The sequence below is a fragment of the Kribbella aluminosa genome (genome assembly GCF_017876295.1).
In the GTDB taxonomy this organism is placed as follows: Bacteria; Actinomycetota; Actinomycetes; order Propionibacteriales; family Kribbellaceae; genus Kribbella; species Kribbella aluminosa.
Genome location: NZ_JAGINT010000001.1, coordinates 621539 through 679209 on the forward strand (window position 1 = coordinate 621539; position 57671 = coordinate 679209).

The window sequence follows — 57671 nt, forward strand, 5'->3', positions numbered from 1 at the left end:
AACTTCACCAACGAGTTCGGCCGGCCGTACCGGACGTTCGACCACAAGGGCACCCGGTTCATCCTGCTGGCGAGTGCGCTCGGCACCCTGCGTACGTCAGCCTGGGATCAGCTGCCGATGCTCGAGCGGGCCCTCGACGGCGCCGCGAAGGACCGCTCGATCCACAACGTGATGGTGTTCGCGCATCACCCGGTCGACGACCCTGAGGAGACCAAGTCGAGCCAGCTCGGCGACCGGGACGAGGTCGCGCTGATCGAGAAGCTGTTGACGAACTTCCGGAACAGCACCGACAAGGGCGCCGCGATGGTCGGCTCGCACGCCCAGGTCGCGAACGTGCACCGGGTCGAGGGCGTCCCGTACGCGGTGCTCCCGTCGTCCGGAAAGGACCCGTACGGTACGCCGGACCGCGGCGGCTTCACCGGCTGGGTCGACTGGTCGGTCGACGCCCGGCGCAACGCCGGCCAGCAGTGGCTCGAGGCCGACGTACGGGCGTTCGCGGAATCGGTCACGCTCGACTTTCCGAAAACGTTGTCCGCCGGAAAGGCCGTCCAGCTCGACGGCAGCATCGTGCAACCGGAAGGCGTCGGCGCCGGTACCCGCGTCGTGCCGCTGCGGTTCCCGATGTCGGTGCACTGGACCGGCTCGTCGAACCTCGCGATCGGCGGCACGGTCGACCAGGCCCGGCGTACCGGAAAGGTCGCGGTCCTGGATCCGGTGACGCGAACGCTGACCGCGATCCGTCCGGGCAACGTGACGGTCTCGGTGACGAACGACTCGATGCGCGCCTACACCGACGACGCGTCGCTCGCCCCGATCACCACCTCGGCCTCCATCACGGTCGGCCGCCAGTAGTCCAAGCCTCGCCCCGGACTTGCGGAAAACGCGGTCCGGGGCGAGCGTCTGCACCATCAGCGCATGCCCGGACCACGGGAGCTGTGCGGCGACGTGATTCCCGATGCGGGACCGCTCGCCGACATGCTGGTACGGCGGACGCCGGGAAACGGCGGGCGTACCGCGACAAGTACCTGCAACACGTCCTCGAGGCGCTGGACTCGTTGGAGCAGCCGGCCACCGACCCCGAGCGCGGTCCGGCTGGCGGCCTGGTGCCGACGTACGGCGTCGCCGCGGAGCGGCAACCTGGTCCTGGTCATCCCTGATCAGCTAGCTGCGGAAGCTCAACTGAGCCTGCAGACCGAGGTGGTCCGAGACATGCCCGGGGCCGCTGGGCATCGCTCGCTTGCCGGTGAAGAGCAGGGTGGTGCTGCCGACCTCGGCGGGCTCGGTGACGAAGATGAAGTCGATGCAGTGCGCGGTCCTGCGCGGTGGAAGGTACTCCGCGTGGAAGGTCGGTGGACAGCTGCCGCCGAACGCGTCCCGGAGGCCCGAGCCTCGGCGGAACTCGTCGTACAGCGTGCTCTCCCGGGACACGTTGAAGTCTCCGCACACCACGGCCGGAGATTCATCGCCCCTGACAGTCCGCGTGAGCGATCTCAGCTGATCGAGCTGAGGCCGATAGAAGCGGTTGTCCGTGGACCAGACCCCGTCCGTGTTCGCCATCGGATGGACGTTGAGCACCCGCAGCCGACTCTCCGCCAAACGGATCCTCAGTACGCCGCTCCGTAGGGCGTTGAGCCGGGAACGGAGAGGGACGGGAGCGCACGGTTGTGGAAGACGTGCGTACGTAGGCCGGGTGCACGGCAGCTGTCAGTCCCGGCGGCATGGTGTGGGACATCGTACGGTTGACCGGCGCCGGTCAACCGGGGAATAGGGGAGGTACGGCGCGAGTTGCGGTCCTGTGTCGGAGCGACGAGGCTGTGTCGGATCGTCGAGGCTGTGTCGGATCGTCGGGAAAGGGCGAGGATGAAACCCACCGAGTTCGTGAAGGTGAACGGTCAGTTCTGGGGGGAGCACCTGAAGGGGGTCGCCGGGCATCTGCCGGTCAGCCACCGGACGGAGCTGCCGGGGCCGATGCTGTTCCCGCGGATGATGGTGCTGACCGAGACCCCGGACTGGAACATCCTCGAGCTGGTCGGGCTGAGCCGGGAGTACCGGACGCTCGAGGTCCGGCGGCAGAAGCTCGCGAGCGTCGAGGAGTACTTCGGGGTCGGTGACGGCGACGCGGTGATGGCGCTGCCCGGGGAGAACCTGTTCAAGGACGCGACGATCGCGACCACGGCCGGGCGGCAGGCGCTGGACGACCGGTTCCCGACCGCCGCGAACGTGCTCGGCGAGGTGTACGTCGGCCCGGGGGACGAGCTGCTGCGGTTCGAGCCGGGCAACTACTCGACGTTCGACCGGACGCTGCTCGTGCACACCGCGGGTGACTCGCTGCGGGTGCACTGGGTGAACTTCGCGATCGCGATCCACCGTTCGGAGCCGGCTGACAAGTACCTCGATTTCCTGCAGACGTACTCGAACGCCCGCCCGCACCTCGACCCGATCGGTACGCTCAGCCTCCCGGTCGATCCCGCCGTGCTGAAGGCCGACGCGTTCGAGAGCACGTACCTCGCGCACGGTTTGCAGGACAGCACCGTCGACGAGTTCCTCGGCAAGCACGAGGAGATCCTCCTGTCGGTGTTCGGCGCGACGAAACTGGTCCGCGAGCCCGCGCTCGGCGACCTGCACCCGGACTTCATCCTGGAGCGCGCGGACGGTAGCCACGTCGTCGGGCGGCTCGAGCTCCCGATCGTTGACACTGCCAACGGTAAGAAGCGGCGCCGGGTGTTCCGTACGCCGGTGCAGGACGGCGCGGCCGAGCTGGCGAAGTACGCCGAGTACTTCACGTCCGCGGACAACCAGGCCCAGGTGAAGTCGAAGTACGACGTCGAGGTCACCGACCCGCGGCAGCTCCTGATCGTCCCGTCGCAGGAGACCGTCACGCCGGCCGCGGGTGTCGAGGTCGTCGACTACGACACGATCCTGCGGCTCCACCTGTCGTGACGCAGTACCTCGTCTATGGCCGCGACCGGGCCGGCGCCGACGTCAAGGGCCGGCTGACCGAGGACCACTGGACCTTCATGGACGGGTACGCCGCGGAGTTGATCGCCCGCGGCCCGACCCTCACCGAGGACCGGGAGGACTCGACCGGCAGCCTGCACATCGTCGACCTGCCGTCCGCGGAGGCGTTGCAGACCTTCGTGTACGACGAGCCGTACTACCTCGGCGGGGCGTTCGAGACCGTCGAGGTGTACCGCTTCGAGAACCGAACGGGCCGGACCATGTGGGAGTTCGCGACCGCGGTCGACGGGTACAACCGGTACCTCGTGCTGACCAAGGACGACGCGCGGCCGCTCACGTCGGACCACCTGATCGTGTACGGCGACCTGCTCGACGGCGAGGTCCACGTCGGGCGGGCGGCGCTGCTGGAGGCTCCGTCGGTGGACGCTGCGCGGGCGTTGGTCCAGGCGGAGGATGCCGAAGTACATCCCTGGGAGTTCGGCGGCAGGCGGTAGCGAATTGGCCTGGGCGTCACCTCCGGCGCCCAGCGTGGGGTGGTGATCGATGACGAAGAGCTGTTCGAGTCGCACTTCTCACGGCGTGGGTTTCTCGCGTCTGCAACGGTTGTCACGGGCGGGTCGCTGCTCGCCAGCGCCGGCTCCGCCCATGCCACTGCGGTCCAGCAGTCGGCCGCTCCAGTTCTGCAGTCGGCGCCGGTCGCGGATCCGGTAACCACTCCCCGGGTCGGCGGGCTGCATCTGCAGTTCGGCGCGGACGCGGCGACGGAGGTCGTCGTCTCCTGGCACACTCGCCAGCCGGTCCGCCGCGCGCGCGTCCTGCTCGGTACGCCGGACGGAGAGTTCGAGCGGACCGTGACCGCGACCGGTACGAGCTACACCGACGCCAAGTCCGGGCAGGTCGTGTACGTGCAGCACGCGCGGATCAGTCGGCTGCACCCGGCCGGTGAGTACGTCTACGCGGCCGTTCACGACGGCGCGGAAACCGTTTTCGGAACTTTCCGAACGGCGCCGAAGGGCCGGGCGGCGTTCACGTTCACGAGCTTCGGGGACCAGGGCACGCCGACGCTGGGCAAGCGGTACGTGCCGCCGGCGGGCGTGACGATCCCGAACCCGCCGTACGTCAACGACAACCTCGGCTCACCGGCCGCGGGTGACGTGACGGCGGGAGTGGAGCGGGTCCGCCCGCTGTTCCACCTGTTCAACGGGGACCTCTGCTACGCGAACCTGTCCGAGGACCGGGTCCGCACCTGGAACGACTTCTGGGAGAACAACACCCGCAGCGCGCGGAACCGCCCGTGGATGCCGTCGGCCGGCAACCACGAGAACGAACTCGGCAACGGGCCGATCGGGTACGCGGCGTACCAGACGTACTTCGCCCTGCCGCGGCAGCCCGGGCAGACGGACGTGACGCGCGGTCTCTGGTACGCGTTCACCGTCGGATCGGTGCGGGTGATCAGCCTGGCGAACGACGACGTCTGCTACCAGGACGGCGGCAACAGCTATGTCCGCGGGTACTCCGGCGGCGCGCAGAAGGCGTGGCTGGAGAAGGAGCTGAAGGCGACCCGCGCGAACCCGGACATCGACTGGATCGTCGTCTGCATGCATCAGGTCGTGGTGAGCAGCGCGGACCAGGCGAACGGCGCGGACCTCGGCATCCGGCAGGAGTGGGTGCCGCTGTTCGACGAGTACGGCGTCGACCTCGTGGTGTGCGGGCACGAGCACCACTACGAGCGCTCGCACCCGATCCGCGGCCAGCAGCCGAACCCGACGCTGACGCCGATCCCCACCGCGACCCGTACCGACCTCGTCGACACGTCGAAGGGCACCGTGCACATGGTGATCGGCGGCGGCGGTACGTCGGTCGGCTCCAACGGCGTGCTGTTCAACCCGCCCAGGTGCCGGGTGATCACGTCCGTCGGGGCCCCCGACCCGACGACCGGAAAACGCCCACCGGTGTACGTGACCGAGCCGGCACCGTGGTCGGCCAGCCGCAACGCCGCCCACCCGTACGGCTTCGCCGCCTTCACCGTGGACCCCGGCCACCCCGGCGGCTCGACGACGATGCAGGTCAAGTACTACGACGTACTCGGACCTGGCGGCGACCTGCAGGAGTTCGAGTCCTTCACGCTGCAACGTCCGCGCCGCGGCTGATTCCCTCGGGTGGCGCGTCTGGCGGCGTGCCACCCGACCCCGCCGGCACGGCACACTGGAGGCCGACGCGAGCGCGGAAGGAGCCGGCGGATGAGGCGACGCCCGGTGAACTCGTCGAGCCTGCGATCGGTCGGATGGTTCGACGGAACGCTGGAGCTCGAGTACCTGAACGGCTACATCTACCAGTACTTCGACGTTCCCCAGCCGACGTACGCCGCCCTGCTGGCCGCGCCCAGCATCGGTGCCTACGTCAACAAACACATCAAGCCGTACTACGAGTTCCGCGAGCTCTGACTCCTGTCCGAGGCCGCTTCGGGAGGGGCGATGCCGACGTCGCGGGACAGGATCTAGGCACGCGCTTCGTGACCTCATACAGGAGTCGGTGCTGCAGCCGCTCGGCATGTCCGACAGCGACTACGCACAACCGCTTCCACCGAGCCTGCACGGAAACGCGGCCGCCGGGACACAGCAATCTCGGCCGTCCGATGAACGGTGGACCACGCCAACGGATCTCGCGAAGTTCGCGATCGGGGTGGAACGCGCGTACGCCGGTGCAGAAGGCGCGCTGCTCCCGGCCGAGCTCGCGAGGCAGATGCTGACTCCACAGATCGCCGCCTCCGAGCGGATCGGCGGCCTGAACCGCCTCGGACTCGACGTCTTCCTCGACGAATCGGGCACGCGTTACGGCCACAGCGGCGGCAACGCAGGCTTCCGCTGTCACCTGATGGCGTACCGCGATACGGGGCAGGGCGCCGTAGTGATGCCCAGCGGGTGAATCCGGCATGTGTGTCGTACTGCGCGCATGCGCCGCCATCGGTTCCTCGCGAGGGTGGGCCGGGTACCCCGAAGAGCTGGAGCAGCCCGACCTGCCGACGGCCGGGCGGCTGGGCGAGCTGGGGGCACCTGTCGGCCGCCTGGTGCTCGTGCAGGGCGGTGCCGAGTTCGAGCGCGTCCGGGAATAGGTCCCGGGGACGTGCGGTTACACCTGATGCCGTCCGGTTCATGACCCCGGGCCTCAACCTAAGCCGCTCCGAGCGGCCACTCGCCGAGAGGCGTCTGCTGGGCGGTGCTGCACGTGACGAGGTGGGAGCCGGCCAACTGGTTCCCACCTCGTCGTCTCATCCACCACGAAAACCACTTGTGCGGGTGCGGCATGATGGAAGTGTCGCTCGCGGAGACGCCTGGCGTTGCCGCAGTGAGTGTTGTGACCAGAGGGACGAGCACTGCTTCCCTCGACGCCGGTTCACCGGCGGCGAGGACGGGTGCCGGGAGCCTCGGACAGCGATCCAGGACCCCGATTTGCATCCGCACCATGAAGGTCAGTAATGTTCTTCTTGTTGGACGGAAGCGCAGGACGCGAAAGCGGCCGGCCCGCCAACAAACTCCTTGAAGGTCTCGGAAGCCGAAACACGCCTCGGTGGGTTTCGGACACTGAGGCGCGCAGGGAGACTGGATCGAAAAAGGCCGATTTGACCGGCTGGAAGCGAAACAGTAAAGTAAATCGAGTTGCTCCGGAGCTTCGAACGAAAGTAAGAAGCGCGGTGTGCGTCCGATTCTTGAGAACTCAACAGCGTGCCGAAAGTCAATGCCGAAAGATGCATTAACCCCGTCTACAGGCATTCAATGTCTGTGGCGGATTCCTTTGAAATATAACGGATGACAAGTCAGTTTGATTTGTTTCTGATGTTCAAAGGATCATTCGATGTTGTTGACTCTCTGGGCTTCGGCTCAGCTTGTCTATATTTTTCAACGGAGAGTTTGATCCTGGCTCAGGACGAACGCTGGCGGCGTGCTTAACACATGCAAGTCGAGCGGTAAGGCCCCTTCGGGGGTACACGAGCGGCGAACGGGTGAGTAACACGTGAGCAACCTACCCTCAACTTTGGGATAAGCCTCGGAAACGGGGTCTAATACCGGATAATACTATGGGCCTCATGGTTTGTGGTTGAAAGTTCTGGCGGTTGGGGATGGGCTCGCGGCCTATCAGCTTGTTGGTGGGGTAGTGGCCTACCAAGGCGTCGACGGGTAGCCGGCCTGAGAGGGCGACCGGCCACACTGGGACTGAGACACGGCCCAGACTCCTACGGGAGGCAGCAGTGGGGAATATTGCGCAATGGACGAAAGTCTGACGCAGCAACGCCGCGTGAGGGATGACGGCCTTCGGGTTGTAAACCTCTTTCAGCAGGGACGAAGCGAGAGTGACGGTACCTGCAGAAGAAGGACCGGCCAACTACGTGCCAGCAGCCGCGGTAATACGTAGGGTCCGAGCGTTGTCCGGAATTATTGGGCGTAAAGGGCTCGTAGGCGGTTCGTCACGTCGGGAGTGAAAACTCGGGGCTCAACCCCGAGCCTGCTTCCGATACGGGCAGACTAGAGGTAGGCAGGGGAGAGCGGAACTCCTGGTGTAGCGGTGGAATGCGCAGATATCAGGAAGAACACCGGTGGCGAAGGCGGCTCTCTGGGCCTTACCTGACGCTGAGGAGCGAAAGCGTGGGTAGCGAACAGGATTAGATACCCTGGTAGTCCACGCCGTAAACGTTGGGCGCTAGGTGTGGGGGACATTCCACGTCCTCCGTGCCGCAGCTAACGCATTAAGCGCCCCGCCTGGGGAGTACGGCCGCAAGGCTAAAACTCAAAGGAATTGACGGGGGCCCGCACAAGCGGCGGAGCATGCGGATTAATTCGATGCAACGCGAAGAACCTTACCTGGGTTTGACATATAGGGAAATCCTCCAGAGATGGGGGGTCCGTAAGGGTCCTATACAGGTGGTGCATGGCTGTCGTCAGCTCGTGTCGTGAGATGTTGGGTTAAGTCCCGCAACGAGCGCAACCCTCGTCCTATGTTGCCAGCACGCCCTTCGGGGTGGTGGGGACTCATAGGAGACTGCCGGGGTCAACTCGGAGGAAGGTGGGGATGACGTCAAGTCATCATGCCCCTTATGTCCAGGGCTTCACGCATGCTACAATGGCCGGTACAAAGGGCTGCGAAACTGTAAGGTGGAGCGAATCCCAAAAAGCCGGTCTCAGTTCGGATTGGGGTCTGCAACTCGACCCCATGAAGTCGGAGTCGCTAGTAATCGCAGATCAGCAACGCTGCGGTGAATACGTTCCCGGGCCTTGTACACACCGCCCGTCACGTCATGAAAGTCGGCAACACCCGAAGCCGGTGGCCTAACCCTTGTGGAGGGAGCCGTCGAAGGTGGGGCTGGCGATTAGGACGAAGTCGTAACAAGGTAGCCGTACCGGAAGGTGCGGCTGGATCACCTCCTTTCTAAGGAGCACTTGGCGCTCATGTTGTGGGTGTCCATGTCATCACTTTCTCAGGCGAATGTTCTGGGGGTGATGGTGCTTCGGATTGTGGAACATTGACCATTAGGTCTGGAACTTGTGTTGTTCTTGCTAGTACTGCTGATCCTTTGGGGTGGGCGTGGAATGTGGGGATGGTGTGAGGGATGGGCCGAGGCGCGCTGTTGGGTCCTGAGGGATCGGGCTCTGGACTCGTGTGAGTTCGGGGACTGTTTCTTCAAGGGTCACGGGCCAACTGGGTGTTTCTGGTTGGTTGGGTGGCTGGGGCCGGCTCTCACCAGACTGCGGTGGGGTTCATTCTTCTGGGTGTGTTGTTTCCCTGGTGGGGTGGGTTTCTGCGGTGTGTGGTGGTTTTGGGTTGGTGTTCCTGCCCGTATTTTGAGAACTGTATAGTGGACGCGAGCATCTCTTTGTAGCGTAATTTTGCTTTTAGTTTTTGTGACAAGCTACTAAGGGCAATCGGTGGATGTCTTGGTACCAAGAGCCGATGAAGGACGTTGGAGCCTGCGATAAGCCCCGGGGAGTTGGCAACCGAGCTGTGATCCGGGGGTGTCCGAATGGGGAAACCCAGCTGGCATTCTAAAGCCAGTTACCAGTGCCTGAACACATAGGGTTCTGGAGGGAACGCGGGGAAGTGAAACATCTCAGTACCCGCAGGAAGAGAAAACAATAGTGATTCCGTGAGTAGTGGCGAGCGAAAGCGGATGAGGCTAAACCATGTGCGTGTGATAGCCGGCGTGCGTTGCGCATGTGGGGTCGTGGGAGCATTCAGACACTAATGCCGTGGTGTCAGAGAGTTATCAATCGTTGTTGAAGTCGAATCTTCTGGAATGTTGAGCCGTAGTGGGTTATAGCCCTGTAGGCGTAAGACAGCGACTCTCGAGTGTTTTCCCAAGTAGCACGGGACTCTTGAAATTCCGTGTGAATCTGGCGGGACCACCCGCTAAGCCTAAATACTTCTTGGTGACCGATAGCGGACTAGTACCGTGAGGGAAAGATGAAAAGTACCCCGGGAGGGGAGTGAAATAGTACCTGAAACCGATTGCCTACAATCCGTCGGAGCATTCCCTTGTGGGGTGTGACGGCGTGCCTTTTGAAGAATGAGCCTGCGAGTTAGTGGTGTGTGGCGAGGTTAACCCGTGTGGGGTAGCCGTAGCGAAAGCGAGTCTGAATAGGGCGCTTTAGTCGCATGCTCTAGACCCGAAGCGGAGTGATCTATCCATGGGCAGGTTGAAGCGTGGGTAAGACCGCGTGGAGGACCGAACCCACCAGGGTTGAAAACCTGGGGGATGACCTGTGGATAGGGGTGAAAGGCCAATCAAACTCCGTGATAGCTGGTTCTCCCCGAAATGCATATAGGTGCAGCGTCGCGTGTTTCTTACCGGAGGTAGAGCACTGGATGGTCTAGGGGGCTTACCGGCTTACCGAAATCAGCCAAACTCCGAATGCCGGTAAGTGAGAGCGCGGCAGTGAGACTGCGGGGGATAAGCTCCGTAGTCGAGAGGGAAACAGCCCAGATCACCAGCTAAGGCCCCTAAGCGATTGCTAAGTGGAAAAGGATGTGGAGTTGCCCAGACAACCAGGAGGTTGGCTTAGAAGCAGCCACCCTTGAAAGAGTGCGTAATAGCTCACTGGTCAAGTGATTCCGCGCCGACAATGTAGCGGGGCTCAAGCAATCCGCCGAAGCTGTGGCACTCACATGTGTACTCGGTGTCTTTGGACATCCAGGTGTGTGGGTGGGTAGGGGAGCGTCGTGCAGCGTGTGAAGCAGCCTAGTGATGGAGTTGTGGATGCTGCACGAGTGAGAATGCAGGCATGAGTAGCGAATGACGGGTGAGAAACCCGTCCGCCGAATGATCAAGGGTTCCAGGGTCAAGCTAATCTGCCCTGGGTAAGTCGGGACCTAAGGCGAGGCCGACAGGCGTAGTCGATGGACAACGGGTTGATATTCCCGTACCGGCATTAACACGACCCGACCGAATCTGCTGATGCTAAGCCAATGAAACCATGATGTCTTCGGATGGATTGGTGGGGTTGGTGGCCCGAGGTGGTAGTAGGTGCATTGAGGAGTGACGCAGGAGGGTAGTCCAACCGCGGCGATGGTAGGCGTAAGCTGATCCGCGGGCAAGGTGGTAGGGCGAGGCATAGGCAAATCCGTGTCTTATTTAGCCTGAGAGCCGAGGCGGACCCGTTTAGGGGAAGTGGATGATCCCATGCTGCCGAGAAAAACTTCGCAGTGAGTGTTAGAGCCGCCCGTACCCCAAACCGACACAGGTGATCAGGTAGAGAATACCAAGGCGATCGAGTGAACCATGGTTAAGGAACTCGGCAAAATGCCCCCGTAACTTCGGGAGAAGGGGGACCGGATCCGTTACCTTACTTGCTGAGGGAAGCGGTGATGGTCGCAGAGACCAGGCCCAAGCGACTGTTTACTAAAAACACAGGTCCGTGCGAAGAAGTAATTCGATGTATACGGACTGACGCCTGCCCGGTGCTGGAACGTTAAGGGGACAGGTTAGCTGGTTTTGGCCGGCGAAGCTTTGAACTTAAGCGCCAGTAAACGGCGGTGGTAACTATAACCATCCTAAGGTAGCGAAATTCCTTGTCGGGTAAGTTCCGACCTGCACGAATGGCGTAACGACTTGGGCGCTGTCTCAACCGTGGACTCGGCGAAATTGCATTACGAGTAAAGATGCTCGTTACGCGCAGCAGGACGGAAAGACCCCGGGACCTTTACTACAACTTGGTATTGGTGGTCGGTACAATTTGTGTAGGATAGGTGGGAGACTGTGAAGCTCGGACGCCAGTTCGGGTGGAGTCATCGTTGAAATACCACTCTGATTGTTCTGGCTGTCTAACTTTGGTCCGTTATCCGGATCAGGGACAGTGCCTGGTGGGTAGTTTGACTGGGGCGGTCGCCTCCTAAAAGGTAACGGAGGCGCTCAAAGGTTCCCTCAGCCTGGTTGGCAATCAGGTGTTGAGTGTAAGTGCACAAGGGAGCTTGACTGTGAGACAGACATGTCGAGCAGGGACGAAAGTCGGAACTAGTGATCCGGCGGTGGCATGTGGGAGCACCGTCGCTCAACGGATAAAAGGTACCCCGGGGATAACAGGCTGATCTTCCCCAAGAGTCCATATCGACGGGATGGTTTGGCACCTCGATGTCGGCTCGTCGCATCCTGGGGCTGGAGTAGGTCCCAAGGGTTGGGCTGTTCGCCCATTAAAGCGGCACGCGAGCTGGGTTTAGAACGTCGTGAGACAGTTCGGTCCCTATCCGCTGCGCGCGCAGGAGACTTGAGAAGGGCTGCCCCTAGTACGAGAGGACCGGGGTGGACGAACCTCTGGTGTGCCAGTTGTTCCGCCAGGAGCACGGCTGGTTGGCTACGTTCGGGAGTGATAACCGCTGAAAGCATCTAAGCGGGAAGCACGCTTCAAGATGAGGTCTCCCACCGGGTTAACCGGGTAAGGCCCCCAGTAGACCACTGGGTTGATAGGCCAGAGGTGGAAGCGCCGTAAGGTGTGGAGCTGACTGGTACTAATAGGCCGAGGGCTTGTCACTTATCTAAACTTCAAGCCTTGAGTTGCGCTCTGTAACGATGTTCGCGTTCACTGTATAGTTCCCAGGATACGGTCACCCCAGCAGCCCTTTTTGTGGTTCTGTGTTGGTTGATAGTGTTCTTATAGAGTTTCGGTGGCCATAGCGTCGGGGAAACACCCAGTCTCCATTCCGAACCTGGAAGTTAAGCCCTTCAGCGCCGATGGTACTGCGACCGGGAGGTCGTGGGAGAGTAGGACGCTGCCGGACATTCACACTGTTAAGGGCCACCCCGCGAGGGGTGGCCCTTAACATTTCCCCAGACGGATACACCCCTTGGGCGATGTGTGCCGGCCGGCCGCGGATCCGCCGCCCCCGGACGCAGGTGCTGCGGCCGGACTACAGCTGGTGTGGTTCAGCCCCTCGAACTCCACCTAGGCGACAGTCTGTGAGAACCCCAGACTCCGAACCGCTCGACGCCTTCGTGGTCGAGTACGGCGAGCACCTGGTCGTTGATACTGCCGAAGTCGTACGCATCCGGCCGGTCGCTCGCGCCGAAGCCGACCGGGTGGAGCTGAAAGACCCGAAACCGCTCCGCCAGGAAGTCGCTGATCGCGTAGTCCGGCGGCCGGCGCTTGTTCTTGAGCAGTACGAGCGCCGGCCCGGAACCGCTGACCCGGTAGGCGATCCGGGCGCCGGCACGTTCGACGTACCGGTAGGTCATCCGAGGATGGACTGCAGGGCTGTGGTCACGGTGGTGCGGGTCGCCGCGGGGAGGTCGGCGGTGAGCGTGTTGATGCGGTCGACCACCGCATCGTGGACCTCGTGGGCCAGCTTCAGACCGGCGGGACTGAGCTCGATACGGAAGGCGCGGCGGTCGCCGGGGATCGGGGTGCGGGCGACCAGGCTGCGGCGTTCCAGGCGGTCGACCATGCTGGTCAGGCTCGAGCGTTCGATGCTCAGGATGCGGCTGAGATCCGTCATGCCCTGCGGTCCGGCGATCAGCACACAGAGCAAGCGCGCCTGCTGCGACGTGAGGCCGAGCGGCCGGCTGGTCTCGGCGTGCAGGTCCTGCAGCAGGTGCATCGTCTGCACGAGCGCACTCGCGAAATCGGTGTCCTGGGCAGCCGTCGTCGTCACCATGTCTCACATGATAGTCCGCTGAACTAATAGTTTGCTGTTCTAAGTATCCGTGCTACAACTAGTTCGAACAGCAAACTATCTGAGGAGTCGATATGAACGTGCGGTTCGGATACGGATCGCCGGACTCGGTGCGGGACGTGGCCGCGATCGTGCGGCTCGCGCAGCAGGCGGACGCCGATGGTCTCGATCACGTCAGCCTGGCCGACCACCCGTACGTCCCGGACATGCTCGACGGGTACGCCGCGATTGCGTTCCTGCTCGGGCGTACCGAGCAGCTCTCGGCGTTCGTCAACGTGACCAACCTGCCGCTCCGCCCCGCGCCGGTGCTCGCCCGTACGGCGACCTCGCTGGCCGCGCTGTCCGGCGGACGCTTCATCCTCGGACTGGGCGCCGGCGGTGCATGGGACCGGATCACCATGATGGGCGTTCCCGAACTCCGCCCGGCCGAAGCCGTCCAGGCGTTCGAGGAGGCGATGCAGCTCGTTCACGGGCTGTCCGACGGCGGTACGCCGACGCCGACCAAGCACTACCCGATCGGCGCGCTCCGCCCGGCCGCCGTACCGGCACCGCCGATCTGGACCGGTTCGAACGGTCCGAAGTCGCTCGCCGCCACCGGCCGGCAGGCCGACGGCTGGATCCCCGGCCACGCCGCCGACTGGCTCAGCGACCGCTACCGCTGGTCCCGCCCGATCATCGACGAGGCAGCCCTGGCCGCCGGTCGTAAGCCGTCCGACATCGGCACCATCTACAACTTCCCCGGCACGATCACCGCGACCCCCCTCCGCCAGACCCGCGACGCCGAGGGCCGCTGGATCGGCGGCTCCGTGTCCCAGTGGACCGAAGAACTCACCGACGCCATCCTCAACCACAACGCCACCGGCTTCACCCTCTTCCCCCGCGGCGCCGACCCCCACGACCTCCAACTCGCACGCTGGTCGAAGGAGGTCGTCCCCGCCATCCGCGCAGAGCTCAGCCGGCAATGACCTCGTAGGTCGCGCTCAGGTACTGCGTGTGTCGCCGGAACCCGTTCCGGTAGGTGAACCGTAGGTCCGTGGCCCGCAGCGGCCGTACGTCGCTGGCGATCCCGCAGCCGGACCAGGATCACGGCCCGCCCCTCAGCCGGTACCCGGCGACCGGGACCGACGGAAGCGTCGCGGGATCCGGCCCCGGCCGCCAGGTACTCACTCCTCGATTGCGCCGCGGACGGCCCGCAGATGCTGGCGGAACGTCAGCGAGGGATCGGCCGCCCGCTTGTCCAGGTAGTCCGCGAAACCGACCTGTGTCCGCAGCGACCGCCCGGCGCGGATCTCGGCCGCCTGCCGGTGCTCGGTGTCCCGGATCGACTCCGCCAGCGACTGCAGCTCGGCCACGCGATCCGCGGGTACGAAGATCGCCCCGTCCTGATCGGCGAGTACGACGTCGTCGCGGGTCACCGTCCATTCGCCGATCGTTGCCGTGGACAACGCGTCGGCCGGCTGCGGGTCGAGCCGCAACGGACCGGTCGGCAGCGCGCCGAGGCTGAACACCGGCAGCCCGATCGCGCTGATGTCGACGGTGTCGCGGTGCAGCCCCCAGATCACGATCCCCGCGACCCCGGCCGCCGCAGCCTCCAACGCCACCAGGTCGCCGACACACGCCTCGTCCCGGCGCCCGCCGTTGTCCACCACGAGTACGTCGCCCTCGGCCGCGGACTCGAACGCCTCCAGGAACACGTCCACGCTGCCCACATGCTGCGCCGGCAGGACCCGCCCCGCGACCCGCTCACCGACGACCGCAGTCACCGGCACCGTGCGAACCGGCACGCCCGCCCGCACACACGCATCGGCCAGATGCGCCGTCGTCAATCCAACGAAATGCTCCAGCATCCGCTGCCCCTCTCGTGTGCAATCTCGACAGGAGGTATCCGGCAACCGCGACGGCCTCTCCGCCTGAAGTCTCGTCCCGACTCACCGTCTGGGGGGACATCTCCTGTCGAGATGTACATCACTCGCGCGACAGGAAGGCGAGGAGCCCCTCCAACGCCGGCTCGGTCGTGGTGTCGACGGTGACTGCCGGAACCGGCAGATCCACGGACTGGAAGGCGTTGTGGGTACGGACTCGCGCGTCCGGGCCGATCTTCGCGTCCTCGTGGGCGGCCCGCCGCGGATCCGACGCGGTTCGCGCGGTGATCCGTTCGAGGGCGACCTCGGCGCTCGTCGTGCAGTGCACGATCCGGATGTCGGCGCGGCCGAGCATCGGGCTCAGGCCCGGGTTCCACAGCCGGTCCTGGAAGGCCGCCTCCGCGACCAGCGTCGTACCGCGGCCGACCAGCAGGCCGATCACGTCGAAGAACGTCGACAGGGTCCGCATCGTCAGCGGATCGCCGGGGCCCGCCACGAACCCGGGGGTCGCGTGCGCCATCCCCTCCTTGATCTCGTCCCGGCAGATCGCCGGGCAGCCGATCGCGGTCGCGATCCGGTGCGCCAGCGTCGTTTTCCCCGTCCCGGGCGGACCACTCACCACGACCAGCATAGGTTTCGACTGCACTCGCTGTACCTTAGTCGCGACCGCGGGTACCCGGTGTAAAGCGCGTGTCAGGAACTGTCGGTGCGGGTGGCTAGCGTGGTTCCGGTGACGACCTATTCGGCGGTCCGGACGACCGGGATCTACTGCCGCCCGGGCTGCGGCGCGAAGCCGCTCGCGGAGAACGTCCGCACCTTCGAGCTGCCCGCCGCGGCCGAGGCGGCCGGGTACCGCGCGTGTTTGCGCTGCCGTCCGTACCGGATCGTCGGGACGGTGCCGGACGCGGCGCCCGAGCTGGTCTGCCGGGCCGTGCAGCTGATCATCGCCGGGCTGCTGGACGACGATGGTGAGGCGGCGCTGGGCGCGCGGCTCGGGCTGTCGGTGCGGCAGTTGCGGCGGCTGTTCCACGAGCATCTCGGCGCGACGCCGGACCAGTTCGCGCGGTCCCGGCGGGCGCATTTCGCGCGCCGGCTGCTGGACGACACGGAGCTCGGGATCGCGGAAGTCGCGTTCGCGTCGGGGTTCGGGAGCCTGCGGCAGTTCAACCGGGCGATGCGGGAGATCTTCCGGGCCTCCCCACGGGAGCTCCGCGACCGTCGGCGCCGCGGCGATCGGCTGGCGGCGGACGGGGGTCTGGTACTGCGGTTGCCGTTCACGCCGCCGTATGACTGGGACACGATGTGCACGTTCCTCGCCGACCGGGCGATCCCCGGGGTCGAGTCGGTCGAGGACGGGGTGTACCGGCGGGTGATCTCGCTCGACGGCGAGCCCGGGATGCTGGAGATCGGGCCGGGTGGCGACGACCACCTGCTGCTGCGCGCGCATCTCCCGTTCTGGGAGGGCGTCATCCACGTCGCCGACCGGGCCGCGCGACTGGTGGGGGTGGACCACGATCCGATGATCGCCCGCGGGCAGTCGGCTCCGGTCTTCGGCCCAGAGGTGGCGGCACGACCCGGCCTTCGGGTGCCAGGTGCGTGGGCCCCGTTCGAGGTCGCCGTCCAGGCGGTCCTCCGGGACCGGCTGCCACCGGCGGACGCGACCGACGCCCTGCACAAGCTCGTCGAGGTCCACGGCACCCCGGTCCCGGGCCTCACCCACGGCCTGACCCATGCCTTCCCCGCCCCCGAGGCGCTGACCTCCGCCCATCTGATCGGCACCCTCGCGACAGAAGTTGCTGACGGCAACATAATGCTCGAGCCGGCGGCCGGGCTCGTCCGGTCCCTCGAGACCGTGACGAGCCCGCCCGCCGCACAGGAGATCGCCCTACGCCTCGGGGATCACTCACCGGCCGCTGTGCGTCAGTGGCTGGTGAGTGTTACGTAGGTGCCGTGAGTGAGTAGTTCCGTTGCCGCAGCCGTTGCCAGCGCGTACGCCGCGCCGGTGATCGCCGGTCCGACGCTGATTCGTACCACGCCGGCCTCCGCGAGTTCGCGGACGGAGGGTGCGCCCGGGCCGACCATTACGTTCAGCGGGAGTGGTGACTCCTTCACCAGTTCGGCGATCGTCGGTAGGTCGACCACCCCGGGTACGAACAGCACATCCGCACCGGCATCGGCGTAGATCTTCGCCCGCTCGATCGTCCCGGTCCGGTCGCCGTACAGGTACGTGTCCGTCCGCGCGTTGATCACCAAGTCGCCGCCGCCTACCGCCCGCGCCGCCCGGATCCGCTCGGCGTGAACCAGCGGATCGTCCAGCACCCGCGCCGTACTGTCCTCCAGGTTCACCCCGACGGCACCCGCCTCGACGACCTCCCGCACCGTCCGCGCGACATCGCCGTACCCGGCCTCGACATCCGCCGTGACCGGCACCTCGACCGCGGCACACACTGCCCGTACGGTCGCGACCGCGGTCGCCAGGTCCAGCCCGCCCGCATCGTCGACGCCATGCGCCCAGGCAACCCCAGCACTCGTCGTCGCGATCGCCTGCGCACCCGCCGCCGCGATCGCCCGCGCCGAGCCCGCGTCCCACGCGTTCGGCAGCACGAGCGGCGGCTGCGCGTGCAACTCCCGCAACCGCCGAGCCGACGCGCTCACAGGCTGATGATCAGTTCGTGGTCGATCTCCACGAACTCCACGATCAGGTCCGCGAACCGCCCCGCGATCAACTCCTGGTACGCCGCCGACCCGGTGTGCGCGTCGTACGCCGCCTGATCCGCGAAGTGCTCGACGAACAACAGGTAGTCGGGCGTCGCCGGATCCCGGTACACCCGGAACGACAGCGTCCCCTCCTCCGCACCCGGGCCGCGCGGCCCGAACTCCTGCACGATCGCCTCGGCCGCCGCCTGGTTGCCGTCCTTCAGCCTGATCGGAAACACCTTCGCCAGCATCACAGTCCTCCTTGGTGGTTTTCCTCAAGGTTCGCCTGCCGCCGGCGGTGCGTCCGGCCATATTCGGTCATCTCAGTGTGACCATATAGCGAGACAATATGTCTCATTTAGCAAGACTCTGCGCTAGCGTGAACACTGTTGGCGAAGGCAAAGGAGCCTGGGATGAACAACGTGTACACACACGGCCATCACGAGTCGGTACTGCGCTCGCACCGCTGGCGGACCGCGGAGAACTCCGCCGGATACCTGCTGGCGCACCTGCGCCCCGGGATGTCGCTGCTCGACGTCGGCGCCGGCCCCGGGCACCATCACCGCCGACCTGGCCCGTCTGGTCGAGCCTGGCCGGACCACCGCGCTCGAGGCGAGTGCCGACGCGCTGGACATCACCCGGAAAGCGTTCGAGAACGTCGAGGTCGACGTGGAGTTCGTGGTCGGCGACGTCCACGCGCTCGATCTGCCCGACGACACGTACGACGTCGTCCACGCGCACCAGGTGCTGCAGCACGTGGCCGATCCGGTGCAGGCGCTGCGCGAGATGCGCCGGGTGTGCAAACCGGGCGGGATCGTCGCGGTCCGCGACTCCGACTACCACGGCTTCGTCTGGTACCCGGCGCTGCCGGAGCTCGACGAGTGGATGGGCCTCTACCAGCGGATGGCTCGCGCCAACAAGGGCGAGCCGGACGCGGGCCGCCGTCTGCTTGCGTGGGCACACGCCGCCGGGTTCGAACAGGTGGAGGCAACCACCTCGACCTGGGCGTTCACCAACCCGGAGGACCGTGCGTTCTGGGGCGGGATGTGGGCCGACCGGATCCTGAAGTCCGCGCTCGCGGACCAGGCGCGCGCGGCCGGCGTACCGGAGGAGACGCTGACCGCGATCTCAGAGGCCTGGCAGACCTGGACGGCCGGTCCCGACAGTTGGATCTCGATCCTGCACGGCGAACTACTGTGCACGGCGTGAGCGCTGCCGGGAGATCTCGTACAGCACCGCGGTTGCGGCGTTGGCGGCGTTGAGCGAGCTGGCGGAGCCGGTGATCGGGATCCGGACCAGGTGGTCGGCCGCCTCCCGCCACGCCGTACTGAGGCCGGCCGTCTCGTTGCCGATCAGCAGCAGTACGGGCTGGGTGAAGTCGAAGTCGTAGACGTCGGTCGTGCCGTGCTCGTCGGTGCCGACCACCACGACCGGCGACCGGCGTACCCACTCCAGGACCTCGCGATGGGAGGGCGCGCGGACGGCGGGGACCGCGAAGAGTGAACCCGTCGTCGCGCGCACCGCCTTCGGGTCGTACACATCGGCCGCATGCCCGGTCACGATCACCCCGTCGGCGCCGAACGCGTCGGCGGACCGGATGATCGACCCGATGTTCCCCGGTCCGGTCGGCCGGTCGAACACCACCCCGAGGAAGTCCGGCCCGACCGGGATCCGCGCCAGCTCGTCGGCCGGCAGCTCCAGTACGGCGATCAGCTCCGGGTCGTCCTTCTCGCCCAGCTCGGCCAGCAGTTCGGGGGCCATCGAGACCCGCTCGACGTGTGGCAGCCGCTGCAGCAGCTCCGAGGCCCAGCGGGACAACGGCCGGGACGCGTCGTGGATCACCGTGCGCACCGGCCAACCGTTGTCCACGGCAACCGAAATCGGCCGGACGCCCTGGACCAGGAACTCGCCGGCCCGCTGCCGCTTGGCCCGGTTGGTCAGTGACGCCTGCCAAACCTGGAACCGGGCGTTCCGCGTCGAGATCCGCTGCACAGGCTTACCCTACGCGGGCGGCGCCGTGGACTCGCGCACGATCAGCTCCGGCCGGAACAGCAGCGACTGTCCCTGCGTCGGCCCGGAGTCGTCCAGCCGGGACCGGAGCTGCGTGAACGCGGCCGCAGCCATCTCCTTCATCGGCTGCCGGACCGTGGTCAGCGTCGGCGCGTACAGGTCCGCCAGCACGATGTCGTCGAACCCGACCACCGACACGTCCTTGCCGACCTCGAGCCCACCGTCGCGCAGACCGCGGCAGACACCGAGCGCGCACATGTCGTTGATCGCGACGATCCCGGTCGGCGGCTCCTCCAGCGCGAGCAGTTCGGCGGCGGCGGCGCGCCCCAGCTCGGACGCCTCGACGTCGCCGAAGTCGTCGGCGTCGCCCTTGACCGGTGCGCGGACGGCCGTCGCCGGATCGATCCCGACCTGTTCGAGCGCGGCCGTGAACCCGCGGTACCGCTCCTTGCGGTTCACGCTCGCCAGCGCGCCGGACACGAACGCCAGCCGGCGGTGCCCGAGCCCGGTCAGGTGCTGGGTGGCGAGCTGACTGCCGATCGCGTTGTCGACGCTGATGCTCACCAGCGACGCCGGATCACCCGCTTGCGACGTACGGTCGAACGCCACCAGTTGCAGCCCGCGTTCCACCAGCGGCATGACGTGCTCGAGCGACGGCAGTGACGAGCACAGCACGACGCCGTGCACGCCGTCGGCCCACAGTTCGTCGATGTAGTCGCGCTCGCGGCGGGGATCGCGCTCGGAGTTGCAGAGCAGTACGTGGTACCCCTCGGCCAGCGCCGCGGACTCCAGGTGCCGGGCGAGCGCACCCCAGAACGGGTTGCCGACCGACGGCACCACCAGCCCGATCGTGGTGGTCCGGCCGGTCCGCAGCTGCCGGGCCGCCCGATTCGGGCGGTAGCCGAGCTTGTCGATCGCGCGCTCGATCCGCTGCCGGGTCTCCGGCAGCATCCGGTGGTTGCGCCCGTTGAGCAGGTTCGACACCGTGCTCGGCGAGACGCCCGCCTCGGTCGCGACCTGCTGGATCGTCACCTCACCAGTTCTCAATTCACCGCCCACCCGCGCATTCTGTCACCCCGTGGTTCAGCCGGCTCGCAGTGCAACGATGCATCAAGATTTGCCGAAAGTCCAGTTCGAGTTGATGAGAGGCGACCTCTTGACGGCGGGCGAAATCCGTTTCTAGCATGCGGTGCATCGTTGCACCAGCCTCGCATAACTGCGCCGCTCCGGCTGGTAGATCGTTGCACCAGTCCCCTTCCGCAGCACCACGAAAGGCGCGCCATGGAGTACACCCGCAGATCAGTCCTGACAGCCCTGGGGCTCGGCGCGGTCGCCGCCGCCACCGGGTGCTCCGCGTCGTCCGGCGGCAACAGCCAGGCTGCCGCCGACGGACCCGTCGAAGGTGAGATCACGCTGCTCACCCCGCTGTTCGAGGGCAGTTCCGGCAAGCAGCTGCTGGAGGGCAAGCTGCTGCCGGCGTTCCAGCAGAAGAACCCGAAGGTCACCGTCAAGGTCGACTACACGAACTACAGCGCCCTGAACGAGAAGCTCACCACCAGCCTGGCCGGCGGACTGATGCCGGACGTGGTGATGCTCGGCGTCGGCTGGATCCCGCCGTTCGCCCACAAGAAGGTGCTCGCGCCGCTGCCGGACGACCTGGCCAAGCGGTACGAGTACGAGGACCGGGTCCTCGAACCGTCCCGGTTCGACGGCAAGCTGTACGCGCTGCCGATGGTCCTGGACACCCGGATCGTGACGTACCGCAAGGACATGTTCGCCGAGGCCGGCATCAAGGCGCCGCCGAAGGACTGGGCCGAGCTGCGGGCGATGTCGAAGGAACTCGCCCGGGCGGACAGCTCCGGCAAGCTGACCCGGGTCGGGTTCGACCCGTTCTCGATCGATCTCCGGCAGTGCTGGGAGACGTTCCTGTTCGCCAACGACGGCAACCTGTTCGACGAGAGCGGGCAGCAGGTCAAGTTCGACGACGACCGCGGCGTCGAGGCGCTGCAGCTGCTCCTGGACGTGATCAAGGACAAGTCCGCCGATTACTCGTTCAAGTCGTCCGCCGGTCAGCCGAGCACCCTGCAGCAGGGGCGGGCCGCGATGATGATGGCGAACAACTCGCTCTGGGTGCAGCTCCAGCAGCAGACCCCGGAGCTGCTCAAGGACGACAAGGTCGGCGCGTTCATCCTGGCCAACAAGGTCCCGGCGATGTTGCAGGGCGGCACGATGGTGTCCCGCTCCGCCTCGACCAAGCACCCGGCCGCGGCGCAGGCGCTGGTGGAGTTCATGGGTACACCGGAATCCATTCTGCCGACCGCCCAGCAGCGCGGCTCGGTGCCGGGCGTCCAGAACCTGCGGACCTCGGAGTACGTGAAGGAAAACGGTTTCGTCAAGCTTGCCCTGGACAACATGAGCAAGGCCCGGTCCGAGGGCGGAACCGCCGCCTGGATGGAGATCCGGGAGAAGGTCAAGACCACGCTGGAGACCGCGGTGGTCGGCCAGAAGTCCGCGAAGGAAGCGATCGACGACCTCGCGAACCTGAGCAAGGAAGCGATCTCCCGGCTGTGAGCGGAACCATCGTGCCGACCGCCGAGGGCAGGTCCCGGTCCCGCAGCCGGGTGCCGGGTCCGCCCTCCCCGGCCACGGCTGCCTCGCGTCGTCAGGGTCTGGCCCGCACCCGGCGGCGGGCCGGCCTGCTGATGGTCGCGCCCGCGCTGCTGCACGCGCTGATCTGGATCGGCATCCCGCTGGTCGCCGCGGTGGTGCTGAGCTTCACGTCGTACGACGTGCTCACGCCGCCGCGGTTCACCGGGCTGCAGAACTTCCGTGACCTGGTTTCCGACAACGTTTTCCGCCGGGCCGTGCTGAACACCAGCATCTACACGTTCTTCACGGTCCCGGTGGCGATGGGGATCGCGCTGCTGATCGCGCTGATGCTGAACACCCGGCTGGCCGGGCGGGCGATCTTCCGGACCGCGATCTTCATCCCGCAGGTCACGGCGACGATCGCGGTGGCCCTGGTCTGGCTGTGGATCTACGACCCGCGCAGCGGCCTCGCGAACGCCGTACTGTCGTTCCTCGGTCTGGACGGGCCGGCCTGGCTGTCGTCGACGAGCTGGGCGATGCCGGCGGTGATCGTGGTCGGCGTCTGGCAGGGCATCGGGCTGAAGATGCTGATCTACCTGGCCGCGTTGCAGAGCCTGCCGGTCGACCTCTACGAGGCGGCGTCGGTGGACGGCGCGTCCAAGGTCCGGCAGTTCTTCAGCCTCACCGTGCCGTTGTTGCGGCCGGCAACGTTCTTCGTGTTCGTGACCTCGGTGATCGGGGCGTTCCAGTCCTTCGACCAGGTGTACATCCTGACCGACGGCGGTCCGGCGAACAGCACGACGATGATGACGTACGAGATCTACAAGTCCGCGTTCCGGGAGTTCCGGATGGGGTACGCGTGTGCGCAGAGCCTGGTGCTGTTCGCGCTGCTGCTGTTCCTGACCCTGCTGAACCGGCGGATCACCGGAGGTGACCGTGCCACCCGTTGACACTGCCTCAGCCGTGGCGCGGCGGGCACGCGCCGGCCGGGCCGCCCTGTACCTGGCGCTGATCGCGATCTCGCTGGTGATGATCGTGCCGTTCGTCTGGATGCTGCTGACCTCGGTGAAGACGCCGGGCGACATCGCCGCCGTACCGCCCCGGTTGCTGCCGACGCACTGGGCCTTCGGCAACTATGTGGACGCGTTGCGGGCGGCGCCGTTCGCGACGTACGCGCGGAACAGCTTCGTGATCGCGGCGAGCCATACGCTGCTGAACGTGGTGATCGCGTCGATGGCCGGGTACGCGCTGGCCCGGTTGCGGTTCCGGGGCAGTTCGCTGATCTTCCTCGGGTTCGTCGGGGCGCTGATGATCCCGACGTACACGAAGATCCTGCCGGAGTTCCTGATCGTGCGGTTCATGCCGTTGTTCGGAGGGAACGACATCCTCGGGCAGGGCGGCACCGGGTGGCTGGACACCTGGTGGGCGCTGATCATCCCGGGCGCGGTCAGTCCGTTCTCGGTGTTCCTGTTCCGGCAGTTCTACCTGGACCTGCCGGTGGAGCTGGAGGAGGCCGCCCGGCTGGACGGCCTCGGCGAGTTCGGGATCTACGCCCGGATCATGACCCCGCTGGTGAAGCCGGCGTTCATCACGGTCGCGCTGCTCACCTTCGAGGGGTCGTGGAACAACTTCCTCTGGCCGCTGCTGGTGACCAAGAGCGACAGCCTGCGGGTGATCCAGGTCGGGCTGTCCGTGTTCCGTACCGAGAACGACACCCAGTGGGCGTTCCTGATGGCCGGGACAACGCTGGCCACCGTACCGATGGTGGTGCTGTTCCTGATCGGGCAGCGCTACTTCGTCCAAGGGTTCGCGAACGCGGGCATCAAATGACACACACCTTAGGAGAACGACTGATGGAACTGCAGGGGACACGTGCGCTGGTCACCGGGGCCGGGCACGGTATCGGCCGCGGTATCGCGCTCGGCCTGGCCGCGGCCGGGGCGGACGTCGTGGTGCACTACGGGAAGTCCGCGGACGCCGCCGCGCAGACGGTTTCCGACATCGAGAAACTCGGCCGGAAAGCGATTTCGGTCGGCGCCGACGTGACTTCGACGGCGGACGTCGACCGGCTGCTCGACGAGACGGCCGGATTCCTCGGCGGGCTCGACGTACTGGTCTGCAACGCCGGCCACCTGATCGGCCGGGTCAAGGTCGAGGAGATGACCGACGAGCACTACCAGCAGGTGGTGGACGTCAACCTCGGCGCGACGTTCCGGACCACGCGGGCCGCGATCCCGCAGCTGGCACAGTCGGCGAACCCGCGGATCATCACGATTGCCTCGCTCGCCGCGCACAACGGCGGCGGTCCCGGGTCGGTGGTCTACGCGGCCGCGAAGGCCGGGATCCGCGGGTTCACCAAGGGCCTCGCGAAGGAACTCGGGCCGCGCGGCATCACGGTGAACTCGGTCGCGCCCGGGTACATCGCGGAAACCGCGTTTCATCAAACGTTTTCCACCACGGAGGCGCAGGCGAACATGGTCGCCGGTACGCCGATCGGCCGCGCCGGGCAGGTCGAGGACGTGGCGAACGCGGTGCGGTTCCTGGCACTGCCGGCCTCCGGGTACCTGACCGGGATCACCATCGACATCGACGGTGGCACATGGCCCCGATGAATCCCCCGACCGAACGCGGCGGCTGGTGGCACGAGTACGTGTGCCCGGCGCACGGTGTCGAGCTGTCGCATGTCGGCTTCGAAACCGGGCGCTTTCCGGCCGGCGGTGTTCCGTGTTCCTACGGTTGCCGGGTCGATACGCCCGCGGTGCGCGGGGCGTGGATGGTGCTCGCACATCATTTCTGGGCGCGGCGGATCCGGCTTCTCTCGTACGACGGGGGCGGCGCCGAGCTGCTCGCGTCGTACGCGCGGCTCTACCTGGACCTCACCAAGGAAGGCGAGCACGACCAGGCGCAGGACTGGATGCAACGCGGCCGCCTGTTCCACCAGGCACTGACGGATGCGGTGTGGGGCGTCCCGATCGCGCACGCCATCCGTACGCTCGCCGACCGCTCCGTCGTCGAGCTCGACGAGACACTGCCGATGCTCGACGACATGGTTGCCGGGGCGCGGCGGGCCCGGGACGCGATGGTTGCCCAGGACAAGTTCTCCTCGAACTACACCGCCTGGTTCAACGCTCTCGGCGCCACCGCGAGCCAGGCGGCAGCCGCCGTACGCGAAACGGAATGGGACGGCGCCGACGAATGGCTGACCGGTGAGCACGGCCAGTTCGCGCACCTGGACGCGTCGACCGGCGACGACGGCTGGGAGTGGGAAGGCAGCACGTACTACCACGGCTTCGTCCTCCGCGCGTACCTCCTGAGCCTCCGCGGCTACGACCCTTCAGCCGTCCCGGCCAGCCTGGAGACCATGATCGCGGCACTCGCCGACATCGCTACCCCCGGCGGACTCCTCCCCGCTCTCCACGACGGCCCTTACCGGCGCGTCCCGCTCGCTCTCGAATGGCTGGAGATCGCCGCCCTCGCCGGCCAGTTCACGTCGGCTGTCGACCTCAGCGCCGTCGCAGCGCACGCCCGCGCGGAGGTCGGCGCGGACTACGACGGCCTGGAGGACCGATTCGACGGCTGGTTCAGCGGGCCGCCCCGCGCCGGCGCACTCCCGGCTCGCGGGCCCGACTCCACCTACGCCGTGATCCGCACCGCCGGCATCCACGCGATCCTCGACCACGGCCCACACGGCGGATCCCACGGCCACCACGACAAACTCGCGCTGTACCTGTACGGCTCCACCACTCCCTGGCAACCCGACCCCGGCCAGGTCCCGTACGGCCACGCCCCATGGCGCGCGCACTACAAGTCCGTCGTCTCGCACCCCACCATCCGCATCGACGGCCTCGAACCCGCCGAGGCGACCGGCACCCTGACCCGCAACGGAAACTCCATTTCCGCAACGGTTTCCGGCTGGTACGACGGCGTCCGCGCCACGCGTGATCTGGTTGCCGCCGACAACTACCTGCTCGACATCGTCCGGGTGACTGCCGACCGCGAGCGCGAGATCGTCCTCCAGTTCCGCCCCGACGTCGACCTGACGGTCGAGGTCGGCCCGCGCGCGACCCGCAGTACCTGGACCGGGGACGAGAAGCTCTACGGCTACCACCGCGGCGACGGCATCCCGGTCACGCGGCCCGGCCCGGGCCCGGCCGACGACCCGCAACGGACCCGGACGTGGATCGACTGGACGGTCACCGGCACCTCCGCGACCTTCTGCTCCGTGTACTCGACCGCCCCGATCGACGACGACCTCGCCGAGGTGATCACCGATGTATGACGCACGTATCGACGAGCTACGGGCCGGCCTGGACGGACGGTACGCCGCCCAGTGGCGCCGGCTCCGCGAGCAGTGCGACTGGTACCGCACCCAGACCCCGCCGACCGAGCACCCGTCCGCGAGCATCACGTACTTCGGCCCGGCCGCCGCAAACCTCGCACTCGCTTTCCGTCTCACCGGAAACGAGGGATATCGAGCCGAAGCCGCCCGCTGGATCTCGGCCGCCATCGGTTTCCCGCACTGGGGCAAGGCGCACCTGCCGGATCACGATCTCGACGCGGGCTGGCTGCTGCACGGGCTGTCGCTGGCGTCGACCTGGCTCGGCGACGACTTCGAGCTCGCCACCGAGCTGCGCGCCAAGCTCGAGTTGCAGGGCACCCGGCTGTACGAGTTCGCCGTCGAGTCCGAGGGCTCGTGGTGGAGTTCGTCGTACTGGCAGAACCACAACTGGATCTGCTACACGGGGCTCGCCGCGGCAGGATACGCACTCGGTCGTTCCGAGTGGACCGACCGCGCCCGGTCGAACTTCGCGACCGTGATCGAGTTGCTGCCGTCGGACGGGTCCGACATGGAGGGCGTCGTCTACTGGCGGTACGGCGTGCCGTGGCTGGCGACGTACCTGGATCTGCTCCAGGACCAGGAAGGGCTCGACTGGTGGAACCGTTGTCCGTTCCTGGCGAACACGTTTTCCTACCGGCTGCAGCAGTGCGCGCCCGGGTTCGAGGAGAACATCGACCACGGCGACTGCCACGACCGGCGGAGCGGGCACAGCGTCGCGCTGTACCGGAAGCTCGCGGCGGCGTACCGGATCGGCGAGGCGCAATGGCTTGCGGAAACCGTTTCCGAACGTTTCTTCTGGCGGGAGGCGTACGCGAGCGGCGTGAAGCCGGGCGTGATGCCCGAGGCGTACCTGGAGCTGCTCTGGTACGACGACTCGCTGCCGCCGGTGGATCCCGCCGAGAGCGCGCCGCTGTCGGCGTACTTCCCGGACCTCGGGCTCGTCACTGCCCGCACCGGATGGGACGACGAGGCCACAATGGTGTCGTTCAAGGCGTCGCCGGGCGGCGGGCACCAGGCGTGGGAGACTTCGCACAAGTTGGACCGTGAGCGCGGCTGGGACACGTTGAGCGCCGGGCATCATCATCCGGATGCCGGGTCGTTCGTCCTGACGTCGCGGGGTGCGTTCCTGGCGGTGGACGAGGGGTACAGCAACCGCAAGCGGGCGGGGGACCACAACCTGATCCTGGTGGACGGGCACGGGTTTGCGGACGAGGACAGGTACCACGTCTACAAAGGGATCCCGTACGAGCGTCAGGCTGACCTGGTCGACGTACTCGCGGCCGACGGCATGGCCCACGCGACCGCGCGGATCGCCGCGATGTACCCACCGGAGCTGGGGATCACGCGCCTCGACCGGACCCTCGTCTTCACCCCGGCCGGCCGGATCGTCCTCCTGGACCACTGCGCCGCGGACACCCCGCGGGACTGGACGCTACTACTCCACGCCGACTGGCCGATCGAGTACGGCGAAGAGATCGCGCTCCGCTCCGGGTCGGCCCAGGCGTGGGTTCGGTTGCACACGCCGCTCGACGTAGAACCCACCATCACCGAGGTAGAAGCCAACCCGACCTCAAGCACCCCCAGCCTCCGCCTGACCCGCACCATGCACACCCTCCGCGCCACCGCCCGCCAGACCACAACCGTCACCCTCCTCACCACCATCGAACCAACCTCCGCCCTCCACCCAACCCGACCCACCGCCCGCCTAATCCCCATAACCCAAGGCCACGCCGTCACGTTCACCGACGAAACCGTCCTACTCCCCGACACCCAAGGTCGCCTAAACGCCCATCCACTCACCGCTCCCGCTGCGGCGAGCACGGCGTCCGCCCTGCGGGCGGCAGACGAGGGGCTGGCGGACCGCCAGGCCATCACAATCGACGCAGACCAGGTGTCCCAAGCGGGCGACCACCCGTCGCCGGGCGATTGTGATGGCCTGGCGATCCGCGCCATCATCCAAACCCCTGACCGTCGAATCACCGTCCCGGCGGAGCACACCCGATGACCGCCCGCTCCGCAGCAGCAGGCAGCCCTGCGCTCGCGACCGCTTCCCACCCCCAGCCAGCAGGCAGCCCTGCGCTCGCGACCGCCCCTCAGCCAGCAGGCAACCCTGTGCTCGCGACCGCCCCTCAGCCAGCAGGCAGCCCTGTGCTCGCGACCGGCCCCCAGCCACCGGCCAGTCCCACGGCAACCACCGGTCCCGCAGAAGTAGGCCGGTCCGCGGTGACCCTCGGGTCCGCGGCGGGTGTCGGTTCCTTGGTGATCGGAGGCTCTGCGGCGACGGTCGGGTCGGCGGCGGGTGCCGGGTCCGTGGTGGTCGGACGTTCTGCTGCGACGGTCGGGTCCGCGGCGTGCGTCGGGTCTGCGGCGACTGGAGATTCTGCGGTGAGCGTCGGGTCCGTGGCGAGGGCGTCCGCGGAGGCCGGTGGGTCCGGGGCGAGCTGCTTCGGGGTGGTTGGTGGGGCGGGGTTGGGGCGGCGGGGGTTGGAGTGGCTTGGGTGGGTTGCTAATCCGGCGGCTGCGGGGGCTGCGTTTGTGGTTCTGTGTTTGGGCATTGTCACCTGGCTGCCGGCGCTGGCAGGGGTTGGGTTTGCGCTGGAGCGGTGGCGGGTCGACGGTGACGCACGGTGCTTCAGCGGGGTGTTCGTCGGCTGGCGTAAGTACTGGCGTCGGCTACTTCCGCACTCGATTCTGACGTCTGTCGCCGCGGCGGTTGCCATGAGCAACCTGGCGTTTCTCTCCGGACGCTCCGGCGCACTGGTCGTCGCGCTGTTCATGATCCACCTCGGCCTGCTGGCCGCCGCGGTCACCTACCACCTCGCGCTCGCCGTGGCAGCTGCGCGGAAACCGTCCGATTCCGCCGCGGAATGGCGCCGTACGGCGTTCCGCCTCGCCTTCACCTCCGTCCCGCGCGGCACCGCACTCCTCGGCGCGGCCATCGCGGCACCCGTTTTCTCACTAGTGATCCCAGCAGGTCCGCTGCTCCTCGGTACCACCGTTCCGGTTCTGGTCGGCCTGCTCGTCGCCGGCCGCGCATAGGCACTTCCAACCGCCCTGTCAGGAGGACCACCATGTCCAGAGCCGTCCCGATCCTGTTCCTCGGCCTCGCGCTGGCGCTGCCCGCAGTACCGGCGCACGCCGCGACCGACTACTTCGTCGCCCCGTCCGGCAGCGACACCAACGCCGGTACGTCGGCGGGCAACCCGTTGGCCACCATCCAGAAAGCGCTCGACACCGCCCCGCGCGGCGCGACCGTACACCTTGCCTCCGGCACCTACCTGCAGGACGTGGTGACAGTCCGCTCCGGCGTCACGATCACCGGCCCGTCGACCGCGGTCGTCAAGGGCGCCGGGAACTCCCGGATCGTCCAGGTCCAGCACGACGGTGTGACGCTGGACGGGTTCACGATCGACGGGTTGCACGGTTCGTCGTCGAGCATCGACGGCTACCGGGACAAGCTCGTGTACGTGATGAGCACCTCGCCCGGCGACGGCGTCGGTACCCTGACGATCCGGAACATGCGGCTGAAGAACGCCGGCAGCGAGTGTCTGCGGCTGCGGTACCTGGTCACCAACGCCGACGTCCACGACAACACGATCGGTCCGTGCGGGGTCTGGGACTTCAAGTTCAACGACGGCGGCAAGAACGGTGAGGGGATCTACCTCGGGACCGCGCCGGAACAGCAGGGACAGAACGGCGCACCGGATGCCCAGCCGGACCGCAGCCGGAACAACCGCATCCACGACAACACGATCGCGACGTACGGCAACGAGTGCGTGGACATCAAGGAAAACTCGACGGAAAACGTTGTCGAGAACAACGACTGCAGCCAGAAGAAGGACCCGAGCTCCGGCGGCCTCGACGCGCGCGGAATCGGGAACACGTTCCGCTACAACACGATCCACGACAACATTGGGGCAGGTATCCGCCTCGGCGGCGACACGGAAACCGATGGAACCGCCAACAATATCTACGGAAACACCATCACGAACAGCGCCGCCGGCGGCATCAAGTTCATGCGTACGCCGCAGGGCCAGGTCTGCGGCAACACCATGTCCGGAAACACCTCCGGAAACTCGGTCGGAACGTACGGCGCGGAATACAACCCGACGGCAGCCTGCTGATGACGACACCGTCCCGTCGCACCATCCTCGCCGGAACAGCCGCCACAACCCTGGGCGCTCTCCTCGGTCGCACATCGCTCGACACTCCACCGGCGACCACCAGCGCAGCCGCCACGACCGGACAGGCGACGGTGCCAGCCGCAACCCCCGCCGACCTCGCCGGGCATCTCAACGGGCCGACGCGTCCTCACTGGGTCACGAGCTGGGCAACCGCCCAGACCGCCCCAACGCCCACCGACCTGGACGCCAGTACGGGTTTCACCAACACCACGCTCAGGAACGCCCTCCACCTGAGCGCCGGAACAGCACCGCGTACTAGCGGGTTGCGATTGCGGTTCGCCAATCCGTTCGGGGCATCGCCGATCGTGGTCGGGCCGGTGACAGTTGCTGCGGGTCCGACGGCTGCCGAACATCCGGTTCTGTTCGGTGGCGGGCGGGAGGTGGTGCTCGCGGCCGGGGCGACTGTGGTGAGTGATCCGGTAAGTCTCGTCGTACTGGATGGTGGGGATCTCGTTGTGTATACGCATCTGCCCGGTCCGACCGGTCCGCTGAGCTTCCACCGGAACGTGCATGCGACCGGGTTCATCGGTGACCGTCCGACCAACTCGGTGTTCCTGCTCAACGGCGTCGACGTGGATGCGAGCGGACGGTCGACGGTTGCGATCCTCGGGGACTCGATCACCGAAGGTGTCGGTACGCCCGACAACGCGAACCTCCGGTGGCCCGATCAGTACGCTGCCCGCTTCCGCCGTCGCCCCGCGATCGCCAACCTCGGAATCAGCGGAAACCGTGTTCTGCTAGACGACGCACGTTTCGGTCCGAGTGGTCAGTCGCGGTTCGACCGGGACGTGCTTAGCCTGCCGAACCTGCGGACACTGGTCGTTTTCCTCGGTATCAACGACATCCAGCAGCCACCCAGCCAGACCGATCCTCGGCGGATCCTGCAGGGCTACGAGCAGCTGGTACGCCGTGCACACGACCACGAGCTGGAGGTCGTGGGCGCGACGATCGGCCCGTTCAAAGGGTGGATCCGCTACACGGCGGAGCTCGACCAGGTCCGTACCACCGTCAACGCAGTACTCCGCGAAGGCCGTCTCTTCGACCACCTGCTCGACGTCGACGCCGCCCTCCGAGACCCGGCCGACCCGGCGCGACTCTGCCCCACCTACAACGGCGGTGACGGCCTACACCCCAACGCCACCGGCGCAAACGCCATCGCCCGCGCCCTGTGACGTTCCCAGCGGCGCAAGCGCAATCGCACTCGATCGCCGAAGCTCCCGCCACAGCGACCCACGCCGACAGTCCCCGGCCCGGTCCTGAACCGCTGGGGCGACAGGGCGGTTCAGTTCTTCTGAGAGGACTCTTATGTCAGATCTGACTCTTCGTCGGCGCACCGTGCTCGGTGGTGCGCTTGGTGGTGCTGTGCTTCTCGCCCTGCCGGCGTCCAGTTGGGCGAGCACCGGCACCGACGAGCTTCGGCTGCGGTGGCAGACGCTGCTTACCGGCGGCCCAACCGTAGACCCGGCCGACCCGGACCTCGCCGTCGCGATCGCCCGGGTCGACCGGCTCGCGCAGTCCGCGCTCGCCACGCTCGATCGTTCCGCGAACCGCACCGCTCTCTGGCCCGACCTCGCGAGTACAACGCTTTCCAACCACGTCGCCTCGAATTTCCGTCGCATCAAGCAGCTCGCGGTCGCCTGGGCCACCAACGGCTCCGCGTACCAGAGAAACGAGTCCGTCGCCGACGACATCCGTGGCGCCCTGGAGTGGATGCACACCAACCGCTACAGCCCGTCCCTCCCGCGGTACGACAACGACTACGACTGGGAGATCGGCGGCGCCTCCGCGTTCGCGGACACGTTGATCCTGTTGTACGACGTACTCCCGGCCGACGTCCGTACGACGTACACGCAAGCGATCGACCACTACACGCCGGACCCGAACCTGTGGCGCGCCGACCGGCAGATCGCGACCGGCGCGAACCGCGTCTGGATCGCCACGGTGGTAGCGATCCGGGCGGTCCTCGACGGCGACACCGCAGCGCTCACCCGTGTCCGGGACGCGATCAGCGACGTCGAGGGCGACGGCGCGAACAGCGTGCTCGCCTTCAACGACGCACCCGGCCGGGTCGACGGTACCGGCGAAGGCTTCTACAGCGACGGCTCGTTCCTGCAGCACTACAAGCACCCGTACAACGGCGGCTACGGAAAGGAACTGCTCGGCGCACTTTCCTCGCTGCTGGATCTGCTCGGCGGTACGGAATGGGCCGTCACCGATCCGGAGCTGGAGAACATCTACGGCTGGGTCAACGACGCGTTCGATCCGTTGATGGTGCGCGGCGACATGATGGGTTCGGTCTGCGGCCGGGAGATCGCCCGTCCGAGCAAGCAGAACCACGCGGCGACCCAGACCATCATCGAAGGCACACTGCGGCTGATCCCGGCTGCGTCGGCCGAACGGGCAGCGCAGCTCACCGCACTGGTCAAGCAGTGGATGACCGAAGACGTTTTCCGAAACTTTCTGAAAGTCACCGACCCGGCGTCGCTGGTCGCGGCCCGGGGCATCCTCGCGTCGACCACATCCGCCCGCGGCCCGCTGGTCCTGCACAAGCAGTACCCCCGGATGGACAAGGTCGCGCACCACCGCCCGGCGTTCACGATCGGAATCAGCGCCTACTCGTCGCGGATCTACAACTACGAGTCGATCCAGAACGAGAACCTGCACGGCTGGCACCTGTCCGACGGCATGGTGCTGATGTACGACGACGACCTCGGCCACTACTCCGGCGACTACTGGCCGACGGTCGACCCGTATCGGTTGCCGGGGACAACGGTCGACACCCGCAGGCTGGCCGACTCGTACGGTTTCCGCAGTACCAGTGAGGCCGACTGGGTCGGCGGTGTATCGGTTCCCGGCAAGACAACAGGTGCTTACGGCATGGACCTTCGCGGGTACGGAACGAACTTGCGGGCGTTGAAGAGCTGGTTCCTGGTCGACGACATGATGGTCTGCGTCGGCTCCGGCATCACCGGTGACGGCGAGGTCGAGACGATCGTCGAGAACCGCAAGCTGCGCACCGGGAACGAGACCTTCACCGCGGCGCCGGGCTGGTGTCACCTCGAAGGCACCGGCGGCTACGTGTTTCCGGACCGCTCACCTGTGCAGACGCTCCGCGAGAACCGGACCGCCACCTGGCGTGAGATCAACCTCAAGTACGGCACCGACGACGTCGTCACCCGGCCGTACCAGACGGTCTGGTTCGCCCACGGTACGGCGCCGGCCGGGCAGGGCTATTACTACGTGCAGCTGCCGACCGCGACGCTCGCGCAGACGAAAACGATTGCCGGAAAGTTTCCGGTACAACGCCTCCGGGCGGACGGCACCGCGCACGCGATCCGGCTGCGCGACGCCCTGGCCGCGAACTTCTGGACTGCCGGGACCGCCGCCGAGCTCACCGCCGACGGACCTGCCGCGGTCGTGGTCGCCGGCAACACCGTCGCGATCTCGGACCCGACGCAGACCCGGACCTCGGTCACCGTCGACCTCGACAAGCCGGGCCTGAACCAGCCCGTCACCGACAACGGTGTGACCGCCACCCGGCGCGGCCGCGGCTGGCGGATCGTCGTCGACACCACCGACCGCCACGGAAACACCGCGGCCGTCACGTTCCACTGATCCGCGCAGACCTGCAAATGACCGCAATGGACCGCAATGGACCGCAAGGAAAGGACAACGAATGCTGGTCGACATGCCGCTGGACCGGTTGCGGGAGTACCGCCCGGACCCGGAGGAACCCGCGGACTTCGACGCGTTCTGGAAGCAGACGCTCGACGACGCGGCCGGTCACCCGATCGATGCCCGGTTCACGCCGTACGACGCCCGGCTGGCGACCGTCGAGGTGCGGGACGTGACGTTCAGCGGCTGGGGCGGTCAACCGGTGAAGGCCTGGCTGCTGCTGCCACGCCAGCGCACCGGTCCGCTGCCCGCGGTCGTGCAGTACATCGGCTACAACGGCGGCCGGGGGATCCCGTACGAGTGGCTGACCTGGAGCGCGGCCGGGTACGCGCACCTGGTGATGGACAACCGCGGCCAGGGCGGCGGCGGTAAAACGATTTCGGAAACTGCGGACATCGCGCCGGACGGACACGGATCGTCGGCACCCGGGTTCCTGACCCGCGGCATCGAGGACCCGGCCAAGCACTACTACCGGCGGCTGATCACCGACGCGGTCCGGGCCGTCGACGCGGTACGCAGCAGCCCGGACGTCGACGGCGATCGGGTCGCAGTACTCGGCGGCAGCCAGGGCGGCGGGCTCGCGCTCGCCGTCGCCGGTCTGCGCGCCGACCTGTCCGCGGCGGTCGCCGACGTACCGTTCCTGTGCCATTTCCGGCGGGCGTCGCAGATCACCGACAACGGCCCGTACGCCGAGATCGCGCGCTGGCTCAAGGGTCACCGGTTCGAGACCGAAACCGCGATCGGAACGTTGTCGTACTTCGACGCGGTGAACTTCGCCGCCCGGGCGACCTGTCCCGCCTGGTTCTCGGTCGCGCTGATGGACAACGTGTGCCCGCCGTCGACGGTGTTCGCGGCGTACCACCGGTACGGCGGGCCCGCGGAGCTCGAGGTGTTCACCTACAACGGGCACGAGGGCGGAGCGGAGTACGACCTGCCGCGGAAGCTCAGTGCGCTCACTTCCGTCTTCGGCCGCGATGCCTGAGGCGGAGCGCGCCCCATAACAGCAACACGGGTAGCCAGAGCAGCGCCAACCACGGAAGCCGCCACCAGCCGGACGAGCCCTCGCCCGCCGGCTGGTCGGTGGCGACCAACGGCCGCGCGGACGTCGACCAGGCCAGGAACGCGTCCCCGATCGGGACCGCGCCGAACAGGTACCGCTTCGTCCTCAGCCCGCTGAACGGCATCCCGACCAGCTCACCCGTCCGCGACAGCCGGTTCGCCAGCGAATCGTGATGTGCGCGCGCCGCGCCCATCCCGACAACGGTTGCGGAAAGACTCATTCCGAGCACCAGCGGCCCGGAGTCCACGTCTCCCCTCCCGGCAGTGCCCTTCGGGCATTCGCGAATCCCCAGCCCGGTCACGAACTTGTCCCTGAACAGCTGGTACTGCGACCGCGCGAACGTCGGGTCGATGTCGACCAGAAACCGCTGGATCATCGCCTGCGACGAGCCGCGCGCCCCGGTTACCTGCGGCAGCACTTGATGCGGCAGCAGCCCGGTCGCCGGGTCCAGCTCGGTCTTCACGGTCGTCACCCAGTTCCGCGCGACCTGCCCGAAGCGCGGCGCGACCACGGCGTCGTACAGCCGGAGCGATGCGATCGCGACGACCGAGTCGATCGGCCAGGGCCCTGCCCCGGATAGGTCGGCAGAAACGGCGTTTCCGCGGTTCGGAAAGCGGTGGCGATCGCGACCGAGTCACTGGTGAACCGGGAGCGTTCGGCCGCGTCGGACTGCCCGAGCGCGATCAGCCCGCCGCGCAGCCAGTTCGTCCAGCCGGCATAGAAGATGCCGTACCGCGGCTGCAGCGACTGGTCGAACGGCGCGGTCCCGTCGGGCGAATCGAGGCGGCCGAGCGCCCAGCGCACCTGCACCGTCGCGTCGGCGGCTTGTGACGGATCGCTGACGCCGACCTGCACCCAGCTCAGCCCGTACAGGACGTTCAGGAAGAAATACCCTTCCGGAAACTGTTTCTGAGCGTTCCTGTCCGCCCCGTTTTCGATCTCCGCACGCAGGAACGCCAGCTGTTTCGGCACGCCACGGGTGGGATCGGTCCACGGAAGAACCAGCCGTGCGGTGCCCACCCCTGCCACCAGCGTGGCAATCACCGCCACGCCGATCACGAGCTTGCGCAGCACCTGGATCAATCTAGGCCCCGGTCGGCAACCAGCGGCGGACGAACGGATGACCATCCGGGGCACCGGACCGCGCTCGGCTGTCAACCGGGCCGAGCGTCACAGGCGAGGAGTGTTCCAGCTGCCGGGCGTTTCAGGCGCCGAGTGTCTCAGGTTCCGGGCGTTTGCGGCACTGGACGCGTCAGCTTCCGAGGGTGTCAGGTGCCGAGGGTGTCAGGTGCCGAGGGTGCCGGGTGCCGGGTGCCGGGTGCCGGGTGCCGAGGGTGCCGGGGACCGGGGTGTCAGGTGCCGGGGTGCGGGGACCGGGGCGCCGGGGGTGCGGGGACCGGGGTGTCAGGTGCCGGGGGTTTCAGGGACCGGGGGTTTCGGGGACCGGGGTGTCAGGTGCCGAGGGTTGACTCGCGGGGGATCAGGCGGGTGGGGAGTCGGAGGGGGCCGGGGTGGGGGGAGCCGGCGATGGCGTCGAGGAGGAGGTTGGCGGTGCGGCGGCCGAGTTCCTCGAGTTCCATGTCGACGGTGGTGAGGGGCGGGCGGCTGGCCAGTGCCATCACAGACCAGTTGTCGTAGCCGGTGACCGCGATGTCGCCGGGGACCGAGCGGCCCAGCTCGCGGAGGCGGTCGCAGACGCCGCGGGCGATCTGGTCGCTGCCGCAGGTGATCGCGTCCACCTCCGGGTGCTCGCGGAGCAGTACGTCGACCGCCAGCCGGCCCCAGCGTTCGCTCCACTCGCCGAACAGCGGTTGACCGGCGAACGTCGTACTCGCGGCCTCCTGGGTGGCCGCGGCGCGGATCCGGGCGCTGAGATGGGACTCCGGCCCGGTGACATGGGCGATCCGCTTCCGGCCGACCGTGTGCAGATGCCGCACCGTGGACGCGGCGCCCGCGTGGTCGTCGACGACCACCGACGTGTCCGACGGATCGGTGGACGGGCTGAACGCGTAGACCACCGGGATCGGTACGTCGATCGGCGCCCGCGGCTCGACCCGGCGGCCGGTCACGATGATGCCGTCCACTCGCCGGGACACCAGCGACTTCAGGTAGTGTTGCTCGCGGAGCGGGTCGTCGCGGGTGTCGCAGAGCACCAGCCCCATCTCGCCGGCGGTGAGCGCATCCTCGGCGCCGAGCATGATCGGTATGCTGAACCGCCCCGAGCTGTCGGTGGTGATCAGTCCGACCGTGAAGCTGCGCCCGGAGGCGAGCGCGCGGCCGCGGCTGTCGGGAGTAAAGCCGAGCTGCTCGGCGGCGTCGCGAATCCGCTCGCGGGTCGTCTCGCGCAACTGGCCGTTGCCGTTGAGCGCCTTCGAGACAGTACTCGCCGAGACGCCGGCCAGTCTGGCCACGTCCTTGATTCCGGCCGGGCGGATGCCCCTTGACGCCATTCCGCAACTCCTTTCCTGAGTTTCCGGCACAGTACCCCAACGATCGCGGACCGCCCGGAAGTTATCCACAGGCAAGGGTTGACCTCGCGGCCGAAGGTCCCTACCTTCGATCAGGAAAACGTGTTCCGAATTTTCCGAAACTCAGGAGAAGCTCGCTATGACCTCTCGCAGCCCGGCCGCCACCAGCAAGGGCCGCAGGCATCCCCTCGGACTCGGTCAGGTCAGCATCACCGGCGGCTTCTGGGCGCCGCGGCAGGCGCGGAACGGCGCCGACGCGATCCCCAGCGGCCAGGACCAGCTGGAGAAGGCCGGCAACCTGCACAACCTCCGGCTCGCCGCCGGCATCGGCGAGGGCGAGGCGATCGGCCCGGTGTTCGCCGATTCCGACGTCTACAAGTGGCTCGAGGCCGCCGCCTGGGAGTACGGGCGCAACCCCGACGACGAGCTGCTCAAGCGGATCCGCGACCTGACCACGGTGGTCGCCGCCGCGCAGCGGGAGGACGGGTACCTCGACTCGGTCGTCCAGCTCCGGTACGGCGACGAAGGCCGCTACCAGCAGCTCGTCTGGAGCCATGAGCACTACTGCGCCGGCCACCTCATCCAGGCCGCCGTCGCGCAGGTCCGCTGCACCGGCGACCGCGCGCTGCTCGACGTGGCGACCAAGCTCGCCGACCACCTGTACGCGACCTTCGGAGACGACAAGACCGTCGACGTGGACGGCCACCCGGTGATCGAGATGGCGCTCGTCGAGCTGTACCGGGAGACCGGTACGGCGACGTACCTGGAGCTCGCGAAGTGGTTCGTGGACGCCCGCGGCCACGGGATCATCGAGCGGCACGGGCACTCGTCGGCGTACTTCTCCGACCGGGTCCCGGTCCGCGAGGCGACCACGGTCGAGGGGCACTCGGTCCGTGCGGTCTACCTGGCCGCGGGCGCCGCCGACGTCGCGCTCGAGACCGGCGACACCGAGCTGCTCGACGCGCTGAAAGTGCAGTTCGAGCACATGTGGTCGACCAAGACGTACGTGACCGGCGGGCTGGGCGCGCGCTGGGACGGCGAGGCGTTCGGCGACGAGTACGAGCTGCCGACGGACCGTGCGTACGCGGAAACGTGTGCCGCGATCGGGGGTATCCAGTGGGCGTGGCGGATGCTGCTCGCCACTGGGGAGGCGGTGTACGGCGACGCGATCGAGCGGATGCTCTACAACGGTTTCCTTGCCGGGGTATCGCTTTCCGGAACGGAATACTTCTACGTGAATCCGCTGCAGTTGCGCGGGGCGGCGTACCCGGACAACGGGCGCAGTCCGGCGCACGGGCGACGCGGCTGGTTCGACTGTGCGTGCTGCCCGCCGAACATCATGCGTACGCTGTCGAGCCTGGACGGGTACCTGGCGACCCGCACCGACGACGCGATCCAGATCCACCAGTACGCCGCCGGCGTGATCAAGTCCGGTGACGTCGAGCTGCAGGTCCAGACGAACTATCCGTGGGACGGCACCGTCCGCATCACGAGTGCAACGCCTGCCACGGTCGAACTCCGCATTCCCGCGTGGGCGGACGGTGCGACTGTCAACGGACAGCCGGTCGACGCGGGTGGTTATGCCCGGGCCGAGGGGGCGGAGATCGAGCTGGTGCTGCCGCTCGCGCCACGCGTGGTCGGCGCGGATCCGCGGATCGACGCCGTCCGCGGGTGTGTCGCGCTGGAACGCGGTCCGCTCGTGTACGCGGTCGAGCAGGAGGACAACGCGGCGAACGTCGACGACCTGCATCTGTTGCCTGAGGCGCCAGTCGCGGAGGAGTCGGAGCTGCTGGACGGCGTGACCGTGCTGAGAGCCCACGGACGTGCCGGGACAGGACATCGGGCCGGTTGGTCGTTCGTGCCGGATGTTGCGGACTCGGTTGGTGAGGAGGTCGACGTGACAGCGGTTCCGTACTACGCGTGGGCGAACCGGGAGATCGGTGCCATGCGCGTCTGGCTGCCGCGGGTGTAGCCGTGCTCACCCGGCGGAAGTTCCTCGGCCTCGGGGCCGCAGCGACCACGGCCGGCTTCGCGTCCAGCTGCAGCTCGGTGCTGCCCGGACCCGACGTCCAGGCGGCGGGGTTCGGGCAGGACTCGACCGGCACCGTGCAGGTGTGGTGCCGGGCAGCGACGCAGAGCGGTCTGACCGACCTGGTGAAGAAGTTCAACGCGTCCCAGCACCGGCTCACCGTCGAGCTGACGCCGGTGCTGGACGCGCAGTACGTGACCAAGCTGGCGACCGCGATCCGCGGCCGGAGTGTGCCGGACCTGGTCGACATCGACGACATCAACTCGATGCTGTTCATCTACCGCGATGCGTTCACAGACCTCACGGAACCACTTTCCGCACTCGATTTCCGGGACCGGCTCAGCCCGGGCCACCTGCGGCTGGCGACCAAGGACGAGCGGGTGTACGGCGTGCCGTACCTCGCGGACAACTCGATGTTCTGGTTCAACACCGAGCTGTGCGAGCGGGCGGACGTGGACCCGGACCAGGCGGTCACGTCGTTCGGAAACCTGCTCGACGCGGCCCGGAAACTGCGGAATCTCGGTGACGACACCTACGCCTGGAGTTTCCCGGCGAACAGCCCGGGCGCCCTCGGGTTCGTCGTCCAGCCGATGGTCTGGGCCGCGAAGACCGATCTGATCCAGGGCACGATCGGCAGCCAGTCCGGGCACATCGCCGGGAACGACGTGGTCCGGCAGATGCTCGAGCTGCACCGGCAGCTGTGGGTCGACGGCCTGGTGCCGCGGGCGAACTTCTCCGACGACGCGTCCCGCTGGGGCAGCGACTTCCGGGCCGGAAAGGTCGGAATCTTCCCGACCAACTACAGCGTGGTCGTTTCCGGGTCCGATCCGGCGTTCCACAAGAAGGTGACGCCGCGGCTGCTGTCCGGGCCGGACGGCGGTTCGGCGTTCTTCGACGGCGGCGACAACATGTGCATCCCGCGCGGTGCCCGGAACGCCTCGGGCGCCTGGGAGTTCGTCCGGTTCGCGCTGGACCTGCCGCAGCAGATCGATCTGCCGGCCGGTGGGTACACGCCGGTCCGCTCGGATGCGCGGACGCCGGAGTTCACGACGAAGTACCCGCTGGCGACGCTGCCGCTGGAGCACATCGAGCAGGGGTACGCGCCGACAACGCTTTCCTACAACCTCCTCTACAACCAGCCGGACGGGCCGTGGTTGCAGATGTTCCGTCGCGCCGTGTTCGACGGCGAGCTGGAGGCCGCCATGAAGGAAGCACAGCAGAACTACGACCGGATTCTCAGTCACGGGCAGGCGTGAGTACCGGGGTCGACATACGGAGCAGCCGTCTCGCGAACGGCGCGGGATCGGCGCCGCGCCGGATCGGCCGCGGCTCGCTCACCCATCCGTCCCGGACCGGACTGCTGCTGGTCACACCCGCGGTACTGTTCGTCGCGGTGTTCGTCCTGGTGCCGTTGGGCTTCGCGCTGGTGATCTCGCTGACCAACTGGCCGCTGATCGGGACGGTGAAGTTCAGCGGGCTGAAGAACTACACCGCGATCGTCTCGGACGCTGCGTTCGCCAAGTCCGTCCTCTACACGCTGCTCTACACGGTCATCGTGACCGGGCCGATCCTGGTGCTCGGCTACGCGCTCGCGGTCCTGGTACGCCGGAAACGCCGCGGATCCACGCTGCTGCGGACCGTCTTCTTCCTGCCGTTCGTGGTCGGCCTGTCCACGCTCAGCTTCGTCACGGTCCTGGAGGCACAGCCGGAGAGCGGCATCATCAACGTCGTCCTCAAGGACCTCGGGATCACCGACGGTACGACGGCCTGGCTGGTGGACGGGCCGCTCGCCACCGGGCTGATCTGCGTCCTGGTCGTGTGGGCGGTCAGCGGGCTGACCATGATGCTGCTGATGGCCGGCATGCAGGCGATCCCGCGGGAGTACTACGAGTCCGCCGAGCTGGACGGGGCCGGCTGGTGGAAACAGGAACGCGAGATCACGATCCCGATCCTGCGCCGGACGATCGCGATGGCCGTGATCATCTCGGTGATCGGCTCGCTGCTCGCGTTCTCGCAGTTCTACGTCCTCACCCGCGGCGGTCCGGGCACGGACACGACGACGGTCGTGCAGTACATCTACAACCGGGCGTTCGTCCAGCTGCAGCTCGGCGCCGCGACCGCGCTGTCGATCGTGCTGGTGATCGTGGTCGGCCTGGTCACCGCGGCCCAGTTCCGCCTGCTCCGGGAGAAGGACTGACGATGCGACTCAAGAACACGTTTTACGTGATCGGCGGCGGCGGTGCGTTCCTGGTCTTCGCCGTACCGTTGCTCTGGGCCCTCTTCCGGTCGGTGCAGCCGAACGACGTGATCGTTGCCGCGCCCAATGGTTCGACGTTCTTCCAGCTCACCTGGGACAACTTCCGTACCTTGATCGAGGGGCCGGGAAACCTGATCCGGGCGGTCGGAAACAGTCTGATCGTTGCCTTGAGCACCGCCGTACTGACGATGCTGCTGGCCACCTTCGCCGGTTACGGGTTCGCGCGGTTCCGGTTCCGCGGCGGGCCGGTGCTGTTCGCGCTCGTGGTGGTGTCGATGATGATCCCGTTCCAGGCGATCCTGACGCCGCTGTACCTGGAGATGAACGTCCTGCGGCTGACCGACAGCCTGCTCGGGCTGGTGCTGTTCTACACCACGGTGAACCTGCCGTTCGGCGTTTTCGTGATGCGGAACTCGTTTTCCTCGGTACCGGCGGAACTCGAGGACTCCGCACACGTCGACGGCTGCGGCACGCTGCGGATGCTCGGCTCGGTGCTCCGCCCGCTGATCACGCCGGGCGCCGCGACCGTCGCGCTGTACGCGTTCCTCGCGGCGTGGACGGAGTTCCTCGGAGCGCTGACGTTCCTGACCAAGGACAAGCTCTACACGCTGCCGGTCGCGCTGGTGAACGTGCAGGCCGGTGCGTACGGCGAGATCAACTTCGGCTCGCTGGTGGCCGGGGCGGTGATCGCGATGATCCCGTGCGTGGTGCTGTACGTCGGCCTGCAGCGGTTCTATGTTTCCGGTCTGGCTTCAGGAGCCGTCAAAGGCTAGCTCTTCACAGGCGGGGGCGGATGACGTGGTCGGCGTGGGCGGTGGCGTGCGCCTCGCCGACCTGGCGGCACAGGTCCATCAGGTCCTGCTCGTTCCACACCTGTTGCTTGGCCTTCGGGCCGAGGGCGGTGATGTGGTCGCGGGCCCGCAGCAACCGTTGGAAGACCCGCTCCCGCTCGGCCGGGTCGTCGGTGTACTCGGGATCGAGGTACGCCGTCGCGTCCCGGCGGATGTGAGCCATCGCGGTCTGGGTCCGCCCGCGGGTGCTGAACAGCGACCCCAAGATCGTGATCAGCAGCACCGCCAGGATCACGGCCAGCGACAGGCCGGTACTGATCTCGCCGACCTCGACGTGTTCGCCGTCGTTCACGAACGGCAGGTTGTTCTCGTGCAGGGCGTGCAGGATCAGCTTCGCCCCGATGAACACCAGGATCGCGGCCAGCCCGAACGACAGGTAGATCAGCCGGTCCAGCAGTCCGTCGAGCAGGAAGAACAGTTGCCGCAGTCCCAGCAGGCTGAACGCGGTCGCGGTGAACACGACGTACACGTTCTGGGTCAGGCCGAAGATCGCCGGGATCGAGTCCAGCGCGAACATCAGGTCGGTGGCGCCGATCGCGACCATCACCAGCAGCATCGGCGTCAGCATCCGGCGCCCGCCGACCCTGGTGGTCAGCCGGTCGCCGTCGTACTCGTCGGTGGTCCGGAACAGCCGGCGGGCCAGCCGGACGACGAGGTTCTGCGCCTGGTGGGACTCCTCGGTCTCCGGCTTGAGCATGTTCCCAGCGGTCAGCAGCAGTGCGATCCCGAACAGGTAGAACACCCAGGAAAACGTGTGCAGCAACGCGGAACCGACGAAGATGAACGCGGACCGGGCGATCAGGCTGACGACGATCCCGACCAGCAGCACCTTCTGCTGGTTCTCCCGGGGCACCCGGAACCCGGTCATGATGATCAGGAAAACGAACAGGTTGTCGACCGACAACGCTTTCTCGGTGATGTACCCGGCGAAGTACTCCGAGCCCATCCCGCCGCCGCCGAGCACCAGGGTCCCGAGCCCGAACAGGATCGCGATGCCGACGTACAGCGCGGACCAGACGGCCGCCTCGCGCAGCGTCGGGACGTGCGCGGACCGGACGTGGAAGAAGTAGTCGAACAGCAACTGGCCGGCGATCGCCAGCAACGTCAGCACCCAGACCAGTGGGGACACCGTCATGTGCATACCCAACCATGGTGGATCGGTGCGTCTGCCCGCCTTCGAGAAAATTGCCTGAACGGCATCTTTGCTCTTTAAGCAAGTTCTGCTACCTTCGAGACATGGCCGAAGGGTTGCGGGAGCGGAAGAAGCAGGAGACACGGATCGCGCTGAGCTGGGCGGCGGTGCGGCTCGCGGTCGAGCGCGGGTACGGCAACGTGCGGATCGAGGACATCGCCGACGAGGCCGGGGTCTCGCTGCGGACCTTCCGGAACTACTTCGACAGCAAGGCGGACGCGATCGCCGCCCGCGAGGTCGACCGCAGCCTGCGGATCGCCGAGGAGCTCAGGGCGCGGCCGGCCGAGGAGCCGTTGTGGGTCGCGATCCGCGCGGCGATCGAGAAGCACTTCGCGCTCGGCGAGGAGGGCCACGGCGGGCAGCGGCCGCCGGACGACAAGTGGCTCGCCGGGATCCGGTTGATGATGACCGAGCCCGCGCTGCAGGGCGCCGTCGTGCGCGCCTACGCCCGGGCCGGCGAAGAGCTCGCGGCCGCGGTCGCCGACCGCACCGGTACCTCGGGTCTGTACCCGCGGCTCGTCGCCGAGGTGATCGGCGCGGCCCGGGCCGTCGTGATGGCGGAGTGGATGCGGGCCGATCCGCCCCGGTCGATCGCCGACCTGCTGGCCTCGGCGCTCGATCAGATCGAAGCGGGCCTGCCCGTCCCCGAATAACCGACCCAACTACTTGACTCCCGGCAAGCCGCCGGGATGGTCAGTCATGCCCGAATGGAGGGGTGTCATGGACACGGATGTGGTGATTGCCGGGGCCGGGCCGAACGGTCTGATGCTGGCGAACGAACTGGGGCTGGCCGGCGTCCAGCCGATCGTGCTGGAGAAACTGCCGGAGCGCAGTACGGCTCAGCGCGCGAACGGGCTGGTCGGCCAGGTGGTCCGGATGCTCGACCGCCGCGGACTCTACGAGCGGTTGAGCAGTACGCCTGGAGCCCCGCAGCCGGCTCCCGGGTTCGTGTTCGGCGCCATGCCGCTGCACCTGGAGATGCTGGAGGAGAACCCGGTCTACCTGCTCCAGACGCCGCAGGCACGGATCGAAGAGGTCTTGCAGGAACGGGCGCTCGAGCTCGGGGCGGAGATCCGGCGCGGCCACGAACTGCTCGGGTTCACCCAGGACGCGGACGGTGTGACGGTCTCGCTGTCCGGGGCGGACGGTGAGTACCAGCTACGGACCCGGTACCTGGTCGGTGCAGAGGGCGCGCACAGCCCGACGCGGAAACTGGCCGGAATCGACTTTCCGGGCGTCACGAACGACGCGACGGTGTCCCGGACCGGGAGCGCTGCGGTGCCGCCGGAGTGGATCGGGGACGGGATGCTGGAGATTCCCGGGTACGGCGCCGTCCCGCCGTTCCTGCACCAGCGCACGGAACGCGGGCTGTTCGTCTGGGCACCGTTCCCGGGACGGCTGCCGGCGATCAGCACGATGGAGTGGGATACGTCGACGGACGGTGAGATGACGTTCGAGGAGTTGCAGGCGAGCGCGGACCGGGTGCTGGGGGTGCACCTGCCGTTGGTCGTACCAACGGGCGAGGGCGTCCGCCAGCTCCGGCGGGTGGTCGGCGGAAACAGCCGGCTGGCGTCGAGTTTCCGTTCCGGACGCGTGCTGCTGGTCGGGGACGCCGCGCATGTGCACTCCGCGATCGGCGGTCCAGGGCTGAACCTCGGCCTGCAGGACGCGGTGAACCTCGGGTGGAAGCTCGCCGCCGAGGTCCAGGGCTGGGCGCCGCCGGGCCTGCTGGACACCTACGAGTCCGAGCGCCGGCCGGTCGGTGAGCGGGTGGTGATGCAGACCCAGGCGCAGTCCGCACTGATTGCTCCGGGCAACGACGTGACGGCGTTGCGGAAACTGTTCGGCGAGTTTCTGACCGATGCGGACAACGTGCGGCGGATCGCGGACCTGATCTCCGGCGCGGACATCCGGTACGCCGCCGGTGCACATCCGCTGGTCGGGCGTTGGGCCCCCGATCTGCAGGTGGACGACGTACGGCTGGCCGGGCTGATGCGTTCGGGCCGACCGCTGCTCGTCGACCTGACGCCGTCCGGAGCGTTCGCCGGAACACGTGTTCCGAAACAGGTCGAGGTACATGCCGGGCGGAGTGAGCGGCCGCTTGCCCTGCTGATCAGGCCGGACGGGTATGTCGCGTGGGCCGCCGAGCAGGACGGCGACGCCGAGCGGGACGAGCTGCGGGATGCGCTCGAACAGTGGTTTCAGCCGCGGCCTTTGACCAGCGCGACCAGGTAGCGGCAGGCCGAAGTACCTGGATTGTGGAACGTCGTCGGGAGTGGTGGGCCGAGCTGCAGGCAATCGCCGGTCTGCAGGTCGTGCACCTGTGATCCCTCGTGGAAACGCAGGTTTCCGTCCAGGATCCAGAGTTGCTGGTACTTGAAGATGTACGCGTCGGCCGGGTACGAGACCGAGGCCCCGGGCGGCAGTTCGACCTCCACGAGTTCCAGCGGGCCGTCGGTCGCCGGCGACACCGCCCGCCGGCGGTACCCGGTGGCCGGGTCCGTCCAGACAGGTTGATCGACGGCTCGGCGGAGCAGGTCGTCGGTGTTCTCGGCGCGAGCGACCAGTTCGGACAACGTCATCCCGAGCGCGCCGGAAAGTTTCCCCAGCAGTACGGCGGTGGGTTGCGCCTCGCCGCGCTCGATCTTCCCGATCATCGCGCGCGAGACCCCGGACTGCTCCGCCAAGGCGTTCACGGACAGGTCGTGGGCGACCCGCGCCTGCTGCACGGTCGCGGCCAGAGAACGAGACAGATCGTCAATCACGTTGCCACTATAGCGGCAGATGTGGCTACTATCGTGTCATGGTTCAGGTCAGAGACGCTTCGGCCGCCGATGCCGAAGCCTGCGCGGCAATCTACGCGCCCTATGTCACCGGCACCTCGATCACGTTCGAGCTCGAGCCGCCGACGGTCGCCGACATGGCCGAGCGGATCACGAAGGCCGTCGCCACCCACGCCTGGCTGGTGCTGGAGGACGACGGTCAGGTCGTCGGCTACGCGTACGGCGGCCCGATGAAGCCGCGGCCGGCGTACCGCTGGTCCTGTGAGGTCAGCGTCTACGTGAGTCCCACGCACCACCGCACCGGCGCCGGCCGCAAGCTCTACGAGGCCCTATTCGATCGCCTGATCGCCCGGGGCTACCGCACGGCCATCGCGGGCGTGACCTTGCCCAATCCCGCGAGCGAGGCGCTGCACAAGTCCTTCGGCTTCGAGCCCATCGGCGTCTACCGGAACATCGGCTGGAAACACAACGCCTGGCACGACGTCGCCTGGTCCCAACGGCCGCTGTCCGAACTCCGGGACCCGCCGGAAGAACCCCGCTAGCCCGCTACTTCGTCGGGTCGGTCATCGGCGGGCAGGAGTCGCCGGGCTTGGTGACGAGTTCGAAATGCCAGATCTCGTTGGAGAGGGTCTGGCAGAGGCCGTACCGGTTGCCGTTGCGGTTCAGCCAGTGGTCGGCGGCGGTGGGGCCGATGTCGACGGCGTGGCCGGTCACGTGGTGCGACTCGTCCGGGTCGGCGACGTACTCGAGGGCCTTCTTCTTGCTGCCGTACTTGCGGATCGCCTTCGCCAGCAGCTCTTCCTGGTACTTCTTGCTGCGCCACCCGGTGGTCACCTGCATCCGGATCCCGTCCGCCTGCATCGCGGTCTCGGCCGCCTGGACCGCCTTGCGGAGCGCGGGATCGAGCTTGGCGATCCCGGGCAGGCTGGTGTCGTACGCCGACGTGTGGTCGGGCAGTACGCCGTCCTCCGCGTTGGGCGGGCCCTTGTGCGTCGGGGCGGATCCGGTCGTCTGCGCGGATCCGGTCGTCTGGGCGCCGGCGGAAGGCGTTTCGTTCTGGGCGGAAACCGTTGTACAAGCAGCGACCGTGAGACTGATGACGGTGGCAACGATCGCCAACCCGGCCAGCACGCTCAGCCGGCGTCGGCGGCTACTTCGATCGGTGAGCATGCCGACAGTTCATCCGAACCGGTGTTGCCAGAACGTCTGGCATTTCCGATACGTTTTCGATACCTCCGGGAGTCGGTTGACCCGGGAGGGGGTTGGCCTGGTTCAGGGGCGAGGATGGTGTGGTGAGTGACGAGCGTCGTTCGGACGACCACCAGGTGAAGGTACGGCAGGCTGTCGAGGAGGACGATGCGGTGCTGCTCGCGATCGAGCGGGTCGCGTGGGACGCGTCGTCCGGGTTCCCGTCGTACGGCGAGACCCTGCAGGACTCGTTCTTCACGCGGAGCGGGCCGGACGCGCATCTGGTGGCGGAGTACGACGGGGTGGTGGTCGGGTACGTCCGGATCCAGGAGAAATACCCGTTTCCGGAGGGTTCCGGCGTACTGGCGATCAACGGGATCGCGGTCGCACCCGACGCCCGCCGGCTGGGGGTGGGCAACGCGCTGATGACCGCCACCACGGAGGAGGCCCGCAGCCGCGGCGCCCGCAAGATCAGCCTGCACGTCCACGGTGTGAACGCCCCGGCCCGGCACCTGTACGAACGCCACGGCTACGTCGTCGAAGGCGTCCACACCGCCGAGTTCATCATCGAGGGCGCCCCGGTGGACGCCCTCGACATGGCGAAGTTCCTCTAGCCGGACACGACCTAGCGACTGATCACCGGCGAGAAGATGTTCCAGATACTGCTCGTCCCCGGCACGTACACGCGGTACCGCCGGGTGCGGTTCGGGTAGTAGTTGTACGTCACCTGGCCGACGCTGTTCGTGGTCACGTAGGCCAGCCCCTTCCAGGTCGTCGTACCGATGTCCTGGTACTGGATCAGCACCTGCTTGTTGGCCCAGCGGACAGAGCGCCCGTCGTTGGTACGCCAGTACGAGACGGTGGTGAGCAGCGCCGTGCGGCTGCCCTTGCGGCCGCCGGTCAGCGCCGCGGCGGACGCGGACTTCGAGACCGAGGTGGCGCCGGAGAGGTCTGCGACCTTGACGCCGTTGAAGTCGGTCGCGCCGCCGGCGGGCTTCCAGGTGATGGTGCCGATCGGCGCCCCGGCGCCGGAGACGGTGAAGACGACCTCGCGGGCGTGGTAGAGGAACTGGAGTCGTCCCTCGGGGTACATGGTCGCCGCCGGGGTGCTCTTCCACACCGCGGTGTTGATCGTCGCCGGGCAGTTCGAGCCCAGCTTGGCGACGAAGTTGTTGTTCGCCGCGCCGATGGACAGCCGCGACGGAACGACGAGTGAGCAGGTCGCGGCTGCCTGTTGCGGGGCGGCTTGGGCGGCCTGGGCGGGTTGGGTGGTGAGCAGAGCGGCCGCCACGAGGGTGGCGGCCGGTGCGATGGTTCGGAGCTTCAAGAGTTCCCCCTCTTCGAAGTGTCGGGGGAACGGTAGCGGTTACGGGTTGAGGCCGTGGTCCCGGAGCCAGGGCTCGGGGTCGATCGGGGCGCCGCCGCCGGGGAGGACCTCGAAGTGGACGTGCGGGCCGGTGGTGTTGCCGGTCACGCCGATCCGGCCGACCATCGTCCCGGCCTGTACCGAGTCGCCGACCGAGACGTCGAACTCGGACATGTGGGCGTACGACGTGACCGTGCCGTCGGCGTGCCGGACCTTCACCTGGCGGCCGTACGCGCCTGCCCAGTCGGCCTGGATGACCTGGCCGGCCATCACGGAAAGGACCGGCGTACCGATCGGGGCGGCGAAGTCGAGACCGGTGTGCTTGTGCGCCCAGCGGCCGCCGGCCTGGTTGAACCGGGCGGTCAGGTGATAGCCGGTGGTCGGCAGCACGATCTTCGGCGCAGCGGCGGCGATTGCGGCCTGCTTGGCAACCTCCGCCTGCTTGGCGATCGCGGCCTGTTGGGCGATCGCCGCGGCCTTGGTGACCGCATCCGCCTTCGCGGCGGCGAGGGCCTTGGCGCTGTCGGCGGCCTTCTTCGCCGCGGCGGCCTTTGCGGCGGCCAGTGCGAGCGCCCGGCGCTGCGTCAGCGTCGCCGCCGCGGCCAGCTTGTCGGTGCGCTGCTTGTTCGCGTTCGACACGGCGGCCTTCTGCGCCGCGGCCAGCGACAGGTCGATCCGGGACATGTCCCGGGAGCCGAGGTCACGGCGGTCGATCCGGGCCGCGGTCAGGGCGTCGGCCTGCGCGGCGCTCAGGCCGGGGTTGTCGTTCGCTGCGGCCGGGCCGGTTGCGGACGACGCGAGAGCGACGGTCGTCGTCCCGGCAGCGGCCGCGAGTGCGGCGGTCAGACCGAGCAGGTTGTTACGGCGAGTGAAACCGCGACGGGAGAACCGGTGCTTGGCCACCCGGCGCGAGGCAGTCGGGCGACCGGACGCCTGCCGATCTACGTTCGGCGCGTCTTGGTGAGTGGGCACGAGAAGCCTTCCAGGGAGGGGAATCCGTCGATGAGGGGGTTCGACGGCTCAACGACCATAACGACGAGGTCTCGGCCCGCCCAAACACTGATTGCGAAAAGATGAACGAAATCGAACACGCTCGGTGAGGGTCTCCTGGCGCCCGGTGGATGCTCACGCGGGGACGCGCCGGGCAAGAAAGTCGCCGGACGGGTGACACGGATCACCCTTGGTTTGGCGCGGAGCGGGCCCTCCCGGCCGGTATAAGCCGTCCATATATTGAGAGCTTTGTCGACCCACTTACTATTCTTTCGAGCTCGTCCCATACTGAAATGACACCAGCGACGAGAGGAGACGGGCATGACGCGCAAGCCGCCGTACTACCGCCTCCACATCGACCTGCTCCGGGTCTCCAGCGCCCTCTGTCTGCGCTGACCCGCGTTCGCCACCCCGCTCTGCCCTTCGCCGCCGAAGGGCCCGCGAAGCCTGCCCACCGCCAGGGAGCCATCGTGTCCACCACTTCAGTCACGCCTGCGTCCGGTACCACCGGACCGCCGGCGACCGCCGTACCCCTTGAAACCGACCTGCCCGTGGTCGCCCGCCGGCATCCGTGGCGCTGGGTCGGTGTCGCGGCCGTACTGGTCCTGCTCGCGATGTTCGTGCACGGCCTGGCCACGAACCCCGGCTGGGACTGGCCGACGTTCTTCCAGTTCTTCGCCACCCGGACGGTCTTCTCGGCGCTCTGGGTGACCGTTCAGCTGACCGTGTACGGAACCGTGCTCGGGTTCGTGCTCGGCGCCGTACTCGCCTCCATGCGGTTGTCCAGCAGCCCGTTCCTGCAATTGGTTGCCTGGGGCTACATTTGGGCGTTCCGCTCGATCCCACTGATCGTGCAGCTGCTGTTCTGGTTCAACATCGCCTATCTGTACAAGGAACTCAGCCTGGGCATCCCGTTCGGCCCGGAGTTCGTGCACTTCAGTACCAACGACCTGTTCGGTCCGCTCGGCGCTGCCGTCCTCGGGCTCGCGTTGCACCAGGCGGCGTACGCCGCGGAAATCATCCGGGGCGGGATCATTTCCGTCGACGCCGGGCAAACCGAGGCGGCCGCCGCCCTCGGTATTCCGAAACTGCGGCAGTTTTTCCGGATCGTGCTGCCGCAGGCGATGCGCTCGATCCTGCCGAACGGCGCGAACGAGGTGATCAGCCTGTTCAAGGGCACCTCGATCGTCTCGGTGATGGCGATCCCGGAGCTCTTCTACCAGGTGCAGGTGATCTACGGCCGGAACAGCCGGGTCGTACCGCTCCTGATGGTCGCGACGGTCTGGTACATCGTGCTGACCACGCTGCTGTCGATCGTGCAGTACTACGTGGAGCGCCGGTTCGCCCGAGGTACGACGCGATGATCGACGTTCGTGGGGTGCACAAGAGCTTCGGGGATCTCGAAGTACTCAAGGGGATCGACCTCGAGGTGCCGGCCGGCGACGTGACCGTGATCCTCGGGCCGTCGGGCTCCGGGAAGTCGACGCTGCTGCGGTCGATCAACCATCTGGAGAAGGTGGACCGCGGCCTGATCCGGATCGACGGTGAGCTGATCGGGTACCGGCGGCGCGGCGACAAGCTGCACGAGCTCCGCGAGCGGGAGATCCTCCGGCAGCGCTCGCAGGTCGGGTTCGTGTTCCAGACGTTCAACCTGTTCGCGCATCTCACCGTGCTGCAGAACGTCGTCGAGGCGCCGGTGTCGGCACAGCGGCGCAAGCGCAGCGAGGTCGAGCCGTACGCCCGGGAGCTGCTGGAGCGGGTCGGGGTCGCCGAGAAGGCCGACGTGTACCCGCGGCAACTGTCCGGCGGGCAGCAGCAGCGGGTCGCGATCGCGCGGGCGCTGGCGCTGAAACCGAAGGTGCTGTTGTTCGACGAGCCCACCAGTGCGCTCGACCCGGAACTCGTCGGCGAGGTCCTCGACGTGATCAAGGAACTCGCCCGGGACGGCGCCACGATGGTCGTCGTCACCCACGAGATCGGCTTCGCCCGGGAGATCGCCGACACGGTGGTCTTCATCGACGGCGGCCGGATCGTCGAGTCGGGGCCGCCGCGCGAGGTACTCGACAACCCTGTCCACGAACGCACTCGCGCGTTCATCTCGAAGGTGCTCTGACTGATGAAACGGTTTCTTGTCCTTTCCCTTGCGTTGCTGACGCTGGCCGGCTGCGGCTCACAGGCGACGGCCGCGTCCGATACCGGTGTGAACACGTCCGCCGCGCAGGACCGGGTGGCCACGACGAAGAACGAAGCGGCGGCCGCGTTGCTGCCGGCCAGGGCCCGCGACCACGGCACGTTGGTGGTCGGCGCCGGGTTCGGCAGCGGCAGCGTGCCGCTCGGCTTCTACGCCGACGACAACAAGACCCCGATCGGGCTCGAGGTGGACATCGCGTACCTGGTCGCGGGCGCACTCGGGCTGAAGCCGGAGATCGAGGTGACGAGCTGGGAGAACCTGTTCCTCGGACTCGACTCGGCGAAGTACGACGTCGGGTTCTCGAACATCACCGTGACCGAGAAGCGCAAGCAGAAGTACGACTTCGCGACGTACCGGAAGGACGACATCGCGTTCGAGGCGAAGAAGGGCAGCAGCTGGCGGGTCACCAGCGGCAAGGACATCGCGGGGAAAACGATTGCGGTCGGTTCCGGAACGAACCAGGAGAAGATCCTGGTCGACTGGAACGAGGCGAACGTCAAGGCCGGGTTGCCGGCGGCAACGATCAAGTACTTCCAGAAGAACACCGACACGTACCTGGCGTTGAGCTCCGGGCGCATCGACGCGTACTTCGGGCCGAATCCGTCGATCGCGTACCACGTCAAGACGTCCGGCGAGACCGAGACGATCGGGAAGTTCTCCGGCGCCGGGCCGAAGTTGCAGGGGCTGATCGCGGCCACCACCAAGAAGGACGACGGGCTGGTGAAGGCGTACCAGGCGGCGCTGAACGCCGTCATCGCGGACGGCAGCTACGCCAAGGTGCTGGCCCGCTGGAACGTCGCCGGCGAGGCGGTCGAGAAGTCCGAGATCAACCCGCCCGGCCTCCCACTCACGAGCTGAGGACGACTGATGAGAAAACGTTTGATGCTGGTTTCCGCAGTGGTTTCCGCGGGAGCTCTGCTGCTGGGTGCCTGCGCCGACCCGCAGACCAGTACGTCGTCGAAGGCCTCCGAGGTCGCGTTCGACACGTCGGCGAAGCAGTCGCACATCACGTCCGCGAAGGTGGACCCGATCGCGGCGGAGCTGCCCGCGGCGGTGCGCGAGTCGGGGAAGCTGGTGGTCGGCAACGGGTCGGCCGGTGGCGGGCAGCCGCCGCTCGGGTTCACCGCGGACGACAACAAGACACCGATCGGTGTCGAGATCGACATCGCGTACCTGGTCGCGAGTGTGCTCGGGCTGCAGCCCGACATCAAGACGACGAGCTGGGAGAATCTGTTCCTCGGGCTGGACTCCGGGAAGTACCAGGTCGGAATCTCGAACATCGGGGTTTCCGAACTGCGCAAGGAGAAGTACGACTTCGCGTCGTACCGGCTCGGGCTGCACGCCTTCGAGGCCAAGTTGGGCTCCGGGCTGAAGATCACCGGCCCGGCCGACATCGCGGGCAAGACCGTCGCCGTCGGCTCGGGCACGCTCCAGGAGGCGATCCTCGTCGACTGGAACAAGCAGAACGTCGCGGCCGGCCGGAAGGCGGCCACCATCAAGTACTACCAGCAGTCCGCCGACACCTACCTCGCGCTGCAGTCCGGCCGGATCGACCTGTACCTGGGCCCGAACCCGAACGCGTCGTACCACGTGGCCACCCGGCATGAGACCGAGATCGTCGGCACCGTCTCGTCCAGCTATCCGGTCCAGGGGCTGGTCGCGGTCGCGACCAAGAAGGACGACGGCCTCGTGAAACCGCTGGCCGACGCGCTGAACGCGGCGATCGCCGACGGCAGCTACGCGAAGGTGCTGGCCAAGTGGGGCCTGCAGGGCGAAGCCGTCCCGAAGTCGCTGATCAACCCGCCCGGCCTGCCGAAGAAATAGGAGAACTTCATGGCGACCATTGCAACGATCTCCAGCAGTCCGTCGTTTTCCTCGCGTACCGACGCGGTGCTCGACCACGTCACCAAGCGCCTGATCAGCCACGGCCACACCGTGACCCCGATCGTGTTGCGTGACCTCCCGGCCGAGCCGTTGCTGCGCGGTCAGGCCGACGATCCGGCGATCGCCGCCGCGGCCGCGGTACTGGAGGCCGCGGACGCGGTCGTGGTCACGACGCCCGTCTACAAGGCGGCGTACTCCGGGTTGCTGAAGGTGTTTCTCGATCTGCTTCCGCAGTACGCGTTGAAGGGCAAGACAGTGTTGCCGTTAGCAACGGGTGGTACGCCGGCGCATGTACTGGTCATCGACTACGCGCTCCGGCCGGTGCTCACCAGCCTCGGCGCGGGGGCGATCGGGCAGGGGTGGTTCGTACTGTCGTCGCACATCCAGGTCTACGACGGCGGCGGGCTGTTGCTCGATCCGGCGGCGTCCGTGCCGCTGTACCAGGTGACCGAGGCGTTCCTCGCGACCGTCGAGGGCGAGGCGGTGGTCGAGAGTACGCCGCTGCAGCTCGGCGCGGTGGAGGCGGTCCGGGTACGGCCGGACGATGCCGAGGCGGCGCCGCTGCTGGCGGACCTGGTCGTCGAGTACAGCACGCGGTACGGGCGGACCAACGAGAACACACAGCTGACCGAGGTACCTCCGTCGGACTTCCATGCCGAGCGTGGCGGGGCGTTCCTGCTGCTGAGGTACGGCGGGAAAACGGTGGCCGGCGGGGCGATCCGGCGGTACGACGACGAGACCGCCGAGGTGAAGCGGATGTGGACATCGCAGGTGCACCGGCGCCAGGGGCTCGGGCGTCGGGTGCTTGCCGAGCTGGAGGCGGCGGCGGGAGATCTGGGGTATCGGCGGTTGTACCTGACGACGGGGCCGCGGCAGCCGGAGGCGGCGGCGTTGTACGTCGCTGCCGGCTTCGAGCCGCAGTTCGATACCGCGGCGGATCCGGAGTCGATCGGGCCGTTGGCGTTCGTGAAAGAGATTCCGGTGGCGCTGAAGGTGGCGTCATGATCGTCGGGCTGGAGATCGACGGGGCGGGTGCGGATCCGGCTGCGTGGCGTGGGGCGGAGGTCGATCCGCGGGCGATCCTGACCGGTGCACTGGCGGTACGTGCGGCGCAGCGGGCGGAGGCGGCCGGGGTCGACCTGGTGACCTTCGCCGATGCGTTGGAGGCGCCGGAGGACGTGCCGGAGCAGGTGAGTGTGCGGCTCGATGCGCTTGGGCTGGCGGCGCGGGTGGCGCCGGCGACGGAGCGGATCGGGTTGTTGCCGGCGATCACTGTGACGCATACGGAGCCGTTCCATGTGCAGGCGTCGGTGGCGACACTCGACCACATTTCGGGTGGGCGGGCCGGGTGGGTCGCGGATGTGTCCACGTCCGCTGCGGCGGCCGAGGTGGTCGGGCGGCGGCAGCCGGTACCCGTCGCGGAGACGTGGCGGGAGGCGCGGTACGTCGTCGATGTGAGCCGGCGGTTGTGGGACTCGTGGGAGGACGACGCGATCGTCCGGGATGCTGCCACCGGGAGGTACGTCGACCGGGAGAGGCTGCATTACGTCGACTTCGTTTCGCCAACGTTTTCCGTGAAGGGTCCGTCGATCGTTCCGCGACCTCCGCAGGGGCATCCGGTCACGGCTATCCGGGTGAACACACCGGCGGCGCTGGAGGCCGCCCGCGACGCGGACCTGGTCCTGCTGCCGGACTCGGAGGACGTCGCCGCCCAGATCCAAGCACTACGCGCGAACCAGCGCCAGTCGGCCGCCGGCGGAAGGAGTGTCGGCGGCGGCCAGAGCGCTGGCGGCGGCAGGAGTGTCGGCGGCGGCCAGAACGTCGGCAGCGCCAGGAGCGTCGGTGTGACGGCCGACGCCGCCGGCCGAGCCGTCTCCGTCACCCCGGACAGCGCGAGCCCGGACCAGGGCTCTCGGCCCGGTGTTCGGCCGCCGGAGTCGGACACTGCGGACCGGGTGGCGGGAGTTTCGCGGAGTGGGCCGGTGGTGTTGGTGTCGGTGGGGGTGCGGCCTCATGTGGATGGGGTTGACGGGTTGGTTGCAGCGGTTGAGGAGTGGGTTGCCGCAGGGGTTGACGGGGTGCATCTTCGGCCGGGGTCGCTCGAGCTGGATGTGCCGGTGATTGCGGACGAACTGTTGCCGCGGTTGCGGGAGCTCGGGCTGGTCGGGGCTGCGGAGCGAGGTGGGAGCCTGCGCGGACGGCTCGGGCTGGGGCGGCCGCGGAACACGTTTTCGGGGAGTGCGCGATGACCAAGCAGATCCATCTGGCCGCGCATTTCCCGGGGGTCAACAACACCACTGTCTGGTCGGACCCGGCGTCCGGCTCGCAGATCGACTTCGCCTCCTTCCGGAAACTCGCGGAAACAGCGGAACGCGGAACCTTCGACTTCTTCTTCCTGGCCGAAGGACTGCGACTGCGCGAGGTGAAAGGCAGGATCCACGACCTCGACGTCGTCGGCCGCCCGGAATCCCTCACCGTGCTCAGCGCACTGGCCGCGGTCACCACCCACCTCGGCCTGGCCGCAACGGTGAACTCGACCTTCAACGAGCCGTACGAGCTCGCCAAGCGCCTCGCCACCCTCGACCACGTCTCCGGCGGACGTGCCGCCTGGAACGTCGTCACGTCCTGGGACGCCTTCACCGGCGAGAACTTCCGCCGCGGCGGCTACCTGGACAAGTCCGACCGGTACGTCCGCGCGCAGGAATCACTGCGGATCGTCCGGAAACTGTGGGATTCCTGGACCGGTGACGACCTCGTCCTCGACCAGGCATCAGGCAGCTTCGCCCGCGAGGGCGCTGGGGCCTTCGCGGACGCCGGCCCGCACTTCGACATCCGCGGACGGTTCGGGCTGCCGCCGTCGCCGCAGGGCCGGCCGGTGATCATCCAGGCCGGGGACAGCGACGAGGGCCGGGAGTTCGCCGCGGCCGGCGCGGACGTGATCTTCAG

General features: G+C 67.5%; 55 protein-coding genes and 3 rRNA genes (2 of these 58 running past the window's edge). 40 read left to right on the forward strand and 18 right to left on the reverse strand.

Annotation, left to right across the window (positions count from 1 at the left end; translation table 11 throughout):
• Positions 1-852: the 3' end of a phosphodiester glycosidase family protein gene (locus JOF29_RS03055; protein ID WP_209692701.1), read on the forward strand. 2553 nt of this gene lie to the left of the window's left edge; the window shows 852 of its 3405 coding nt (coding positions 2554-3405); its start codon lies beyond the left edge, outside the window; the stop codon is at positions 850-852.
• Between the two features lie 56 nt (positions 853-908).
• On the opposite strand, the gene JOF29_RS03060 is transcribed toward JOF29_RS03055, so the two are convergent.
• Both JOF29_RS03060 and JOF29_RS03065 read right to left on the reverse strand, forming a co-directional pair.
• Positions 909-1151 (reverse strand): hypothetical protein, encoded by a 243-nt coding sequence (locus JOF29_RS03060; protein WP_209692702.1) that lies wholly within the window; start codon positions 1149-1151, stop codon positions 909-911.
• A 10-nt stretch (positions 1152-1161) separates the two neighbouring features.
• Positions 1162-1557, reverse strand: a complete 396-nt coding sequence (locus JOF29_RS03065; protein ID WP_209692703.1) for an endonuclease/exonuclease/phosphatase family protein — start codon at positions 1555-1557, stop codon at positions 1162-1164.
• A gap of 303 nt (positions 1558-1860) precedes the next feature.
• Between JOF29_RS03065 and JOF29_RS03070 the strand changes: the two genes are divergently transcribed.
• The 9 genes from JOF29_RS03070 to rrf all read left to right on the forward strand — a co-directional run bounded on the left by JOF29_RS03070 (position 1861) and on the right by rrf (position 12219).
• Positions 1861-2940: a hypothetical protein gene (locus JOF29_RS03070; protein ID WP_209692704.1), complete on the forward strand. Its 1080-nt coding sequence runs from the start codon at positions 1861-1863 to the stop codon at positions 2938-2940.
• Complete coding sequence (locus tag JOF29_RS03075) at positions 2937-3452, forward strand: YciI family protein (RefSeq protein WP_209692705.1); 516 nt, start codon at positions 2937-2939, stop codon at positions 3450-3452. Before JOF29_RS03070 ends, JOF29_RS03075 begins: the two co-directional genes overlap by 4 nt.
• A gap of 42 nt (positions 3453-3494) precedes the next feature.
• Complete coding sequence (locus tag JOF29_RS03080; protein WP_307863123.1) at positions 3495-5108, forward strand: fibronectin type III domain-containing protein; 1614 nt, start codon at positions 3495-3497, stop codon at positions 5106-5108.
• A 90-nt stretch (positions 5109-5198) separates the two neighbouring features.
• Entirely contained in the window at positions 5199-5402 is a 204-nt protein-coding gene (locus tag JOF29_RS03085; RefSeq protein WP_209692707.1) for a KTSC domain-containing protein, read from the forward strand.
• A gap of 88 nt (positions 5403-5490) precedes the next feature.
• A complete protein-coding gene (locus JOF29_RS03090; protein ID WP_209692708.1) occupies positions 5491-5883 on the forward strand; it encodes a serine hydrolase in 393 nt (130 codons plus the stop codon).
• A gap of 7 nt (positions 5884-5890) precedes the next feature.
• Entirely contained in the window at positions 5891-6070 is a 180-nt protein-coding gene (locus JOF29_RS03095) for a hypothetical protein (protein ID WP_209692709.1), read from the forward strand.
• A 784-nt stretch (positions 6071-6854) separates the two neighbouring features.
• A 16S ribosomal RNA gene (locus tag JOF29_RS03100) occupies positions 6855-8379 on the forward strand.
• Positions 8380-8853: 474 nt separating this feature from the next.
• Positions 8854-11973, forward strand: a 23S ribosomal RNA gene (locus JOF29_RS03105).
• 128 nt (positions 11974-12101) lie between these two features.
• Positions 12102-12219 (forward strand): 5S ribosomal RNA (gene rrf, locus JOF29_RS03110).
• Together the 16S, 23S and 5S rRNA genes form the textbook arrangement of a ribosomal RNA operon.
• A gap of 145 nt (positions 12220-12364) precedes the next feature.
• On the opposite strand, the gene JOF29_RS03115 is transcribed toward rrf, so the two are convergent.
• Positions 12365-12673, reverse strand: coding sequence for an alpha/beta fold hydrolase (locus JOF29_RS03115; protein WP_209692710.1), 309 nt, complete (start codon positions 12671-12673; stop codon positions 12365-12367).
• A complete protein-coding gene (locus tag JOF29_RS03120) occupies positions 12670-13092 on the reverse strand; it encodes a MarR family winged helix-turn-helix transcriptional regulator (RefSeq protein ID WP_209692711.1) in 423 nt (140 codons plus the stop codon). Before JOF29_RS03120 ends, JOF29_RS03115 begins: the two co-directional genes overlap by 4 nt.
• 92 nt (positions 13093-13184) lie before the next feature.
• Between JOF29_RS03120 and JOF29_RS03125 the strand changes: the two genes are divergently transcribed.
• On the forward strand, positions 13185-14075 hold the full coding sequence (locus JOF29_RS03125) for an LLM class flavin-dependent oxidoreductase (protein WP_209692712.1): 891 nt from the start codon (positions 13185-13187) through the stop codon (positions 14073-14075).
• A gap of 198 nt (positions 14076-14273) precedes the next feature.
• On the opposite strand, the gene JOF29_RS03130 is transcribed toward JOF29_RS03125, so the two are convergent.
• On the reverse strand, positions 14274-14957 hold the full coding sequence (locus JOF29_RS03130) for an RraA family protein (protein ID WP_209692713.1): 684 nt from the start codon (positions 14955-14957) through the stop codon (positions 14274-14276).
• Between the two features lie 118 nt (positions 14958-15075).
• Entirely contained in the window at positions 15076-15618 is a 543-nt protein-coding gene (locus JOF29_RS03135) for a P-loop nucleotide/nucleoside kinase family protein (protein WP_307863125.1), read from the reverse strand.
• 84 nt (positions 15619-15702) lie between these two features.
• On the opposite strand from JOF29_RS03135, the gene JOF29_RS03140 reads away from it, so the two are divergent.
• Complete coding sequence (locus JOF29_RS03140) at positions 15703-16917, forward strand: AlkA N-terminal domain-containing protein (protein WP_209692714.1); 1215 nt, start codon at positions 15703-15705, stop codon at positions 16915-16917.
• Here JOF29_RS03140 and JOF29_RS03145 read toward each other — a convergent pair.
• Entirely contained in the window at positions 16893-17627 is a 735-nt protein-coding gene (locus JOF29_RS03145; protein ID WP_209692715.1) for an isocitrate lyase/PEP mutase family protein, read from the reverse strand. The two genes, JOF29_RS03140 and JOF29_RS03145, sit on opposite strands and share 25 nt — an antisense overlap.
• Positions 17624-17920 (reverse strand): putative quinol monooxygenase, encoded by a 297-nt coding sequence (locus tag JOF29_RS03150; RefSeq protein WP_209692716.1) that lies wholly within the window; start codon positions 17918-17920, stop codon positions 17624-17626. Before JOF29_RS03150 ends, JOF29_RS03145 begins: the two co-directional genes overlap by 4 nt.
• A gap of 328 nt (positions 17921-18248) precedes the next feature.
• Here JOF29_RS03150 and JOF29_RS03155 point away from each other — a divergent pair, with 328 nt between their 5' ends.
• A complete protein-coding gene (locus tag JOF29_RS03155) occupies positions 18249-18878 on the forward strand; it encodes a class I SAM-dependent methyltransferase (protein WP_245357826.1) in 630 nt (209 codons plus the stop codon).
• Here the strand turns inward: JOF29_RS03155 and JOF29_RS03160 are convergent.
• On the reverse strand, positions 18861-19661 hold the full coding sequence (locus JOF29_RS03160) for a TrmH family RNA methyltransferase (RefSeq protein WP_209692717.1): 801 nt from the start codon (positions 19659-19661) through the stop codon (positions 18861-18863). The genes JOF29_RS03155 and JOF29_RS03160 overlap by 18 nt on opposite strands.
• Before the next feature lie 9 nt (positions 19662-19670).
• Positions 19671-20738, reverse strand: coding sequence for a LacI family DNA-binding transcriptional regulator (locus JOF29_RS03165; protein WP_209692718.1), 1068 nt, complete (start codon positions 20736-20738; stop codon positions 19671-19673).
• Positions 20739-20960: 222 nt separating this feature from the next.
• Between JOF29_RS03165 and JOF29_RS03170 the strand changes: the two genes are divergently transcribed.
• The 11 genes from JOF29_RS03170 (at position 20961) to JOF29_RS03220 (ending at position 35448) form a co-directional block, all read left to right on the forward strand.
• Positions 20961-22250 carry an ABC transporter substrate-binding protein gene (locus JOF29_RS03170; protein ID WP_209692719.1) on the forward strand — a complete coding sequence of 430 codons (1290 nt, stop codon included), beginning with the start codon at positions 20961-20963 and terminating at the stop codon, positions 22248-22250.
• Positions 22247-23218 (forward strand): carbohydrate ABC transporter permease, encoded by a 972-nt coding sequence (locus JOF29_RS45145; RefSeq protein ID WP_209692720.1) that lies wholly within the window; start codon positions 22247-22249, stop codon positions 23216-23218. The genes JOF29_RS03170 and JOF29_RS45145 overlap by 4 nt, the downstream gene beginning before the upstream one ends.
• Positions 23219-23231: 13 nt before the next feature.
• The gene (locus JOF29_RS03180; RefSeq protein WP_307863126.1) at positions 23232-24098 is read left to right on the forward strand and encodes a carbohydrate ABC transporter permease; all 867 of its coding nucleotides are present in this window, start codon (positions 23232-23234) and stop codon (positions 24096-24098) included.
• Positions 24099-24121: 23 nt separating this feature from the next.
• Positions 24122-24880: an SDR family NAD(P)-dependent oxidoreductase gene (locus JOF29_RS03185; RefSeq protein WP_209692721.1), complete on the forward strand. Its 759-nt coding sequence runs from the start codon at positions 24122-24124 to the stop codon at positions 24878-24880.
• Positions 24877-26547: a heparinase II/III domain-containing protein gene (locus tag JOF29_RS03190; RefSeq protein ID WP_209692722.1), complete on the forward strand. Its 1671-nt coding sequence runs from the start codon at positions 24877-24879 to the stop codon at positions 26545-26547. Before JOF29_RS03185 ends, JOF29_RS03190 begins: the two co-directional genes overlap by 4 nt.
• Entirely contained in the window at positions 26540-28612 is a 2073-nt protein-coding gene (locus JOF29_RS03195) for a DUF4962 domain-containing protein (RefSeq protein WP_209692723.1), read from the forward strand. Before JOF29_RS03190 ends, JOF29_RS03195 begins: the two co-directional genes overlap by 8 nt.
• Before the next feature lie 542 nt (positions 28613-29154).
• On the forward strand, positions 29155-29646 hold the full coding sequence (locus JOF29_RS03200) for a hypothetical protein (protein ID WP_209692724.1): 492 nt from the start codon (positions 29155-29157) through the stop codon (positions 29644-29646).
• Positions 29647-29678: 32 nt separating this feature from the next.
• Positions 29679-30731, forward strand: coding sequence for a right-handed parallel beta-helix repeat-containing protein (locus JOF29_RS03205; RefSeq protein ID WP_209692725.1), 1053 nt, complete (start codon positions 29679-29681; stop codon positions 30729-30731).
• Positions 30731-31963, forward strand: coding sequence for a GDSL-type esterase/lipase family protein (locus JOF29_RS03210; protein ID WP_209692726.1), 1233 nt, complete (start codon positions 30731-30733; stop codon positions 31961-31963). Before JOF29_RS03205 ends, JOF29_RS03210 begins: the two co-directional genes overlap by 1 nt.
• A 133-nt stretch (positions 31964-32096) precedes the next feature.
• On the forward strand, positions 32097-34406 hold the full coding sequence (locus tag JOF29_RS03215; protein ID WP_209692727.1) for a polysaccharide lyase 8 family protein: 2310 nt from the start codon (positions 32097-32099) through the stop codon (positions 34404-34406).
• Between the two features lie 61 nt (positions 34407-34467).
• Positions 34468-35448, forward strand: a complete 981-nt coding sequence (locus JOF29_RS03220) for an acetylxylan esterase (protein WP_209692728.1) — start codon at positions 34468-34470, stop codon at positions 35446-35448.
• Here JOF29_RS03220 and JOF29_RS03225 read toward each other — a convergent pair.
• The 3 genes from JOF29_RS03225 to JOF29_RS03235 form a co-directional block, all read right to left on the reverse strand.
• A complete protein-coding gene (locus JOF29_RS03225; protein WP_209692729.1) occupies positions 35420-35989 on the reverse strand; it encodes a hypothetical protein in 570 nt (189 codons plus the stop codon). The two genes, JOF29_RS03220 and JOF29_RS03225, sit on opposite strands and share 29 nt — an antisense overlap.
• 5 nt (positions 35990-35994) lie before the next feature.
• The gene (locus JOF29_RS03230; protein WP_209692730.1) at positions 35995-36600 is read right to left on the reverse strand and encodes a hypothetical protein; all 606 of its coding nucleotides are present in this window, start codon (positions 36598-36600) and stop codon (positions 35995-35997) included.
• A 377-nt stretch (positions 36601-36977) separates the two neighbouring features.
• Positions 36978-37976, reverse strand: coding sequence for a LacI family DNA-binding transcriptional regulator (locus tag JOF29_RS03235; protein WP_209692731.1), 999 nt, complete (start codon positions 37974-37976; stop codon positions 36978-36980).
• Positions 37977-38133: 157 nt separating this feature from the next.
• Between JOF29_RS03235 and JOF29_RS03240 the strand changes: the two genes are divergently transcribed.
• From JOF29_RS03240 to JOF29_RS03255, 4 genes are read left to right on the forward strand one after another with little or no spacing between them, the layout of a single operon-like run.
• Entirely contained in the window at positions 38134-39966 is a 1833-nt protein-coding gene (locus JOF29_RS03240; RefSeq protein ID WP_209692732.1) for a glycoside hydrolase family 127 protein, read from the forward strand.
• Between the two features lie 2 nt (positions 39967-39968).
• Positions 39969-41279 carry an extracellular solute-binding protein gene (locus tag JOF29_RS03245; RefSeq protein ID WP_209692733.1) on the forward strand — a complete coding sequence of 437 codons (1311 nt, stop codon included), beginning with the start codon at positions 39969-39971 and terminating at the stop codon, positions 41277-41279.
• Positions 41276-42220: a carbohydrate ABC transporter permease gene (locus JOF29_RS03250; protein ID WP_209692734.1), complete on the forward strand. Its 945-nt coding sequence runs from the start codon at positions 41276-41278 to the stop codon at positions 42218-42220. The genes JOF29_RS03245 and JOF29_RS03250 overlap by 4 nt, the downstream gene beginning before the upstream one ends.
• Positions 42221-42222: 2 nt before the next feature.
• The gene (locus JOF29_RS03255; RefSeq protein WP_209692735.1) at positions 42223-43053 is read left to right on the forward strand and encodes a carbohydrate ABC transporter permease; all 831 of its coding nucleotides are present in this window, start codon (positions 42223-42225) and stop codon (positions 43051-43053) included.
• Positions 43054-43057: 4 nt separating this feature from the next.
• Here the strand turns inward: JOF29_RS03255 and JOF29_RS03260 are convergent, their stop codons facing one another.
• Positions 43058-44266 carry a TerC/Alx family metal homeostasis membrane protein gene (locus tag JOF29_RS03260; RefSeq protein ID WP_209692736.1) on the reverse strand — a complete coding sequence of 403 codons (1209 nt, stop codon included), beginning with the start codon at positions 44264-44266 and terminating at the stop codon, positions 43058-43060.
• Between the two features lie 101 nt (positions 44267-44367).
• On the opposite strand from JOF29_RS03260, the gene JOF29_RS03265 reads away from it, so the two are divergent.
• Both JOF29_RS03265 and JOF29_RS03270 read left to right on the forward strand, forming a co-directional pair.
• Complete coding sequence (locus tag JOF29_RS03265; RefSeq protein WP_209692737.1) at positions 44368-44976, forward strand: acyl-CoA-like ligand-binding transcription factor; 609 nt, start codon at positions 44368-44370, stop codon at positions 44974-44976.
• A 67-nt stretch (positions 44977-45043) separates the two neighbouring features.
• The gene (locus tag JOF29_RS03270; protein ID WP_209692738.1) at positions 45044-46558 is read left to right on the forward strand and encodes an FAD-dependent monooxygenase; all 1515 of its coding nucleotides are present in this window, start codon (positions 45044-45046) and stop codon (positions 46556-46558) included.
• On the opposite strand, the gene JOF29_RS03275 is transcribed toward JOF29_RS03270, so the two are convergent.
• Positions 46525-47088, reverse strand: coding sequence for a helix-turn-helix domain-containing protein (locus JOF29_RS03275; RefSeq protein ID WP_209692739.1), 564 nt, complete (start codon positions 47086-47088; stop codon positions 46525-46527). The two genes, JOF29_RS03270 and JOF29_RS03275, sit on opposite strands and share 34 nt — an antisense overlap.
• A 38-nt stretch (positions 47089-47126) precedes the next feature.
• On the opposite strand from JOF29_RS03275, the gene JOF29_RS03280 reads away from it, so the two are divergent.
• Positions 47127-47648, forward strand: coding sequence for a GNAT family N-acetyltransferase (locus JOF29_RS03280; protein ID WP_209692740.1), 522 nt, complete (start codon positions 47127-47129; stop codon positions 47646-47648).
• A 4-nt stretch (positions 47649-47652) separates the two neighbouring features.
• Here JOF29_RS03280 and JOF29_RS03285 read toward each other — a convergent pair whose 3' ends face one another.
• A complete protein-coding gene (locus JOF29_RS03285; RefSeq protein WP_209692741.1) occupies positions 47653-48276 on the reverse strand; it encodes a M15 family metallopeptidase in 624 nt (207 codons plus the stop codon).
• 122 nt (positions 48277-48398) lie between these two features.
• Here JOF29_RS03285 and JOF29_RS03290 point away from each other — a divergent pair, with 122 nt between their 5' ends.
• Positions 48399-48908 carry a GNAT family N-acetyltransferase gene (locus JOF29_RS03290; RefSeq protein WP_209692742.1) on the forward strand — a complete coding sequence of 170 codons (510 nt, stop codon included), beginning with the start codon at positions 48399-48401 and terminating at the stop codon, positions 48906-48908.
• Positions 48909-48919: 11 nt separating this feature from the next.
• Here the strand turns inward: JOF29_RS03290 and JOF29_RS03295 are convergent, their stop codons facing one another.
• Entirely contained in the window at positions 48920-49621 is a 702-nt protein-coding gene (locus JOF29_RS03295; RefSeq protein WP_209692743.1) for a hypothetical protein, read from the reverse strand.
• 39 nt (positions 49622-49660) lie between these two features.
• A complete protein-coding gene (locus JOF29_RS03300; RefSeq protein WP_209692744.1) occupies positions 49661-50563 on the reverse strand; it encodes a M23 family metallopeptidase in 903 nt (300 codons plus the stop codon).
• Between the two features lie 408 nt (positions 50564-50971).
• On the opposite strand from JOF29_RS03300, the gene JOF29_RS45845 reads away from it, so the two are divergent.
• The 8 genes from JOF29_RS45845 to JOF29_RS03335 form a co-directional block, all read left to right on the forward strand.
• Complete coding sequence (locus JOF29_RS45845; protein WP_355483003.1) at positions 50972-51046, forward strand: putative leader peptide; 75 nt, start codon at positions 50972-50974, stop codon at positions 51044-51046.
• A gap of 74 nt (positions 51047-51120) precedes the next feature.
• The gene (locus tag JOF29_RS03305; protein WP_209692745.1) at positions 51121-52014 is read left to right on the forward strand and encodes an amino acid ABC transporter permease; all 894 of its coding nucleotides are present in this window, start codon (positions 51121-51123) and stop codon (positions 52012-52014) included.
• Entirely contained in the window at positions 52011-52763 is a 753-nt protein-coding gene (locus JOF29_RS03310; RefSeq protein WP_209692746.1) for an amino acid ABC transporter ATP-binding protein, read from the forward strand. Before JOF29_RS03305 ends, JOF29_RS03310 begins: the two co-directional genes overlap by 4 nt.
• Before the next feature lie 3 nt (positions 52764-52766).
• Positions 52767-53699 carry an ABC transporter substrate-binding protein gene (locus JOF29_RS03315; RefSeq protein WP_209692747.1) on the forward strand — a complete coding sequence of 311 codons (933 nt, stop codon included), beginning with the start codon at positions 52767-52769 and terminating at the stop codon, positions 53697-53699.
• A 9-nt stretch (positions 53700-53708) separates the two neighbouring features.
• A complete protein-coding gene (locus JOF29_RS03320; protein WP_245357427.1) occupies positions 53709-54665 on the forward strand; it encodes an ABC transporter substrate-binding protein in 957 nt (318 codons plus the stop codon).
• A 9-nt stretch (positions 54666-54674) separates the two neighbouring features.
• Positions 54675-55730: an NADPH-dependent FMN reductase gene (ssuE, locus tag JOF29_RS03325; RefSeq protein ID WP_209692748.1), complete on the forward strand. Its 1056-nt coding sequence runs from the start codon at positions 54675-54677 to the stop codon at positions 55728-55730.
• Positions 55727-56974, forward strand: a complete 1248-nt coding sequence (locus JOF29_RS03330; protein ID WP_209692749.1) for an LLM class flavin-dependent oxidoreductase — start codon at positions 55727-55729, stop codon at positions 56972-56974. Before ssuE ends, JOF29_RS03330 begins: the two co-directional genes overlap by 4 nt.
• On the forward strand, positions 56971-57671 hold the 5' portion of the coding sequence (locus JOF29_RS03335) for an NtaA/DmoA family FMN-dependent monooxygenase (RefSeq protein WP_209692750.1). It continues 616 nt past the right edge of the window; only the first 701 of its 1317 coding nucleotides appear in the window; its start codon is at positions 56971-56973; its stop codon lies off the right edge, out of view. Before JOF29_RS03330 ends, JOF29_RS03335 begins: the two co-directional genes overlap by 4 nt.

Bases quoted from the DNA above. Each gene is read 5' to 3' on its own strand.
- JOF29_RS03060 (WP_209692702.1), bottom strand. From the start codon at position 1,151: ATGACCAGGACCAGGTTGCCGCTCCGCGGCGACGCCGTACGTCGGCAC.
- JOF29_RS03065 (WP_209692703.1), bottom strand. From the start codon at position 1,557: ATGGCGAACACGGACGGGGTCTGGTCCACGGACAACCGCTTCTATCGG.
- JOF29_RS03070 (WP_209692704.1), top strand. From the start codon at position 1,861: ATGAAACCCACCGAGTTCGTGAAGGTGAACGGTCAGTTCTGGGGGGAG.
- JOF29_RS03085 (WP_209692707.1), top strand. From the start codon at position 5,199: ATGAGGCGACGCCCGGTGAACTCGTCGAGCCTGCGATCGGTCGGATGG.
- JOF29_RS03095 (WP_209692709.1), top strand. From the start codon at position 5,891: ATGTGTGTCGTACTGCGCGCATGCGCCGCCATCGGTTCCTCGCGAGGG.
- JOF29_RS03115 (WP_209692710.1), bottom strand. From the start codon at position 12,673: ATGACCTACCGGTACGTCGAACGTGCCGGCGCCCGGATCGCCTACCGG.
- JOF29_RS03120 (WP_209692711.1), bottom strand. From the start codon at position 13,092: ATGGTGACGACGACGGCTGCCCAGGACACCGATTTCGCGAGTGCGCTC.
- JOF29_RS03125 (WP_209692712.1), top strand. From the start codon at position 13,185: ATGAACGTGCGGTTCGGATACGGATCGCCGGACTCGGTGCGGGACGTG.
- JOF29_RS03130 (WP_209692713.1), bottom strand. From the start codon at position 14,957: ATGCTGGAGCATTTCGTTGGATTGACGACGGCGCATCTGGCCGATGCG.
- JOF29_RS03150 (WP_209692716.1), bottom strand. From the start codon at position 17,920: ATGCTGGCGAAGGTGTTTCCGATCAGGCTGAAGGACGGCAACCAGGCG.
- JOF29_RS03170 (WP_209692719.1), top strand. From the start codon at position 20,961: ATGGAGTACACCCGCAGATCAGTCCTGACAGCCCTGGGGCTCGGCGCG.
- JOF29_RS03185 (WP_209692721.1), top strand. From the start codon at position 24,122: ATGGAACTGCAGGGGACACGTGCGCTGGTCACCGGGGCCGGGCACGGT.
- JOF29_RS03190 (WP_209692722.1), top strand. From the start codon at position 24,877: ATGAATCCCCCGACCGAACGCGGCGGCTGGTGGCACGAGTACGTGTGC.
- JOF29_RS03195 (WP_209692723.1), top strand. From the start codon at position 26,540: ATGTATGACGCACGTATCGACGAGCTACGGGCCGGCCTGGACGGACGG.
- JOF29_RS03205 (WP_209692725.1), top strand. From the start codon at position 29,679: ATGTCCAGAGCCGTCCCGATCCTGTTCCTCGGCCTCGCGCTGGCGCTG.
- JOF29_RS03210 (WP_209692726.1), top strand. From the start codon at position 30,731: ATGACGACACCGTCCCGTCGCACCATCCTCGCCGGAACAGCCGCCACA.
- JOF29_RS03215 (WP_209692727.1), top strand. From the start codon at position 32,097: ATGTCAGATCTGACTCTTCGTCGGCGCACCGTGCTCGGTGGTGCGCTT.
- JOF29_RS03220 (WP_209692728.1), top strand. From the start codon at position 34,468: ATGCTGGTCGACATGCCGCTGGACCGGTTGCGGGAGTACCGCCCGGAC.
- JOF29_RS03235 (WP_209692731.1), bottom strand. From the start codon at position 37,976: ATGGCGTCAAGGGGCATCCGCCCGGCCGGAATCAAGGACGTGGCCAGA.
- JOF29_RS03240 (WP_209692732.1), top strand. From the start codon at position 38,134: ATGACCTCTCGCAGCCCGGCCGCCACCAGCAAGGGCCGCAGGCATCCC.
- JOF29_RS03255 (WP_209692735.1), top strand. From the start codon at position 42,223: ATGCGACTCAAGAACACGTTTTACGTGATCGGCGGCGGCGGTGCGTTC.
- JOF29_RS03260 (WP_209692736.1), bottom strand. From the start codon at position 44,266: ATGACGGTGTCCCCACTGGTCTGGGTGCTGACGTTGCTGGCGATCGCC.
- JOF29_RS03265 (WP_209692737.1), top strand. From the start codon at position 44,368: ATGGCCGAAGGGTTGCGGGAGCGGAAGAAGCAGGAGACACGGATCGCG.
- JOF29_RS03270 (WP_209692738.1), top strand. From the start codon at position 45,044: ATGGACACGGATGTGGTGATTGCCGGGGCCGGGCCGAACGGTCTGATG.
- JOF29_RS03280 (WP_209692740.1), top strand. From the start codon at position 47,127: ATGGTTCAGGTCAGAGACGCTTCGGCCGCCGATGCCGAAGCCTGCGCG.
- JOF29_RS03285 (WP_209692741.1), bottom strand. From the start codon at position 48,276: ATGCTCACCGATCGAAGTAGCCGCCGACGCCGGCTGAGCGTGCTGGCC.
- JOF29_RS03310 (WP_209692746.1), top strand. From the start codon at position 52,011: ATGATCGACGTTCGTGGGGTGCACAAGAGCTTCGGGGATCTCGAAGTA.
- JOF29_RS03315 (WP_209692747.1), top strand. From the start codon at position 52,767: ATGAAACGGTTTCTTGTCCTTTCCCTTGCGTTGCTGACGCTGGCCGGC.
- JOF29_RS03320 (WP_245357427.1), top strand. From the start codon at position 53,709: ATGAGAAAACGTTTGATGCTGGTTTCCGCAGTGGTTTCCGCGGGAGCT.
- ssuE (WP_209692748.1), top strand. From the start codon at position 54,675: ATGGCGACCATTGCAACGATCTCCAGCAGTCCGTCGTTTTCCTCGCGT.
- JOF29_RS03330 (WP_209692749.1), top strand. From the start codon at position 55,727: ATGATCGTCGGGCTGGAGATCGACGGGGCGGGTGCGGATCCGGCTGCG.